Origin of the sequence: Ottowia thiooxydans (assembly GCF_040548795.1) — a bacterium.
Lineage (GTDB): Bacteria > Pseudomonadota > Gammaproteobacteria > Burkholderiales > Burkholderiaceae_C > Ottowia > Ottowia thiooxydans_A.
This window is the reverse complement of record NZ_JBEPSH010000009.1, coordinates 113,153-169,716: the sequence shown is the minus strand read 5'-3', so window position 1 is coordinate 169,716 and position 56,564 is coordinate 113,153. Positions and strand designations below refer to the sequence as shown.

Below are 56,564 nucleotides of genomic sequence, written 5' to 3'. Positions count from 1 at the left end.
GCACCCTGGCTCCACGAAGAAGTGGCTGAACGCATGGCCGAGCGTTTGCGCTACATACGCCTTCCGGTGGACCGCTGGGCCGACTGGGAGCCTGAGCGCGGTGGCTTGAAAGGGCACGCCCTGGTGGCAGGACAGTACCCGGATGCTGAGAGCTTCGAGGTTCGTGCACGGGCCGTTCCAGAACCACAAGAGGCGGTCACGCCCAAGTGGTGGCAGCGGCTGGGGCGTTCCCGACAAGGCCCCAAAACCGGGGTTGCACCCCCTGAAGGCGTCATGCAGATGGTCTGGGCGAACATGCTTGCCCACCATGCTGCCGATCCGGCGAGGCTGCTTGCTGACTGGCATCGGGCGCTGGCGGTCAACGGATTTGTCATGTTTTCCTGCCTGGGCCCGGATACCTTGCGCGAATTGCGTGAACTCTACGCCCGCCTGGGTTGGCCACCGCCTACGCAGGATTTCACGGATATGCACGACTGGGGAGACCTTCTTGTCGGAGCAGGTTTTGCAGAGCCGGTGATGGACATGGAGCGCATCACCTTGACTTTCCACACTCCGGAGCGACTGTTGCACGAACTGCGAGGGCTGGGACGCAACCTGCATGTCGCCCGGTTTCCCGCATTGCGAGGCCGTGGGTGGCTCACGCATCTGAAGGCAGGGCTTGGTGAGCATTTGCGCATGGCTGCCTCGGCAGAGGAGGGGGCAGGGGGGCTGGCCCTTAGTTTTGAAGTGATCTACGGCCATGCGCTCAAACCCGCGCCACGTCTGCCGGTTACGGCACAAACCGAATTCACGCTGGACGATATGAAATCGGCTCTGCGCGAGCGCAAAAAGCCCCAAAGAGGCCATTGAGCAGGTGAAAGTCCGAGTGGCGTAGTGAAATAAGTTCATAGCTGCTCAAGCTAGGGGTTACGAGTCGGTTAAACTCGCCGGCATTACGCGCGGGGAGAACTCCGTGCCTTTAGCCTATGCGCGGCATATGGCTGAGCGGCGTTGGCGCGCGAAATACGGCCCAGGTGCGCAAGGCTCCCAGGCGAATCCATCGGGCCGGCCTGCTCTGGCCGGTGGTGAATTTTGTGGTTGAGACTCAAGAAAACGTGAACACGATGAAGAGCATTTCAAACAGGTTGGCCGGTGTTCCGCGCCATGCGGCCATCTGGGCGGCGGCTTCGGTCGCCACGGCCGTTCAGGCACAGGTCAAAGATTTGCCGGGTGGCCCGGGTGTCAATCAGCTCAACCTGACACCAGGCGTGACACGCATCGCAGCCGAGCAGTACAGTCTGCACTGGATGATGCTGATTCTTTGTCTGGTCATCTTCATTGCCGTGTTCTCGGTAATGTTCTATTCCATCTGGAAACACCGCAAGTCGCAGGGCGCGAAACCGGCCAAGTTCCATGAGTCCGTCACCGTTGAAGTGATCTGGACCATCGTGCCATTCCTCATCGTCATCGGCATGGCGCTGCCAGCCACCAAGCTGGTGGTGGCGCAGAAAGACACTTCCAATGCAGACCTGACCATCAAGGCCACGGGTTATCAGTGGAAATGGGGTTATGAATACATCAACGGCGAAGGCGAGGGCATTTCTTTCCTCTCTACGCTGGATCCCAAGCAGCGCGCCTTGTCCGACGCTGGTACTCCGGCTGGCGACGACTACCTGCTGAAGGTCGATCACCCGATGGTGGTTCCCGTTGGCAAGAAGATTCGCATCATCACGACAGCCAATGACGTGATCCACGCCTGGATGGTGCCCGCCTTCGGCGTCAAGCAAGATGCCATTCCCGGCTTTGTACGGGACACCTGGTTCAAAGCCGAGCAAACCGGTGATTTCTACGGTCAATGCGCTGAGCTTTGCGGCAAAGAGCATGCCTACATGCCCATCCATGTGAAAGTGTTGTCGGCTGCGGATTACACCGTGTGGGTCGATGGCGAGAAAAAACGCCTTCAGGCCCTGGCGGACGATCCCAACAAAGTCTGGACCTTGCCTGACCTGGTGGCTCGTGGCGAGAAAGTCTACGCAGCCAATTGCGCAGCTTGCCATCTGGACAGCGGCAAGGGCGGCGGTGCCATCAAAGCACTGGACGGCAGCCCGGTTGTCCTGGGTAAACTGGCCGATCAAATGCATGTCCTGCTGGAAGGCCGTAACAACGGTGCCATGCCGGCATGGAAACAACTCTCGGATACTGAGTTGGCAGCAGTCGCTACTTTCACCAAGAACCACTGGTCCAATAAAACTGGCCAGCTCGTGCAGCCTTCTGAATTCAAGGCAGCCCGAGAAGGTAAATTCCCCGGCTAAGCTGGCTGATTGCAGTCCTGGTCAGTATCAAGATAAAAGAGAACAGTCTCCCGGAGCAGTCATATGAGCGCCGTACTTCCAAATTCCCACACCGATCATCACGACCACCACGGGCATGATGATCATCACCACGAAACGCCTACCGGATGGCGTCGTTGGGTGTATGCCACCAACCACAAGGACATCGGTACGCTGTACATGCTGTTCTCGTTCGCCATGCTGATGGTGGGCGGTCTGCTGGCTCTGCTGATACGCGCTGAACTGTTCCAGCCTGGCCTTCAACTGGTGAACCCGGAGCTGTTCAACCAGCTCACCACCATGCACGGCCTGATCATGGTGTTCGGTGCGATCATGCCGGCGTTCGTGGGCTTCGCCAACTGGATGATCCCGCTGCAGATCGGCGCGAGCGACATGGCTTTCGCCCGCATGAACAACTTCAGCTTCTGGCTGTTGATTCCGGCCGGCCTCATGCTGGTGGGCTCCTTCTTCATGCCTGGCGGTGCACCTGCTGCCGGATGGACGCTCTACGCACCGCTCACGCTCCAGATGGGTCCTTCCATGGATGCGGGCATCTTCGCGATGCACATCATGGGTGCAAGCTCGATCATGGGTGCCATCAACATCATCGTCACCATTTTGAACATGCGCGCGCCTGGCATGACGCTGATGAAGATGCCCATGTTCTGCTGGACATGGCTGATCACAGCCTATCTGCTGATTGCTGTGATGCCTGTGTTGGCTGGAGCCATCACCATGACGCTGACTGACCGCCACTTCGGCACCAGCTTCTTCAATCCTGCCGGCGGCGGCGACCCAGTGATGTATCAGCACATTTTCTGGTTCTTCGGCCACCCCGAGGTGTACATCATGATCTTGCCGGCTTTCGGCATCGTCAGCCAGGTGATTCCGACGTTCGCACGCAAAAGATTGTTCGGCTACGCCTCCATGGTGTATGCGACTTCTGCCATCGCGATTTTGTCCTTCATCGTCTGGGCTCACCACATGTTCACCACCGGCATGCCGGTGACCGGACAACTGTTCTTCATGTATGCCACCATGCTGATCGCGGTGCCAACAGCCGTGAAGATCTTCAACTGGATTGCCACCATGTGGCGCGGTTCGATGACGTTCGAAACGCCCATGCTGTTTGCCGTCGGCTTCGTGTTCGTGTTCACGCTGGGTGGTTTCACCGGCCTGATTCCTGCGGTCGCACCTATCGATACACAGATCCAGGACACCTATTACATCGTGGCCCACTTCCACTACGTGCTGGTGGCAGGCTCGCTGTTCGCTCTGTTCTCGGGCTACTACTTCTGGGCTCCAAAATGGACCGGCGTGATGTACAACGAGACACGCGGAAAAATCCACTTCTGGTGGTCGCTGATCTCCTTCAACGTGACTTTCTTCCCGATGCACTTCCTGGGCTTGGCAGGTATGCCACGCCGCTACGCTGATTACCCCATGCAGTTCGCTGACTTCAACATGGTGGCTTCGATTGGCGCATTCTTCTTTGGCTTCGCACAGCTGTACTTCTTCCTGTTCATCGTGGTGCCTACCATGCGCGGCAAAGGTGAGAAGGCAGCGCAACGTCCTTGGGAAGGTGCTGAGGGCCTGGAATGGGAAGTCCCATCTCCTGCTCCGTTCCACACCTATGAAAATCCGCCCAAACTGGACGCCACCGCAACACGCGTTATCGGCTGATGGGTTGGGAGCAAACAGCCATGACTCCTGAGCAAAAAAAGAGTAATCGTCGCCTCGGACTGATCCTGGGGTCAGTTGCGCTTATATTTTGTCTGGGGTTCGTGGTGCGCATGGTCGTGCTCGGCCACTAAGGATTGCAGTCAATTCCATGGGAATTCGAAACGATAACGCGAAGATGGTGGGCAAGCTGGCCATTGTGGCTGCCGGCATGTTCGGCTTTGGCTATGCCATGATCCCTATCTACAGGGCTATCTGCGAAGCCACTGGTGTCAACATCCTGACCCTCGTCGAGCGGCAAGTTCCGGGTAACGGCGGCATAGGCCGACCTTCGAATACACAGGTCGATGAAAGCCGCACCATCGTTGTCGAATTCGATGCCAACTCCCGTGGTCCCTGGCATTTCAAACCTGCTCAACGTTCCATGAAGGTGCACCCGGGTGAGCTGTCCACCGTGATGTACGAGTTTCAGAACGTCCAGGACCGCACCATGTCTGCGCAAGCGATTCCAAGCTATGCGCCTCGACAGGCAGGGGCTTACTTCAACAAGCTGGAGTGCTTTTGCTTCAACCAGTACGAGTTGGAGCCTGGGCAAAAGAAGGAGTGGCCAGTAGCGTTCATCATTGATCCACGGATTTCCAAGGACGTGACGACCATCACCCTTTCCTATACCTTCTTTGAGGTGGGAGCCAAGCCTCCGCCAACGCCTAGTTCTGCCAGTGCAGTCACTATCGTCAAAGGAGAGGTTGGCGCGTGAGTGAGGATCCTTCCGATCGTAGTGAGGCGCCTCAGGCAAAAAATGCTCCGAAGCCGACTTTCTTGCGATCGATGCGAATTGTCGCGTGGGGGTTTCTGGGGGTTCGAAAAAATAGCAAATACCATGAAGATCTGGGGCAAGCTAACCCTTTTCACCTGATCATCGCGGCGTTTCTTGGGGTTTTGATATTTATTGGGGTGCTGCTGCTGGCCGTTAAATTGGCGGTATCCGGCACCTGAGTATGGAAAAACAGAGCAGGAATGACTGCTCAAGCAGTTAATGAATTAGAGAGTACAGGAGCCACGAAAAAATGAGTACTACCGCCCACGGCAAAACGCCGTACTACTTCGTTCCGGGACCATCGCGTCACCCGGTGATGGCGGCCATCGGGCTGTTTATGGTCATTTTTGGTGCCGCTGAATGGATCAACGGTGCTGATTGGGCCAAATACGTGCTTCTGTTCGGCCTTCTTTGGTGGCTTTTCATTCTTTATCAATGGTTTGGAGAGTCCATCCACGAGAGCGAAAGTGGTCTGTACGGGCGCAAGATTGACCTGTCCTACCGCTGGAGCATGAGCTGGTTCATCTTCTCGGAAGTCATGTTCTTCGGTGCGTTCTTTACCGCACTGTGGTGGGCTCGCTCGCACTCGCTGCCCGCGCTGGGAAGCCTTGACAACGCATTGCTCTGGCCAGACTTCAAAGCTGTCTGGCCCAGTGCGTCTCCAGGTGCCACAGGCTCTCCTGCCGGCATTATCGAGCCCTTCCAGACCATGGGCCCCTTCTGGTTGCCCACGATCAACACAGCCTTGCTGCTGACCTCGGGCGTGACACTGACCATTGCCCACCATGCTCTGCAAGTCGGTAACCGTGCTCGCACCATCGCCTTCATGTGGATGACGGTTTTGCTGGGCGTGATCTTCCTGTTTGTTCAGGGCTACGAGTACTACCATGCCTACACCGATCTGAACCTCAAACTGAGCTCAGGTGCGTTTGGCTCTACGTTCTTCATGCTGACCGGCTTCCACGGCCTGCACGTGTTCGTGGGTATGCTAATGCTGCTTTTTATCACCTTGCGTCTGATGAAAGGCCATTTCACGCCGCAGCGCCATTTTGGTTTCGAAGGCGCAGCCTGGTATTGGCACTTCGTGGACGTGGTTTGGCTGGGGCTCTACATCCTTGTTTATTGGATGTGATGACGTCAGCCCAAAAAAAGCGCCGACAGGCGCTTTTTTTATTCATTCGAGATGATTCTTGAACCTTCTCATGACCGCCAAGGTCTGGGGCTGTGAGAGGTTATGCAGAGGGTCCCTAGGTCAATTTGTCCGACCAGAACGGTCGCTGGTGGCCGTTCATTGCGTTTAAATTAGGGGTTCAAGAGCCTTGAGGAATGCCAGTAGGCTGCAGGTAACCCAGTTTCCAGGCGATCAGAACACAGATAAAGAGCAGGACAGAGAGTCCGACCCTGAGCGCCAAAGCGCGTACCATGCGGCCAGCGCGTTTGGTGTCATCCGTCTCACCCGGCTTTTCTCCGCGCATCATAAAAAAAAGCGCGGAGGCCAAGCTTCCGATGATGCCTATAAACGCTAAACCCACAATCAATTGCTTCATGAGGCTGATTATCCTGTGATTGCGACATCGCGTACCTGGCGATTTTGGCTCGTGCTGGTGTTCACGGTGATTGGCATGGCTGTGACATTTTCGCTCGGGCGTTGGCAATTGGCGCGTGCGACGCAAAAGCAGGCCTTGCAGGAGTCTATTGAGAGTCGTCAGCATCAACCTGCCATAGACCTGGCGACCGTTGCCGCACCCATTGATCAGACGCAGCTCGACAAGTTGCTTCACCGCCCAGTATCACTGCGCGGGGTATGGGTGGCTGATCGCACCGTCTATCTTGACAACCGGCAGATGGGCGGCCGGCAGGGCTTTGACGTGCTCACGCCTTTGCGTTTGTCGGGTGCCGATTCTGTGGTGCTGGTTCAGCGTGGATGGGCACCACGAAATTTTGGTGATCGTACGGCCTTGCCTGCGGTGCAAACGCCTTCAGGTGAAGTGACCATCCTGGGCCGGATTGCAGCGTCTCCAGCACGGCTTTACTCATTGGGCGAAGACGGGCATGGCGCGATCCGGCAAAATCTCGACCTTGAAGCCTTCCGGGGCGAAACGGGCTTGCCCTTGGCAAGTCTCACGGTGCTACAGACCGGCGAGGCATCCGAAGGCTTGCTGCGCGAGTGGCCCCAACCTGCCACCGGGGTTGAGAAGCACCACGGCTATGCATTTCAATGGTTTGGCCTGTGCGCACTGATAGGCCTGCTTTTTACCTGGTTTCAAGTTGTCCGACCCTTCTACATTTCCCGCCGTGTCTGAACCGAGCCCTTCACAAGACCAGCCCCTGGGGCTCACCGTTCATTCCTTGCCTACGCCTTCGGAAGCGGGCGCTCAGAATGCCCGCAGCACCCGCAGAGGGCGCTGGACTATGCTCGCGCTCGCGCTGATTTGCGCTACGCCTGTGATCGCATCCTATTTCAGCTATTACGTGGTGCGGCCTGAAGGACGGCGCAATTTCGGCGAACTGATTGATCCACAGCGTCTGGTACCGACGGTGACCGCTACGAACGTCGCGGGTCAGCCGGTGGATCTGACCACGCTCAAGGGTCAGTGGCTGTTGGTCAGTGTCAGTGGTGGAGCGTGTGACAGCGCCTGCCAGCAGCACCTTTATATGCAACGCCAACTGCGCGAAAGCCTGGGCCGGGAAAAAGACCGCCTCGACTGGGTCTGGCTGGTGACCGACGACGTACCCCTTACGCCAGAGCTGCGCCCGGTGGCTGACGTCGCAACCGTACTGCGAGTACCTCCGGCTGAACTGGCAAAGTGGCTGGTCCCTGCCGCAGGCCATCAGGCATCTGAACATCTGTATGTGGTGGACCCCATGGGGCACTGGATGATGCGTTTTCCTGCCAATATGGATATGGGGGGGGCTGCCAAGGCCAAGCGTGACCTTGAACGTTTGCTGCGCGCCTCCGTCAGCTGGGATAACGCTGGCCGTTAGAACCATGGATACTCCCGCTCTGTACAACTTGGCGCCTGCCTTGCGCCTGATGGGCATGGGTGCAGTCATTGCGCTGGGGCCACTGGCCTGGGTGTGGCTGCGCAGCCGACAGGCGGCGCCACAACAACGCTTGCGTTCGCTGACGTTGCTCACTTTGTTTCTGACTTTTGACCTGGTTCTGTTTGGCGCGTTTACGCGCCTGACGGATTCAGGCTTGGGTTGCCCCGATTGGCCGGGCTGCTACGGCCATGCGAGCCCCGTAGGCGCGCGAGATCACATCGCCACGGCGCAGGCGGCCATGCCCACGGGCCCGGTTACCCACGGCAAGGCTTGGGTAGAGATGGTTCATCGCTACCTTGCCACGGGCGTAGGCGTTTTGATCGTGGTATTGGCTTTGACTACCTGGTTGCACTGGCGCCGGCAACGTGATGGGCTTCACCCCGGGTGGCCAGCATTTACGCTTTTCTGGGTGTGCGCGCAGGGGGCTTTTGGGGCTCTCACCGTCACTATGAAATTGTTCCCTGCCATTGTGACCTTGCACCTGCTGGGAGGGGTGGGCCTGTTGGTCCTGCTGGCCGTTCAGGCCGAGCGATACCGCCAGTCAGCAGGTGGCATACGCGAAGTGCTGAGCGCAGGACTGCGCGGCCTGCTTTGGCTTGCAACCATTCTCGTAGGTGTTCAGATTGCACTGGGTGGTTGGGTAAGTACCAACTATGCTGTTTTGGCCTGCAACACTTTCCCTCAGTGCCAGGGTAGTTGGTGGCCCCAGATGGACTTTTCGCAGGCATTCGAGCTGTGGCGTCCCCTGGGGTTTTCGGGTGACGGCACGGGGCTGGAGTTTGTCGCACTGACGGCAATTCACTATACCCATCGCCTTTTCGCTTATGGTGTGTTCATTGTCATTGGCCTGCTGGTGTGGCGCTTGCATCGCGCGGGCGCATTGACCGCTCAGACACGATGGATTGGCGCGCTCACATTGCTGCAGTTGATCACCGGCCTGTCAAACGTGGTGCTGGACTGGCCCCTCGTGGCGGCCGTGCTGCATACAGGGGGCGCGGCTGCGCTGGCCACCGTTTTGGCCTGGGCCTTGTGCGCAAGCCGTATTGAAACTGCTCGTCACGCCGCGCCTGCCCTGGCCAGCGGCGTGGTTCAAGGAAGGTTGCCATGAGCACCCGCACACCCACACCTACGCCCGTTCCATCCAGCCAAGCTCCGGTGCCCGAGGCTGCGCTGACAGGCGCGATGCCGGTATGGCGTCAGTACTATGTGCTTACCAAGCCTCGCGTGGTGCAACTGATCGTCTTTTGTGCCCTCATAGGCATGGTCGTGGCCATACCCGGCGTGCCCAGAGGAGCCGCGCTGGCGCGTATGGCCATTGCGTGCCTGGGGATCTGGCTGGTCGCTGGCGCAGCCGCGGCCTTCAATTGCCTGATTGAGAAGTCCATTGATGCCAGGATGAAGCGCACCGCCTGGCGCCCGACAGCGCGCGGAGAGCTTTCAGATCGACAGGCGCTCACCTTCTCGGCGCTGCTTTGCGGCGTGGGTTCCGCCATCTTGTACATCTGGGTGAACCCGCTCACCATGTGGCTGACCTTTGCGACCTTCGTCGGCTACGCGGTGATCTACACGGTCATTCTCAAACCGCTCACCCCGCAGAACATCGTGATCGGCGGGGCATCCGGGGCCATGCCGCCGGTGTTGGGCTGGACTGCGATCACCAACCAGGTGGGGCCGGAAGCACTGATCATGTTCTTGATCATCTTTCTTTGGACACCACCTCATTTCTGGGCCCTGGCGCTCTATCGGGTAGAGGACTATCGCAAGAGTGGGTTGCCCATGCTGCCCGTCACGCATGGTAATGAGTTCACCCGCTTGCAGGTGCTGCTCTACACCATCATCTTGCTGCCCGCGTGCCTGCTGCCTTTCATCTATGGCATGAGCAGCTGGTTTTATCTGGTGGCCGCCATTGTGCTCAACGCTGGGTTCATCTGGTACGCGTTCAGGCTGTGGAGGCAGTATTCGGATGAGTTGGCTCGCAAGACTTTCCGTTACTCGCTGATCCATCTCGCCTTGCTCTTTGCAGCGCTCCTGGTCGATCATTATTTCATCTGACCTCTCCACAAAATGGAGAGAGATTCGCTGGCGCCCACACCCTGACGCCTGCTCAACATGAGGATCTTTATGCAACGCCGATCTACCTTGAAAAGCTTGGCAGCCGCTAGCGTGCTGCTTCCCCTGGGCTTGCTAGGTGCCTGTTCCGAGTCCAAGACGGTGCAGTTCCAGTCTGTCGACATCACCGGCGCGGATTACGCCAAAGGCTTTAAATTGACAGACGTCAATGGGCAAGCCCGAACCCTGGAAGATTTCAAGGGCAAAGTCGTGGTGCTCTTTTTTGGATTTGCACAGTGTCCTGACGTTTGCCCAACCACCTTGTCTGAGCTGGCTGAAGTCAAAAAGATGCTGGGTGCCGATGGCGACAAGCTGCAAGGCGTGTTTGTGACTGTGGACCCCGAGCGAGACACTCCCGAAGTGCTTAAAGCCTACACAGCAGCGTTCGACCCGAGCTTTGTTGCACTGTATGCTGATTCACCTGAAAAGCTGGCCGAAACCACGAAAGACTTCAAGATCTATTTCAAGAAGGTGGACGGCAAGACACCCGGCAGCTACACCATCGACCACACCGCTGCCAGCTACATCTACGATCCTTCTGGCAGACTGCGCCTGTACTCCCGCTACGGCAGCGGAGCCAAACCATTGGCCAACGATGTCGCCTTGCTTTTGAAAGGCGCCTGACGGGCCGCCTGGCGAGCGTTGCTGCGGCTGCCCGAACACTCGCGATCCTGATCGCAATGTCATCAATGTGTCGCCGCTACTCTTGTCGGTTATTCGCAAGCTACCAGTGCCCCAACTGCCGATAACACTCGCGCATTCAGACACTTACTTTTCCTTGTCGATGTAGCGCTTTGGGGTTTCGCCGGTCATTTGGCGGAAGAATGCGATGAAGGCGCTGTCGCTGGCGAAGCCTAGTTCAGACGCTGAGCGAGTGACGCTAAGGCCTGCCGCGAGCAAGTCCACTGCTCTTAAGAGCCGCCAGCTTTGCCTCCATCCCTGATAACTCATGCGGGTCTCGCGCCGAAAGATGCGAGTGATGGTCCGCGCGCTTGCGCCGACTCGTTGTGAGAGTACTTCCAATTCCGGTGGTAGCTCCTCTAGATCCAGCCGGGCAAGCCGCGGATCGGATGGAACCGGCAGGAGCATTGGCTCATGACGCGCAGTAGCCAGTTCATCCATGCAGACGGCGAGTAAATTGCGCTCCGCCCCTTGTGACCAATCTGTGTCGAATGGCTGGAAGCTGATACGCTCAAAAACCTCTCGCAGCAGAGGGAGCATCGTGACAATGGCCGGTTCTGCAAAGGGCATGACAACGCGCGCTGGATCGAGGTAGATCGAGCGATATTCCACCTCGCTGCGTATACAGACCCTGTGTGGAATGCACGGCGGAATCCAGGCTACGCGGATGGGGGGCAGGATCGAGATCGCGCCCGGCAGCGTTATGCGGATCGAGCCGGCAAAGGCAAAAAGCAACTGCCCGCGCCCGTGGCTGTGCCAGCCAGAGTCATGCTGGACCAGACGCGAGGCGATTCCTGCGACAGGCTGTGCTATCTGGTCGACATCAAAAGGATCCGATGGGGCCAGCCAAGCCATAGATTACCTTGTTCTTGTCCAATTTCCGACATATTTTGTCATAACGTTTGTAATGAACAGAGAGGTAATTTGAGAGAGTAGCGGTTTCAACATCGAGATTCGCTCCCATCGTGCTCCGCCGTCCGCCTCTTGCCCTCACCATACTGCTTCTGAGCTTTCCCCAGGTTGTGGAGACCATCTACAGCCCGGTCCTGCCGCTGATCGCAAGGGCCTATCGCGCTACGCCACAAGAGGCTGCTCAGACGCTGTCGCTTTGGTTTGTTGCTTTCGCATTCGGCGTGGTGGTCTGGGGGCGGCTGAGCGATGTTGCTGGCCGTCGACCTGCGCTGCTTGCCGGATTGGCGCTTTATGCGGTCGGAGCCGGCTGGGCGATGGTTGCCGGGGATTTCGCGCAGCTTCTCCTCGCCCGGTTGAGTTCGGCGTTTGGTGCGGCGGTGGGCTCGATTGTCACGCAGACCGCACTACGCGATAGCTATCGCGGCTCGGATCTCGCCCGCGTTTTCTCCTTGCTCGGGATTGCCTTGGCAGTCAGTCCCGCCATTGGGATGTTCCTGGGTCAAGAGATCGCTTCCCGCGCAGGTCATCAGGGCGCGTTCGCCGCATTGGGTTTGCTTGCGGTCGTGCTTCTAGGGCTGAATTTTGCTTTCTGGCCCGAGACCCGACCATCCAAAGTTCAGACTGCACGTTTTCTGCCGACCTTGCACGACATGCTGCGGGACGGCGATATCTGGCGCAATGCTGTTCTGATCTCCGTCTTCAATCTAGCCTTCTTCGGGTACTACCAACTTGGCCCCTTCGTGTTTGAAAGGTTGCAGGCTCGGTGGTTTGAGTTCGGAGACAGCGGCATCTTCCTGGCAGGAGCCTCGCTCCTTGGCGCATTCGCAAACTCGGTGCTGCTGCGGCGTGGTTGGAGCGCCGGCCAACTGGTCAGATTGAGTGCTTGGCTGTTGGCCATCGGCGCAGGAATTCTGGTCCTGCTTGCATCAAGCCCAGCCTTTGTTATCGGAATGGCCGTCGTTGCGTTGGCCTATGCCATGGCGATCCCCAATATCCTTACCGGGGCCCTGCGGAACTATGCGGACCGGCTTGGCACCTCGGGCGCCATTCTGAGCATGCTCTATTACGTACTACTCGGGCTGGGGTTGATGGTGGCGGGTTTTGGCCAGAGGCTGGATCTTCTCCTTGTGGCCTGCGCCGTACTCGCAGCTCTTGTCCTTGGATCAAAGCGGCTGGTCCGCAGATAACTTGGGTATGAGTCGGCAGACCTATCTGCGGCCGTTCTTCGCTTCCATTCTGTGGTTCGCATATCGAGAGATTTTGCGGACAGGAGTCGGGCGGTCGGAAGTCAGGTCAGGTTTCGGAAAGCGCCGGTATATGGGAAATCCGCCTAAGTTATTTATAAACCTGCGGTATCTGGCTGTGGCGTAGTCGAGCGGATTTTGATGTGGGAGTCATGATGAAATGAATAATGACCCCCACGCTCCCTCGCTTCGCGTGGTCTGCACTCCCGAGCGGGTATTTTGGGCCCGGCAATGAAAAATGGCCCCCCGCTTTCCCGCTTCGCGAGGTCCGCTGCCCCCTATGCCGGGCGCCCCCGAGGGGCGCTTTTTACTTTGGGACGGCCCGGCCAATAAAAAAAGCCCGCTGGTTGGAGCAGCGGGCTCTTTAGCTGTTGAATGGACGGCTCAGGCGTATTCCGCCAGTGCTGTCTTCATTTTTTTCATGGCAGCCACCTCGATCTGGCGGATGCGCTCCGCGCTGACACCGTACTCGCCGGCGAGTTCGTGCAGCGTCATACCGCCGGATCCGTCGTCCCGAACGTTCAACCAACGTTCAGTGACGATGCGGCGGCTGCGTTCATCCAGGCCTCTCAATGCGGTTGCGATGCCTTCGGTGGCCAATGCGTCGCGTTGGGCGGATTCAATCATGGCAGTGGGCTCATGATTGACGTCGGACAAGTAGGCGATAGGGCCAAATGCCTGGTCTCCATCGTCAGCAGGTGCGGGATCGAGCAGGACGTCGCCGCCAGAAAGGCGCATCTCCATCTCGCGCACTTCCTCAGCCTTGACGTTCAGCTGACGGGCGACCACGTCAACCTGGACATCAGAGAGGTTGTCACGGTAAGTGACGTCCTGTTCGGCGTCTTCGGCCTTGAAACCCTGTTTCATGGACCGGAGATTGAAAAATAGCTTGCGCTGGGCCTTGGTGGTGGCCACCTTGACCAAGCGCCAGTTTTTCAGAATGTATTCATGGATCTCGGCTTTGATCCAGTGAAGGGCGTAGCTCACCAAGCGCACGCCCTGGTCAGGGTCAAAGCGCTTGACGGCTTTCATCAGCCCGACGTTGCCTTCCTGGATGAGGTCAGCGTGAGGCAGGCCATAACCCAGGTATTGGCGCGAAGTAGAAACTACCAGGCGCAAGTGTGAGAGGACCAGCTTACCGGCTGATTCGACGTCGCCTGTGTCGCGCAAATCCTTGGCGAAGCGTTGTTCTTCCTCGTGCGTCAGCATAGGCATACGGTTGACAGCCGTGATGTAGGCGTCAAGGTTGCCCAAGGACGGGACGACGGACCATGGATTGGCCAGCGCCACCGCAGTGGCGGCAGGGGTGGAAACCGCAGTGCTCATCTTGGAATGTCCTTTAGTCATAGTCAAGTATTTTAGCACTCTGTTGGAGTGAGTGCTAATGAGAAAAGTTCATTCAGAAACACAACTCTACGCTGGATTTTTTCACCCTGCTGGCTGACGGGATGTAGGAAAGCTGAGTATTGATATGTGAGGTGATGGATACGACCCAAAACACCGCCTGGATCACTGCCCACTACCCTCAAAGCCACAGCCAGGCCCCTGCTCGTCTTACAAACTTTACGGAGCAGACACGCGCGTGGTCGATGCCCCCTGGCTTGCCTGCTCCTTCTTGCGTTTGGCTTCGCGCTCGACACGACGTTTGTTGGCCAATGCCCGGATTTCTTCTTGCGTCACGAATCCATCGCGATTCGCGTCGGCGGCACTGAACTCTTCGGCCAAGGAAGGCTTGAAACGGGTGATCCAGGCGGTTTCGTCACGCGACAGTCGGCCATCTGCGTTTTTGTCCAGCATACGAAACCACTTGATAGCTTGCTCGTCACCTTTATCTGCCTTATCTACTTTGACAGTGGTGGTGTTGCCGGTGGCAGGTGCTGATGCCGCCGATTTAGGCTGTGCCAAGGCGGAACCAGCAGCGGCCAGCCACACGGCCCCTGCAAGAGCCACTGTGATTTTTTTAGAACTCATGCTGGTTTGTGGGCGCCGGGCGCAGGGAGTTCCCTTGTGAGCTCTGGATTTGTAACTCCGCTCGTGACGTGGCCCGCGGGAACGTGACGGGCCGCATGCTCTATGTGCCCGGCTTGGTCGTCGAAAAAGAAATCGGGTTCAAATTCCCTCAGGAATTCCCCTTTGGGCAAGCCCCCCAGGAACATGGCTTCGTCCACGCCCACCCCCCAGTGCATCAAGGTACGGATAGCGCGCTCGTGAGCAGGTGCGCTGCGCGCGGTAACCAGCGCAGTGCGAAGTCGCATGGAGCCCCCGCTTGACTGCTGCAACCGGTGCAGAGCAGCGAGCAGGGGTTTGAAGGGGCCATCCGGAAGGGGGAGGGCCGCTTTGCGCTTTTCGTGGGCCTGGAACGCGGCCAATCCCTTCTTCTGAAAAACCAGCTCTGCTTCGTCCGCAAACAACACGGCGTCACCGTCAAACGCGATTCTCACTTCATGGGCGTAGTTGCCCATGGCCTGGGCCGAGTCAGTCACTACACGTGCAGCTGGAAAACCCAGGTTGAGCGCTCGGCGGACATCCGCTTCATTGGCAGATAGAAAAAGGTGCGCACCCAGAGGGCGCAGATAGCCGAAGGGATCACGTCCCTGCGTGAAAACGCCGCGCTCCAGGTGCATGCCCGCAGCGCCTGCGCTGCGAAAGACGCGCATGCCGCTCACCGGGTCGTTGCGCGAAAGAATGACGACTTCGACCCTGCGATGATCCGGATCGTTGAATGCCAGGAGCTTGCGGACCAGGGAGAAGGCCACACCAGGCTTGGCAGGGGCGTCCAGTCGTTCGAGCTGCAAGCGCATATACGCTTGCGGATCTCCTGCCTCGAACAGGCGGTTCTCTTCCTCGAAATCAAAGAGTGCCCGCGAAGAAATGGCAACGACGAGTTGGTCTTGAAGTGAAGCGGGCATGAAAGGCCTATTTAACCCACTGGTTGAGCTGCATGATGGGAAGCATGACCGCCAGCACAATCAGCATCACCATGATGCCCATGGCCACGATCAGGAGCGGCTCCAGTACGGTGGCCAACTGCATGGCGCGGCGCTGGACCTCGGTGGAGAGTTGAGTGGCTGCTCGCTGCAGCATGATGGGCAGTTGCCCGGTCTGCTCACCCAGGCGTGCAAACATGGCCAGCAAGCCGGGAAAGCGTTTTTTCTGCGCCATGGCCGACGCCAGTGGCGCGCCTTCCCTCACCAGTATCAGCGCATCTTCTGCATCTGCGCGCATGGCCGTGTTGTTCAATGTCTCTGCGGCAGCTTGAAGAGCACGCAAGATAGGTACGCCCGAGCCCGCCAGCATGGCCAGCGTACTGGCAAAGCGGGCGGAGTTGTAGCCGCGTGACAGGCGCCCGACGATGGGCAGGTTGAGCCAGGCGGCGTCGAATTTCTGTCGCAGTGCAGGCCTGCGCAAGGCCCACCGGGTAAAAAATGTGGCCAGCACGATGGCAGCCAGCATCCACCAACCCCAGCCGCGAACGAAGTCGCTGATGGCCAGCATGGCCACCGTGAGCCAAGGCAGGGCATGCTTGGAGCCCGCGAACACGGTGGCTACCTGGGGTACGACGTAGCTCACCAGAAAGATCACGATCACGATGGCCACGACGGTCACGATGGCCGGATACAGCGCAGCGCCTATGAGTTTGGCCTTCAAGGCTTGGCGTTCTTCCAGATCGTCTGCAAGCCGTTCCAGCACGGTGCCGAGGTGACCACCTTGTTCGCCAGCTGCGATGACGGCCACGAAGACCTGAGAAAATTCGCGCGGGTGCTGCATCATGGCTTTGGCCAGGGGCGAGCCCGCGTTGACTTCCGAGCGCAATGCAGCGATCAGATTGCGTTGTTTTTCATCTTCAGCCTCTTCTGCCAGCGCCGTAAGGGAACGTTCAAGAGGCAGGCCAGAGGAGACCAGTCCGGCGAGCTGGCGCGTCCAGATGGCCAACTGGGTGGAGTTGAAGGCACCGCCGCCCAGAATGGGTTTTGACAGCAGCCCCGGCCCGTCGATACCGCCGGACACCGGGTCGACGTTCAGTGGCACCAGCGCCTGCCCGCGCAAAAGCGAGCGTGCTGATTTGGCGGTATCGGCCTCAATGACGCCCTTGCGGGTCTTGCCGTCGGCTTGAAGGGCCTCGAAGGAATAGGCAGGCATGGTGGCGATGTTACCGGTATAGGCACATGCCTTAGCTTAATGTCCCTTGGAAAGGTCAAAGTTCGATGGCAGCCCGAAGCCAGAGTGTGCGCCCAGGTTCGTTCAGGCGCCTGCCGCTGGAGAACCCGAAGCCTGCATCACCTGACAGGTTCAGGTGTTCTGCATAGGCTTTATTGAAAAGGTTGTCCACGCCTGCGAGCAGCTTCAATCGCTTATGGAGGCGGTATCCCGTATGCAAGGACACGACGCCAAAGCCGCTGCTCGCGCCAAAGTCCTTGCCGACCACGTTGCCCTGTCCTGCGCTCACACGGCGCTGAGCGGGAACCAGGCGCCACAACCCGCCCGCGTTCCATGGGCCTTGCGTGTAGTTGAGCCCCAGGCGCAACTCCGCGGGTGGGATTTGTGGCAGCGGGCGGCCGTCGGTCTGGTTTTTAGCCCATGTGCCTGCCACTGTGGCCTGCGCGTTCCAGGAGGCGGCGAGCCGGTACTGGCCTCCAAGCTCGAAGCCCATGGTGGCTGCGTCCACATTTCGAACGGCTGACTTGCCGCCCAGATAGTCGAACAAGATGTAGTCTTGCACCACACCCAGGTAGCCGGAGACCCAGAGTTGCCAGGCTTCGCTCTTCCAGCGCGCGCCCACATCGAACTGTGTGGTTTTCTCGGGCCTGAGTGTGGCAAAAGCATTGCCTTTGTCGCTCGCACTGTTATGGGGGGAGATCAGCTCCCAATAATCTGGGAATCGTTGAACGTGGCCCAGGCCTGCATAGACCACTTCGCCGTGGGTTAGCTTTTGCTCCCAGCGAAGCAAGCCGCTGAGCAGGGCGCGGCGGCTTCGGTGGTCTTCTCTGCTGTCTGAACAGCGCCAGGCCTGCGCATGGTCCAGGCGTATTCCGCTGATCCAGCGGGTGCGTGGCCCGGATTGCCAACTGGCTTGTCCAAACCATCCCAGGTTGGACAGTTTGGCGTCGGGATTCCAGCTGCGTTCCTGATAAGACGTGGTGGCAGGTCCGCCGCGCCACTCCAGCGGGCTGCGCTGGGCATCGATGCCGGTGATAAGTTGCCAGTTCTCAGAGGGCTCGAGGGTAGCAGCCACGCGTGCGCCGGACGTTGTTCGGCGCACCTCGGTTGCCCAAGCGGTCGCCATGCCATCAGCGGCGGGGAAGGGCCGCAAGCTGTAGTTGTCCATCACGTGGTTGATGTGATTGGAGTAGGCCGTTGCTTCAAGTTTTGACCACCAGGGCGTGATGTGTTGCTTTTTAAAACGCATGCCAAAGCTGTGTCGGCGAAACTCCACGCCGTCCATGCTGCGGCCTGCGTATCTGGCATGGCCATCGCCCATGCCCGCGGTGAACTCAACCAGCGTGTGAGCATCGGGCGTGAGACCTAGGGCGAGATCGGCGTTCCACTTTTTCCAGGCTGAGGGAATTCGCACACCATGGCCGTCGAGGTAATCGCTGGCCTCTGACCGATTGGCTGTGCCCCGCAAGTACATCTGCGAATGCCCGGCTTCCAGCTCTGCGGTTTGATCATTTCGGCCGCGTGTTGCACTCAGCATGTTGGCGCTTAACCGGGCTTCGGGTTCGGTGAAACTGGGCGTGATGCGATCAAAGCGCACGACGCCGGCTGATGCGCCCGGTCCCCAGATGACGCTTTGAGGGCCCTTGATGACAATGAGTTGATCAAAGGTTTCTGGGGAAATGTACGAACTTGGAGCGTCCATGCGGCCGCCGCAGGCACCGAGCAGGGTTGTGCCATTGGTGAGCAGAGGCAGGCGAGAGCCGAACTGGCCGCGAAAGACGGGGTCGCTGTTGGAGCCACCGCTGCGAATGGCTGAAAACCCTGGAATGGTCTTCAGGTAGTCTGCTGCGTCGCTGGCCGGTATCGGCTGGCGGGGCTGCTTGGGGTCTGCCACCACCTCTGTCGGCGACTGATCGTGCACTGCCGTAACCACCACTTCTGCCAATGCGTCTGGAGCTTCTTGTTGATTCAACGCCGCCGTTGCTGGCAGTGCTGTGAACAACACCCAGGAAGTCACTGCGGTAGGGATGCGGGAAAGTTTGAAGACGCGAGCAGGATGGAAGTAGGAAGCGGGCATGCAAGGGTCTGGACCCCATGGCAGGAAAGAACCTGGTGGCAGTTTCCGGCCGAGGTGAGGGATGAACGGGAGAAAAGTGACAAGCCAGGTGCGCCCGCCAGATTGGCCTGATCAGGCTTTGGTCACTGGCGCAGGCCCGATCGGCAATTTTGTAATTTTAATAGCTAATTAGTATTAATTATTTGACTGTGCCCTGCGGCGAGATGGATTTTTGGTTTTTGTCTTGCAGGTCGCCGGCTTTTCTAACCGGGCGAGCACGGCGAAATCAAACGTGTTCGTAGCACTCAAATAAAGATTTCCCCAGTTAACCAATTCCCATGAAAAAGAACTATATTTCTTGTTGCAAATAATTACCTGAATTAACTTGTAATGTGTTTTGTTACTTTTGAGTTCGGGTCGTCCGGCTTTGGCGAGCCGGCATCTTTTTAGTCTCCGAGCCCAACTGAAGAAAACCATTTCCATGAACAAGAAAAACAACTCCGTGGGCTGCCTGCGCCCTTTGGCTATGGCCTGCGCCTTGCTGATCAGCGGATTTGCAGCAGAGGCCCAGGTCTCTTTGTCTGGGGCCAACGGCGTGGCGGTGAAGTCGCCCTCCGGATCGGTGATCACCGGCTTTGCCAATGACGGGTCAGTGACTATTCCCGCCTTGGGAACGACGGGGGGCTACGTGTTCACCGATTCCGCAGGCAAGTTGTCGGTAGGTGCGGGCCCGATTGGCCCTGTCGGCGCGACGGGAGCAACAGGGGAGACGGGTGCAACGGGCGCAGCGGGTGCAACGGGCGCAGAGGGACCTACAGGTGCTGCGGGGCCCACTGGTGCCGTAGGGCCCACAGGCGCTGCCGGAGCTACGGGCAATGTCGGACCGACCGGCCCTTCAGGCGTCACAGGACTTATTGGTCCTACGGGCCCGGCAGGCGCGACTGGTGCCCTGGGGGCCATAGGTCCCACGGGCGCTGGGGGGGCAGCGGGTGTGGCTGGACCCACGGGGGCTGTGGGACCCATGGGACCTACAGGCGCGGCGGGAGCGCCCGGTACGCCCGGTACGCCGGGCTCTGCAGGCCCCACCGGACCTGCAGGCAGTGCAGGTGCTCAAGGTCCGACAGGGGCAGCCGGTGCCACCGGCGCTACTGGCCCTGCCGGCGTGTCTGCGGACGTCTATGGGAACGGCTCCAACGGCGCCATGACGATTTCTGGCAATACGAATTGGGAGACAAACCCGCCCAACAGTACCCTTCAATTCACTGGGTTCACTGTGAATGCCGGCGCTACGCTGACTGTGCCTAGTGGGCTGATCATTCGTGTGAGTGGTCCCGTCAGTATTGCGGGCAGCATTGTGGTGTCAGGTAGTCCTGCAGATGACAAAGGAATTGCTTCGTCAGAAGCCGCTTTCGACAACTCCGGTAATTCCACATTTGTTCAAAGTGGCGGGAGAGCGCGGCTCAATCCCCTGCTTGCGCGGACACTGGTGAATCCGGGGGCGGCGGGCGGCGGTGTGGGGCCTTACAGGCTAGCCCAGGGCGCGCTGGCCAATGCTGCCGGCGGAGGCACACTCGTGATTGCGGCCACCGGGGCCATTTCGGTCTCGGCTGCCGGGGCTATCAGGGCCAATGGGACCAATTCCCAAGGCATCGTGCCCAACGTCAGCGTTGGCGGCGGTGGCGGCGGTGGTGGTGTCATCGTGCTGGCATCCAAGGTATCCGTCACCAACACTGGAACACTCCAGGCCAATGGCGGCAAGGGGGCTGACGCTGCCAATGGGCCGTCGGGAGGATCTGCCTCCGGTGGTGGCGGAGGAGGGCTCATCAACCTGATCGCACCCAGCGTCACACAATCAGGCTTCGCAAGCGTCAACGGAGGCGCAGCAGGAGGGGGGACGAACACAAGCGTGGGCTTCGGAGCGGGTGGAGGAGGATCTGCTGGCAACGGCGGGAACTCAGGTGTGGGGAGTACAGCAGCTACTGCCGGCTCAGCGGGCATTGTCCTGAGCACTACTGCGGACCCTTCAAGTCTGTTCATGGGCGCTGCACATCTGCGTTAAAGCGTCAGTTACTGGGGTCTGAAAAGTGCAGGCGAATGCAAGCTTGAAGAAACAGCGTCGCCTGCCTTGGTACACTACGCCCCGTTGCCTCCGTAGCTCAGTGGATAGAGCGATCCCCTCCTAGACGTTTTTTGGGCACCAGATAAGCGAAAGCTGCTGTGTGAATTGAGTCAAATTCGGTGAACCCTCTGGGCTTCCAAGCCCGTGGCAACGCCGAGCCAAGCCCCTGTTGGGGAAGGTGTAGAGACTAAACGGCTCAGGCCTGCATGAACCCCACCGGGTTCAATGGCCAAGACATAGTCCAGCCCACGAACACACGCAAGGTGTGGCGGTGAAAACCGAAGTGGGATGAAGGGATAGGTCGCAGGTCCGATTCCTGCCGGGGGCACCATTTTCGTGCGATGCCAAAATCCATTTGAACGGCGCTAGGGCGTGTCGTCAATGAAACGCCTCACGCGCTGACTCGCCCTAGTATTTCAGCTTCGGGTACCACTTTGCGGGTCGTCCGCCGGGCGTGAGATCCAAAATTGACCATAGCGCTGCAATGTCAGGCGCGTCTCGTGGATCCTGTCCAGGATCGGCCATTTCTTTGGTCATTTCACTGGCCCAGAACAGCCGCACTTGGTCGCCGTCCTTCTTGAACACCACCAGCGCCGGGTATTCGCTTCCATCGTCCATGAGAATGCCCAGGTCCCTGGCGTAGTCATCGCCCACGGTCTGCACAAAGTTCAGGTCACGCCAGCCGCGCTCCTGTGCAAAGGCGTACTGTCGCTCCACCGGTGAGCGTCCCAGTACCTTCAGAGCCACCTGTTGCTTGATATCGGCCGCATTACCCTCTACAGAGCCCAGCCAGTTGGTGCACATGGGACAGGGTCGCTCGCGTTGCGGCCCATACATCCAGAAGTAGGTGACCAAGGTGTCCTTGTCGCCAAACAGATCTGCCAAGCCCACATCGAAACCTTGTTCGTCCTTGAACCTGTAGTCCTTGGCAATCACCGGTCCGGGCGGCAAAGCCTGGCGCTGTGAGACCAGGCGCGTCATATGCCGTCGAAACTCGATTTCCTCGGCCAAAAGGGCTTTGCGAGCAGCGTCGTACGCAGGCGACGCACCAGGAAAAGGCGTCCTGGCTTTTTCGGCCAACTGCGCTGCCGGGGTCAAGGAGGGGCCTGCAGAACTTGTTGTCATCGTTGCACTCCTTTGGCCACGATGGGCCTATGACCGCATAACTATGCCCACAAGGCCAGCCAACTGGAGTAGGAGAACAGCTCTTCTGACCCTAGGCCGACGAAAGCCTTGGGTATGAACAGGTTCAAAACTATGGCTACGGGCTTCCCAGGGAGATGGTTTGAAGGCTTTTCCTCAGATCCTTTTCCACCGCTGGAAACTCGCCTTTGGTGGAGTTGAAGTTGAAGACCAGCATCTTGCCCTTGTGGGGGGTCACCAACATGATGTTGTGGATGTCTGTGTCCACGGCCCGTGAAGTCATTTCAAGAAAGATCCACTGCTGGCCCTGCAGGTCCATGAGCTTTCTTTCCTTCCACTCAATACCGGGAATGATGCGGTCGAACACCTTTTCGAATGAGGCCTGCACCTCTGCCAACTTGTCCTTGGGCAGCTCAGTGGGCTTAAGGTCAGCCGCGATAGTCGTGGTGCGGCGGGGATTGCCCACCACAAAAGTGGGTGCCCGGCTGGAAGGGTATTTATTGCCGATTTCTTCAGCCGTGAGTTGAGTGAAGCCTGCAGGGGCGTCAAAAGACACGCCCGTGTCGGGAATCGTGAACGTAGCCGCGCTGGCGACGGTGGCCAGGAGCGCCGATGCAGCGACCAGGGTGAGTTGGATGAGCCGGGATTTCATGATGTTCGGGTGACCTGCGGGCCAATGTTGTTAAAGGGTACTGCGCTAGTCAAACGATAACGTGTAGATCAAATCCACCGCACTGCGCTCGCCAGCCTGCCCGCGCAGCAACCATCGTTTGGAAAGCTCGAAATAAACAAACAGGGTGCCCATGGCGCCCGCGAGGCTGTGCTCGTAGGTGGCGTAGAGCTTTTCAGACAGGCGTTTGCCCAGAGTGACCGTGGCTCCCGCTGTGCCGCTGTCCGTGTCGGCTCCACCGCTGAAGCTGAGCTCGTCCAGACCAAAGCGCGATGCCATGGTCCGGCCTTCCCGCCCTCCCATGATGGCGAGGGCTGCCTGTTGAAGCAGCGCGGACTCCGCACCACTGGAGGGGGCCGCACGACCGAGCATCAACCAGGCGAGCTTCTCACTGTCGGGAAGGTCTGGCTGGGCATACAGGCGAATGCGTGGGAGTAGCGCCGAACCTGTGACCTGCACGCCCACACGCTGATCAGACTGGTAGTTGGGCCGCAGCGCGAGGATATCGAAGGTGGGATCGGTCGCAGGGCCATTGAAGCGTATCACGCCGGTCTCGATATTCAACTGTTGGCTGTAGGCGCGGAAAGTCCCGCCGATCGTGTTGATCGTACCCGTCACTCTGGGCAGGTTGCCAATGGCTCCCTTCATGGCCAGGGAAAGTCTGCCGGCCAGTCGGGTGTTGATCCCCATACCGCGGACGCGGAAGTCCTCCCCCAAATCGATCTGAACCTCGCCATTGAGGCTGGCTGGAGCCTGCGCCCCGGCCGTGCCCTGCGGTACAGGTTTGGAGCCTGCTTCGTTTGCCACAGGTGACGGAGCTAACCCAGCGCTGGTGCGGGTAACGCCTCTGATCACAACATCGCTACCCAGTGTGGGAGCAGAGTCTTCTGGGAGCGCGATGAGGGCCTTGTCCACAGTCAGCCTGCCATTGACGGTGCTTTCGCGCCCGGCCACGCTGGCTTGCAACTGGCCGGAGACAATGACTTGACGGTCGGCACGCAAGCTCGCATGCAAGCGATCCAGTGTGGCGCTCATGGAGGCCTGTACCTGGCCGTCTTGCAGCCGGGCTTCGCCCGTGGCGCGCAAGCTGCCGCCTGCTTCCGCCGTGCCACCGCCACGCAGGCTGAATTCATCCAGTATCAGACGTTGCCCATCCAGACGCGCCCGGAGCCGTCCGCCACTGAATTCGATGCCGTCCACGACCGAGCGCAGCGCCAGATCATCGGCGCCCAGGGTACCCGACAGCAGCGGCTCTGCGCGAGTGCCTGCAATGCGGATATCGGCTGCCAGCGAGCCTCTTACTCGCCAGCCGGGAGGCGCCAGCTGGGACCAGGCGCCCACGCGTGGTAGCGCAGCCCGCAATTGGCCAGACAGAGGGGCGCTTTCGGGCCAACTCCAACTGAGCTTGCCTTCTTCGTTTCTGCTGGATGCAAATTGGGAGCGAACTTCGCCAGTCACAGTACCCAGCTGTTCGGTGTCCCAATTGAGTCGAAGCGTGATGGCCTGTCCGGCACTGCTCAACTGAACGCGCGCGTCCTTCAGGCCGGCGGCGATGCGCGTCTGCACTCCGGTTACTGCGTCACGCGCGGTCACGACCAAGTCACCTCTCGTGCGGGCCAGTTCGGCATCGATGCGCATGGTTTCGCCCAATTGGGCATTCCACTGTCCATCGAAAATCACGTCCCCCGTGACACCAGAGTCGCTTAACTGCGAGCCCGCGAACAATTCAGCCCAGGCCAGCGGCAAGCCGGTGATACGCCCGCTGGTGCTGAGTGTGCCAGCACGCCATTCAAGCGGTTGCCAAGCGACTGTGGCTTGCGATGGGGCCGCGCTCTTGAGCGGCGCGGTGAGCAGCAATTCACCGGCACTTGCCTTGAATTCGCCGCCGCCCTGCGCGCCCGATGCGGGCGCCCAACTGAAGCTGACGGGCAGGCGACTACGGACCTGCCACGGTGCATCTGTTCGTCCCTGGCTCAGGGCCGGGTCTTGTGCAATGAGCTCGAGTTGCCGCAAAGTTCCTTGCCAGCTAGACGCTGCCAGCGTCACGCCAGCCCTGCTGCGCCCGCCCCCTGCGTCTGCGCGAATCCTGAGCGTACGCTTGTCCTGCATCACCGTGCCGCGCAGTGCCAGTTCCGCCTGGGCCAGTCGGCCACTCAGATTGACCTGAGTGTCCTTCAACGCGATGGGACCGTTGGCTGGGGCGGTGCCCCCTGCGGCCAGGGCACCGCCATTCGAGACTGCCTCCGCACCACTGTTGACGCGCCATTGCGCTGAAGGAATGTCGAGTTGGGCCTTCACGGTGGGATCAGTCCATCCGCCTTGCCAACTTCCTTGGAGCGCCAGTTGGCCATTCGCCTGAGCAGAATCGAGTTCCGATGGCACGCCGGGTAGTTTTTGAATCCAGGCCAGGACTTTGGCGAGGTCGGTGACCTGGGCGTTCACCGTGCCACCTCCGGCACGTTCGGCGACGTTGGCGTCCAGCTTGATGAGTGCTCCCGGCGCGCTCAACTGAATCTGGCCTTTGCCAGAAGGAGCGTCCGGGCGTGCTTCTATGTTGGATCCGGTCAGTTCTGCGTCTGAGGTGAGCACGCGCAGCTTGGCGATCTGAAGCAAGCCTTCCTGCCAACGGCCTTGCGCGGTGGCGCTTTGCAGGCGCAACGCTTCAATGTCTCGGGCCAAAGCCGCTGCAGCGGTATTAGCGGTGCGTGCAGGTGGCGGCCGGCGGTTGGCGCGCGCTTGCAGTGCAGCGTCAAAATCCAGGGTGTTACCGGCGCCAGAGACGGTGGCACGCCCATCGAGCGGGAAAGGAGCCAGCTGTGTATGCAGCCTGGCGGGGTCAATACCGTTGAGTGAGGTGACCAACTGCCAGCGACCTGGATTGCCTGAAGATGGCGATGGTGCGGGGGGCGCAGAAGGAGAGGTTGATGTCGGTGTCGACTTCAAGGAGGGTGCGGATGCCGACCAGGAGCCTGTAGTCTCCAAAGTGCCGCCCGCGAGTTCTGCCTTGAGCGCCTTGATGGTGGCCACGCTGTCCTGCCAGATTGCTTGCGTGTTGAGGCGCTCCAGTGGCAGGCGCTTCTTGTCCCAGGGACCTGGCAATGCATTGGTGATCTGTGCAATCACTTCCCATCCTGCGCTCTTGCCGTCGGTTTGGGGGCTGGCGGGCGTGGGGGCAACGCTCAACTCTCCGGTCAGGCGGGTTTGCGGTCCTGCGGACCAAAAAGGTGCAACGTCGAGGTTGGCAAATCGGGCTGAAGCTTCCGGCAGTGGTAGCGCAGCCCAGGGCGTGATGCGGGCCGTGGCGTCCGCGCTGGCCAGGGGTGCGTCGCCATCGGTGGCTTGGCCGCGCACCTGGGCTTGCGCGCGCATTTCGGTCAATGGGCCCTGCACCTGCGCGTTCACTGAAAGGGGAACGCTTTGCACACCCTCTGGTGCCGGGCTTAAGAAATTCCCCGACAACCTGGCATCTATATCCGGCGATCCCACCGTACCCAGGCGAACTTCTGCCTGGTAGGTGCCTTGTGCAATCGTCGCGCTTTCAAGGCGAACCCGGTGATGGGCTCCGTCAAATCCGTAATGTCCCGCGACGTCTTCGGCACTGAAGACTTGGGGATTGACCACTTCCAGCTTGCCAGCCTTGAGCTCGTCAATCTGCACTTTCAGTGGCAGGCCGAGTGCTTGTGGTGGGCCGGAAGATGGCTCTGAATCAGGTGGGCGTTGGTCGTCGACCCGGATGTGTCGCGCACTGAGGCTGGTGAAGTGCAATTGACCACGGATCAGGGCCAGTGGATCCCAGGTGTAGCGTGCGTCGTACACATCCACGTTCAGACCACCTTGGTTCCAGCGTATGTGGCGAGCCTCACCTCCCCGCCGAAGTGCGCCTTGCAGGCCCTCTATGCCAAGAGCTTCAGGCGGTAGATAGCGTTGTCCCCAGCCCAGCACGCGGGCCAGTGATCCGTCGCTGCCTGCCCAGTACCAGAGCGCGGCCAGGCCAGAGGCCAAGAGGATCACCACGGAGGCGAAAAAATAGGCAAAACGCCTGAGCCAACGGCGCCTGCGAGCAGGCGGGGAGGGCGCTGGCGGGGATGGTGAGGCGGAAACCGGCAAAGTGTCCGAAACTGGCGCCGGCGCAGGGGTTGAGTGGTCGCTGGGCTCAGTCATCAGAAGACGAACCCAACCGACAGGTGCAAGCGCACTTTGCGTGTTTTAAGCCCGTAGGCGAGGTCAAGCTGCATGGGTCCTACTGGCGTTTTCAGGCGAACGCCTGTGCCTATGCCCAAACGGGGGTGGAGGTCCTTGGGTTTATCGGCCACATCGCCGAAATCGAGGAAGACGGTGTGCTCCAAAACGCCGGGCAGACGATCTTGCAGGATGGGGCGTTGCCACTCAATGCTGCCGATGGCCATGTAGCGTCCCGGACCGATCACACTGTCTGGATAGTCAATGCCGATGGCACGATAGGCATAGCCGCGAACTGTGTTGTCTCCGCCGGTGCGAAAGAGCAGGGCGCTTGGTACACGGGCGCCGCTGTTGGTGACCACGGCGCCGCTTTCGGCGCGCAGCGCCAGCCGACTGGCGCCGCCGCCTTCACCCAGGGGTACGATGCCGAGCCATCGGGCAACACCGCGCAGGAAGGGCTTTCTGACGCCTTCCAGGGTATAGCCGCCACCCAGCTCTGCCCCCAGGCCGTAGCCGCGCGACGGGAAGGGCAGGCTGTCAAAGTAGCGACCCGTCCAGATGTAGTTCACAGAAAGTGCAGAGCCGTCGCCGCTGCGCGCGTCCGTCAGTTGTGCTCCATCACGCTCGCTCACTTGCGCCCGGTCAAGCTGCACATACATATTGCGGTCAAACCGATCGTCATTGCGAGAGCGGCCAAAGCGCAGTTGCTGAGACACAGTGACCAGATTCTTGTCATCCAGCCTGTCTATTTTGGCGAGCGCTCCCCAGCGCCAACCATTCTCTCCGGGAATGCTCTGCCAATCGGTTTGCAGATAGGAGTGCTTCTGTTCTATCTGCATCTTGGTGATGGCTCGCCAGCCGATGCCCGGCACCCGGTTGTGACGGTACTCAAGGGACAGGCGCGGACCGCCATCGGTAGAAAAGCCGCCTCCCAGGACCACCTTTTGAAGCTTGGCTTCAGTCACCTGTATCTGTACGGGTACGGCTTCGGGGTTGTCTTCGGGATCGATGAAGACGGTGGCTGAATCGTAGTAGCCACTTGAAGTCAGGCGGTATTGCGCATCGTTGAGCTTGCGCTGGTCATAAATATCGCCAGGCTGCAGGCGGGCCAACCTCGGGACCAGAACGGGGTCATAGCGCTCGGTGCCCGTGACCTTCAATGGCCCGAGCCTGTACAAAGGACCGGAGTCAAGCTGAACACGAAGGTGTGCCAAATCGACCGCGGGGTCCACGTCGGCCAGGCTGTAGCCCACCTTCCCGGCCGGGTAGCGGCGCGCTACCAGCAAGCGCAAGGCATCCGTTTTGGCGCCGCTCCAGCTGTCCTGCGTGAAGCGGTCGCCGGTTTGCAGCTTCCAGCTTGAGCGGATCTCATCGCGCTGCTCCACGGTGCCGGAATCGCTTGACTGTGCCATATCGCCTTCGAAGTCGATCACGACCTTGCCGATGACTGTGGGCTCGCCGGGCTCGACCTCCATGACGATGGTGGGACGGGAGCCGCTCGGCTCTTCGCGTGTGATCTGGATGCGTGGATTGAAATATCCTTGCGTGCCAAGCAGTTCACGCAAGTTGCGTTCCGACAGCACCAGTAGTCGCTCAAGCTCAGCGCCTTCGAGGTCGGTGATGGCTTGAAAACGTTGCAGTTCGTTATGACGTTCGATCAAGGAACGCACGGAGTCTGGTGCCCGGACTTCGATCTCGAATGCCTTGACGGCAGGTGTATCGCCGGTGGCGCCTACGGCGCCTTGCGGTGTAACGACTGGGGGAGACTCTGGCTGAGCAGGCGGCTCGGACAGAGGCGATGGCCCTGCCGACGGTGTCTGTTCAGGAGGGGGAACGGGCGCCATCTGCGCCATGGTTTGACCGCTTGCCAGCCACGCGCATGCACACAGCGTACCGACCCGCCAAAAGCGCGTCCACCTATGTGCTGCGAAATCTGGATCACCAAGCAAAAAACGAAACTGCATCAAGTCGATATTTAAGAAGTCCCCGCATCCAGAAAATGACCCGGAAAGTCGCATATTATCGAATCTCGATGTTGCAACGCTTGTAGGAAATATGGCATGCCTGCTACAAACGGTGTGGTGCCCGGGTTCAACACGCCGGGGGTGGGTTTCGATCAACCCTTCGAGATGCTCGAGGCGTGCCATGAACGAGTGCAGAGAACTCTAGGACTTCTAGGGCGTCTGTCGGACCATATTCAGGCCCACGGCCATGATGCCTCTTCTCGTTCAGCCGCCGCTGATATCTTGCGCTATTTCGATATCGCTGCGCCGCTCCACCATGAAGACGAGGAGCGCCACCTGTTTCCTGCACTTTCAAAAAGCGACGACGCAGACATGCGCAAGCTCGTTTCCAGGCTGCGAGCAGATCACGTGAATTTGAGTGCGCTATGGAGCAGGCTGCGTGTAGTGCTTCTGGCCTGGCGCGACCTAGATCGGCCGCCTTCGATATCCAAGGCTGACCACGCTTTGATGGATGAGTTTTCACAGATATACACAAGCCATATTCCGCTGGAAGAATCCCTGGCGTATCCGCGTGCTCGCTCCTTGATCGATGCCGCTCAACTCGCCGACATCGGGCGCGAAATGGCCATCCGGCGAAGGGGTTGATAACCCCTGACTTGCATTATTTCGACAGCATCCGCATCGACTCTTCCAATCCCTTGAGCGTCAGGGGGAACATTCGATTGCCCATCAACTGCTGGATGACGGCAATGCTTTGGCGGTACTGCCATACACCCGGTGGTTCGGGGTTGATCCAGGCAAACTTGGGGAAGGCGTGCGTCAGGCGTTGCAACCACTCAGCTCCGGCTTCCTCGTTGTTGTATTCCACACTGCCACCGGGTTGCAGAATTTCGTAGGGGCTCATGGTGGCGTCGCCCACAAAGATCAGCTTGTAATCCTTGTTGTACTTTCGGATGATGTCCCAAGTGGGAAACTTCTCCGCAAAGCGCCGGCGGTTGTTCTTCCACATGAAGTCATAAACGCAGTTATGGAAGTAATAGAACTCCAGGTGCTTGAATTCAGCTTTGACAGCTGAAAACAACTCTTCCACACGCTGGATATGTTCATCCATGGTGCCGCCTACATCCATCAGCAGCAGCACTTTGACGTTGTTGTGCCGCTCGGGCACCATTTTGATGTCCAGCCAGCCTGCGTTGGCTGCAGTGGAACGGATGGTGTCGGGCAGATCGAGCTCAAGCTCATTGCCTTGGCGCGCGAACTTGCGTAGCCGCCGCAGGGCGACCTTGATATTGCGCGTACCCAGCTCCTGGCTGTCGTCGTAGTCCTTGTAGGCGCGCTGGTCCCAGACCTTGACTGCACTTTTATTGCCGCCTTTGCCGCCGATACGGATGCCGCGGGGGTTGTAGCCGCCATGGCCAAACGGGCTGGTGCCACCAGTGCCAATCCATTTGCTGCCGCCTTCGTGGCGCTCTTTTTGTTCCTCCAGGCGTTTCTTGAGCGTTTCCATCAGCTCTTCCCATCCCATCTTCTCGATGGCCGCCTTTTCTTCCGGGCTCAATTCCTTTTCGAGGATCTGGCGCAACCAGTCGGCGGGGATGTCTTTGGTGAAGTCGGTCAGTTGCTCCACGCCTTTGAAATAGGCGGCAAAGGCGCGGTCAAACTTATCGAAGTGCTTTTCGTCCTTGACCAGGGCTGTGCGAGCCAGGAAGTAAAAATCATCAATAGTGCAGGCATCTGGCTGCCGTGGGCCCACCACGTCGGCCTGCATGGCTTCCAGCAAGACCAGAAATTCCTTGACGGAGACCGGCAGCTTGGCGGAGCGCAGTGCGTAGAAAAAGTCGATCAGCATGGAAAAGCAACCTAAATAAGACGTCTGCCAAGGAGTCGCGTCATTTCTGCCCGGTCGGGGAGGTCATTTGTTGACCATGACGCGCCAAATACCCTTTGGCAAGCACGTTCTGAAGCCGAATTTCGCTAATTATGGTCGGGAACGCACTTTTTGACCTGTACCTCTGCGACAGCAAGCCTTACTGGCAGAGTTTTCCTAAAGATCTGTGCGCAGTGTCCAAAGCTCTGGAAACAGCACGACATCGAGCATCTTGCGCAAGTAACTGACTCCGCCAGTTCCCCCTGTGCCGCGCTTGAAGCCGATGACCCGCTCAACCGTGGTGACGTGGCGGAAGCGCCAGAGCCTGAAGGCATCTTCGAGGTCCGTCAGTTTTTCTGCGAGTTGATAGAGATCCCAATGCTGTTCGGGCGCGCGATAGACGCTCAGCCATGCAGCTTCGACCTCGGCGCTGGCTTCATAGGGCTTTGTCCAGTCTCGCTCCAGATAATTTTGCGGCACCGGGATACCTTGCCGGGCCAGCAGGCGCAGGGATTCGTCGTAAAGCGATGGCGCTTCGAAAAACGACTGAACCATGGCCAGCCGCTCAGGGTGGTGCGCATGCGGAGTCAGCATGGCCGCGTTCTTGTTGCCCAATGCAAATTCGATGCAGCGGTACTGAAAGCTCTGGAAACCGCTGGAAGGGCCTAGAAAAGGCCGGATGGCACTGTACTCGGGTGGCGTCATGGTGGCCAGAACGTCCCACGCATGCACCAGTTGCTCCATGATGCGGCTGGCCCGGGTGAGTTTCTTGAATGCAGGTGGCAGGCGGTCTTCGCGCAAATCGCCGAGGGCTGAACCCAGCTCGGTGAGCAGCAGTTTCATCCACAGCTCGCTGGTCTGGTGCTGAATGATGAACAGCATCTCGTCGTGCGCTGGCGACAAGGGGCGTTGGGCATTCAGGATCTGATCCAGATGGAGATAGTCGCCATAGCTCATGCTGCGGCTGAAATCGAGTTGCGCTTTTTCGGTATGAACAATGGTTTCAGGGGTGGCCATGGCGTTGTCCTCTGTGTTGTGTTTCAAGTGACGGCGTGCTTGCGGTTGAAGCGAGGCTGCGCGTACTCCCTGTCATTCAATACTTCCTGCAAGCCTTGCACGGCCATGGCCACGTTCTCATAGGACAAATAAAGAGGCGTGAAACCAAAGCGCAAGATGTCGCTCTGCTGAGCGTCTCCGGCGCGGTAGTCCCCCACGATGCCCCTTGCGATCAATGCTTGCACGATGGCATAGGCGCACCCGGCAGGGAGCGAACTCGCCGGGGTGAGGCACACCTGAGATCCACGCAGAGCATGCTCGCGAGGGGTCACCAGTTCAAACTGGCCGGGGCAGTATGTTTCCACCAGCTCTATGAAAAGGTCGGTCAGTGCCAATGATTTGGTACGCAGCGCGGGCATGCCGCCCAGTTTGTCTGCCTCCGTGAAAACATCCAGCGCGCAGTCCAATGCAGACAGGCTGATGATGGGCTGGGTGCCGCACTGATAGCGTGTGATGTCCATGGCCGGCTCATAGCCGGGGGTGAAGGCGAATGGTCTGGCATGGCCCCACCAACCAGCCAGGGGTTGCCAGCAACGCGCTACATGGCGCGGGTGGACCCAGGCAAAGGCGGGTGCGCCTGGACCGCCATTGAGGTACTTGTAGCCGCAACCTACTGCAAAGTCAGCGTCGGACTTGGTCAGCTCGACCGGTACCGCTCCGGCGCTGTGACACAGGTCCCAGATCGCCAGCACCCCGGCAGCGTGTGCCGCTGCTGTGATGCCGGGCATGTCATGCATAGCGCCTGAGCGGTAGTTCACGTGCGTGAGCATGAGCACGCCGACTTCGGGGCCCAGGTTGGTGTGGACTTCATGCGGTTCTATCAAGCGCAGATTCCAGCCGCGTTCGCGGCACAGCGCTTCCGCTATGTACAAGTCCGTGGGAAAGTTGCTGCGTTCGCTGACAATGGTTCGGCGAGTCGCGCGAACCTGCCCCTCTGCGTGCTCTGCTTCGGCTTGTTCCACAAGGTTGATCGCCGCTGAGAGCACTTTGTAGAGGTTCACCGAGGTCGTGTCTGTGGCGACCACTTCGCCTGCGCCTGCGCCAATCAGTGGTGCAATGCGGTCTCCTACCCGGCGCGGAAGATCGAACCAACCCGCGGTATTCCAACTGCCGATGAGATCGCGCCCCCATTGATCGGCCACAACCTGGGCCACCCGGTGAGGCACGGCGCTAGGCAACGCCCCAAGGGAGTTTCCATCGAGATAAATCATGCCCTGGGGCAGATTGAAAAGTTGTCTGAGTGGGGCCAGCGTGTCGGCGGCGTCGCGGCTTTTGCAGTCTTGTAGGGAGATCATTTGTCTGAGGCGTGAAAGGGCTTCAAAGTTGACGCAGAACGGCACGTACGGGCGATGCGTCAGCGCTCATGAGTTTCAAAGGCAAGGCGATCAACTCGTAGTCGCCTTCGGGGACCTCATCGAGCACCAGGTTCTCCAGCACCCGTAAGCCGCGTCGGCGGATGACCTGATGGCTTTGCAGATCCTTGCTACTGGCTGGATCGATGCTGGCGCTGTCAATGCCAATCAGCACTACCCCGGCATCTGCCAAACGCTCCACTGTTTCGGGCGCAAAGGCGGGAAGTTCGTCATCCCACTGGTCCATCGGCATGCGTGTGTAGGCTCGCACCAGCACACGTGGCGGCAGCTCATGTGCAGCGTGGGCCAGGTGAGTCCAGTGAATAAGCGGGCGCACACCTATTGCATGAATCACTCTGCATGGGCCAAGGAAGGCAGAGAGGTCGAGCAAGCCTACGGCAGCGCCTTGCGGGTCGTAGTGAAGCGGTGCGTCTGCGTGCGCTCCTATGTGCGGAGAAAGCGTCAGGCTGCTGACATTGACTGGGCAGCCTGGCGAGATTTCCGCATTCCAGCTTTGTGCGTAGGGCGTGTCCCCGGGAAAGACCGGAGAGGCCGCGTGCACTGGCGGAGAGATATCCCACAGTTTCTTCATGTTTTGCAGGGCGTGGTTCAGGTTTAGGCTGTTGTGAATGGGATCGGCCCAGCCATGGGGCAGTCAGAAGGCGTCAGCTCCAGGAGAGCCTGGCAGATTCGTTCACACCGACTCAACGTAAGGTAGCCGTTTGTGCGCCGCGTGGTGTCGGTTTTTTCCAACGGCCTGGTCGATGGCGTGAACCTTGGTGCGTGGGGCGCTGAAGAGAGCGCCCATGGCTGGCGCCACAGTCTCAACCGGCCCAGTCACGCAAGGGCTGGGCAATTAGCCTGGCCTAATCCGCCAACGCAGGCAGAGCATGGCGTGCACGAGCCCGATGGCACGCGTCGCTGCCTTCTTCGAATTCCTGGCAGGGCGAGGAGCGCCATTCATAGATGCCGCATGCCACCCGCTCGCCAATACGGCCCGAGAGCGCGGCGCATCGAACCGGCATATGGTCTGTGCCACGCATGCGGCAAATGCTGCCGTTAACCACCACAGTCAGTGAATCGGGAACGCTTCCTCCCTCTGACTGCAATTCGTGGACCGAGAAGTCCACACGAAAGTGAGCGCAGCAGGCACCGCAGGATTGGCATGCGCTCATGGTGGGAAACGATTCAAAAGCAAATCAGGAGTTGGTTGGACGCATCCTTATCCGAATGAGTCACCTGAACCGATTTCAGGCACTGGGACTCCATCGAATGGGTGTTTACTTCAAGCCGCGCCGTCTTGTGATTCGCTCTGGCGGCCCAGCATCAAGAACTCCAGCAGCGCCTTCTGCGCGTGCATGCGGTTTTCAGCTTCGTCCCACACCACCGACTGTGGTCCGTCAATGACTTCCGCGGATACTTCTTCGCCACGGTGCGCAGGCAGGCAGTGCATGAAAAGCGCGTCAGGCTTGGCAGCACGCATCATGTCGGCATCCACGCACCAATCGGCAAACGCCTTCATGCGCTCGGCATTCTCAGCCTCATAGCCCATGGACGTCCACACGTCCGTGGTGACGAGGTCGGCGCCGCGGCAGGCCTCCAGTGGGTCGCTGAAGAACCGGTAGTTGCCAGCGCCCTTGCGCGTGCCAGCCACGAGTTTTTCATCGACCTCATAGCCGCGCGGAGTACTCACATGAACCTGAAAGCCCAGGATGTCGGCCGCTTGCAGCCATGTGTTGGCCATATTGTTGCCGTCACCCACCCAAGCCACTGTTTTTCCCGCGATGGAGCCACGATGCTCTATGTAGGTGAACAGATCCGCCAGGATCTGGCAGGGATGGTATTCGTTGGTCAAGCCGTTGATCACGGGCACCCGGGAGTATTCGGCAAAGCGCTCGATACGCGTTTGCTCGAATGTGCGGATCATCACGATGTCCACCATGCGGCTGATGACGCGCGCCGTGTCTTCGATGGGCTCGGAGCGCCCCAACTGGCTGTCGCCGCTGGTGAGATTGACCACTGAACCACCCAGCTGGTACATGCCGGCTTCGAAGCTCACACGCGTGCGCGTGGAAGCTTTTTCGAAAATCATGGCCAGCGTACGGTCCGCCAGTGTGTGGTGCTTTTCGTAAGTTTTGAACTTGCTCTTGATTCGCGCCGCACGCTGAAACAGGTATGCGTATTCGTCGGCGCTGAAATCGCTGAACTGAAGGTAATGCCTGATTGGAGTGGTCATCGTGGTGGGCTTACTCTTGCAAGAAGGTCTTTATCAGCGGCACGAGAATACTGACAATTTCGTCGGCCTCTGCCTCTGTCAGGATCAGTGGTGGCACCAGTCGGATCACGGAATCCGCAGTGACGCTCAGGAGCAGGCCCGCTTCTGCGGCGCGCTCCGTGAGAACGCCACATGGTTTGGTGAGCTCGATCCCCAACATCAGGCCCTGGCCACGAATTTCCTTGACGCCAGGGTTGCCTGCGAGGGCTTTTTCCAGTGCTGCCTTCAGGTGGGCGCCCACCTTGGCGGCATTTTCCATCAGCCCATCTTCTTCCATGATTCGGATGGTCTCTACCCCTGCCCGCATCGCCAATGGGTTACCGCCAAAGGTCGTACCATGGTTGCCGGGTTGGAAGATGTTGGCCGCTTTAGGCCCAGCCACGACGGCGCCGATGGGCATGCCTGATCCCAGTCCCTTGGCCAGCGGCATCACGTCCGGAACAATGCCGGCCCATTGATGAGCGAACCACTTGCCTGTACGGCCCATGCCGCACTGCACTTCGTCGATCATCATCAGCCAGTCACGCTCGTCGCAAAGCTGGCGCACCTGCTTGAGGTAGTCGATGCGCATGGGGTTCACGCCGCCTTCGCCCTGGATGGTCTCGAAAAACACCGCCACCACATTCGGATTGCCTTCGGTGGCTTTCTTCAGTGCGTCGATATCGTTCAGGGGTACGCGAATGAACCCTTCCACCAGAGGTTCAAAGCCTTTTTGGACCTTTGGATTGCCGGTGGCGCTCAATGTAGCGATGCTGCGCCCGTGAAACGCCTTTTCATAGACTACGATCTGTGGATTGCTGATGCCCTTGTCATGGCCAAACTTGCGGGCCAGCTTGAGGGCGGCTTCATTGGCTTCCAGCCCGGTGCAACAGAAGAAGGCGTTGGTCATGCCGGCCATCTCGGTCAGCTTTTTGGCCAGCACTTCCGCGTTCGGCACATGGTAGTAGTTGCTGCAATGGATGAGCTTGCTGATCTGATCCTGCAAAGCGGGAACAAGCTTGGGATGGTTGTGTCCCAGAGTGTTGACAGCAATACCGCCCAGGCCGTCGAGGTAGCTCTTGCCGTTGACATCCCAGACGCGACACCCCTGGCCGCGCTCCATGGCGATCGGCAGGCGGGCGTAGGTGTTCATGGTGTGCGGCGAGGCGGCTTCGATGTGCTTTGTCACGACGTCAGGCTCCTGAAAAAGAAAATCGGGCCAACGAGGCCCGCTAGAGTTGCATTCTAGGGGCTTGGAACGACACGTTTATTGCATTGATCACATCACAGTGAGTCATTTTCAGGTGTCTGGACCCGAACATCGGTAGTCACATGGGGGTGGTGGGGAGGAGCGCCGCATCGCTTTTCGTCATTTTCCCGAATGGTTTGTGCCTATGGAATTGGCTTTTAGAGAGCCATTTCAGAACTGGTTACGATCAGTCGGGAACCCTGTCACAGTACTCAAGTCTTATATAAGATAAAATTTTGTGCGGTGCAGCAGCCACAAGCGGACTGCACTTCTTTTTCACGCCAGAACCCCCGATGGCCATCAATCCTTCCAGCAGTGAAGTCTTCATTCAGGGTGTGACCCTGTCCGGTCGCACGTTTCGCCCCAGCGATTGGGCGGAACGGTTAGCGGGCGTGATGAGCCCTTTTCGTCCCGGGGGCGCACGCCCAGGCAGTCACTTGAGCTATTCGCCCTGGTGCGTACCCACCGCGCTTAATGGCGTGAAGTGTGTCGTGGTCAATATCGCCTTGCGCGATCACGATCCCATGGCCTGGGATTTCGTCATGAACTTCGCCAGAGACAACGAATTGCAGTTGGTCGAAGCCTGTCTGTTGCCAGATGAGAAGCCTTAGGTCCCTGGGAACCTGAAGCTGGGTCTACGAAGATGAGCGAATCTCCAGGGTGACGCCCGCTGTGGCTGCCGTCTGAAAGTAAGTGAATCCGCTGCGGTCGGGCTTGCGTCCATGCATGAGCACTTCCAATCCGGCACCCACTCCAGCGCGCTCCGCTTCGTCACAGTTCGGGACGTCGAAGCCCAGATGAAAAACCCCTTCACCTCGCTCTTCGAGAAATCTCCTCTGGGGGGTATGGCCTTGCGGAGGCTGGCATAGCTGGATCTGCACGTTGTGCAGCTCAGCGTAGGCATATTTGAGTTGCAGGAAGGCTTCAGGGTCTGGCGCAGTGAGTTCTTCTCTGAATGCCTCGAGCGATGGGAATGGTTTCCACGGACCAATGCCGAGGGACTGGTAGTGCGCGATGGCGGAATCAAGATCTGCGACCACAATGCAGACGTGGTGGAGAGAGCGAAATATGTTGAGAGTTGGCATGGAGTTCTCAAACGCACGGATGCGTTTGTAAGTGATATCAGTGAAAAGTGGCTATGAAGAGCCTCACCGCGCGCTGATCGAGGCAGACGAGCGTGATAAGGGTGTGCGAACTTCTCGCCAGTCTTGAATCTTGGTCAGAGTTCGCTCGTCTACCGCGGCAAGCTCTGAGGCATTGAGCCCGCGTGTAATCAGCACGACGCCGAGCGTCTCAAGTGCTTGCAAGGGCAGGGGGCGTGGAGTTGAGAAGACAGCACCTACGCTTTGAATCAGGACAGCGTGATTGCAGTCGGTGGGGTGCACCATGCCTTTGAGGCGGAGCAATCGGTCCCCGCAAAAGCTCGCCAGATCATCAAGCCATAGGGAAATGCTTTCCCAGTCCATCCTCGTCTCCAAAGTGATCAGAAAAGTCGAGATTTCTGCATGCTCTCTGACTGCCGCAGTCTCAGCGCCTCGTGTGAGTGGCGGCAAGATACCCAGCGTAGGTGATGAACTGCGCTTCTCATGTGAGATCACACGGAATGCCCGCTTAGCACGCAACGCAACGCTTTCCTCATCTATCAAGAGCGCCCAGGGGTTGACGCTGCGCAAGGTCGCCGCAGCGGCCTGTCTGTCGATTGCGTCAGCAAGGTCAAGCTTGGTCATCACCAAAACGTCTGCGGCGGCCAACTGCGCGGCGACTTCGTCGTGTTCAGCCAGGCTGCGATGACCATTGATGGCGTCGAATGTGGCGATCACCCGGACGTCCAGCACCAGACCGGGCAGACGTTGAAGCGAGCGAATGATGGGGCCAGGCCGGGAAAGGCCGCTGCACTCCAGAACAATGCGTCTGAGGGGCTTTTCACCGCGTGCGATGCGATCTGCCTGCAAGCTGGTGATCGTGGTTTGTAAATCGTGAACCAGTGAGCAACAAATGCACCCATTGCTTAACTGGATGGCCGGGACACTTGCATCAGCGACGATGACGGCACCGTCGATATTGATCTGACCCACTTCGTTCACGATGACGGCGGTGTCACGTGTGTCCGCCTGCTTCAGATGCTCCAGGAGCAGACTGGTTTTTCCGCTGCCGAGAAAGCCGCTCAGAATGAACAGTTCGATCTTCATCATGTGTGGCCTGCAAGCTCCGCCGCCTTCTTGCTGGCGACGACCATTGCCCTGACATCTGCCAGAAGTTCATCAACGTCGTAGACCACACCCCCGCAGATCGTGTAGCGCAAGGCTCGCTCGCGGGCAGGGCTGTTGGTCGACTCATCCAGTCTGACAGCTCCGCAGCCATAAAGCAGTTTGAAGTCCGCCAATGGATTGGAGTCGTGTACCAGCAAGTCGGCGCACTTACCCACTTCCACGGTACCTATCTCATCCTCCATTCCGACCAGTTCAGCCCCCTTCAATGTCGCTGCAGTCAGGACTTCCAGCGGTGAAAAGCCGGCTTCCTGCAGCAATTCAAGTTCCCGGATAAAGCCAAAGCCGTAGACCTGATAGACGAATCCGGAGTCGCTACCCGCGCAAACACGCCCACCAAGATTCTTGTAATCGTTAAGAAATTCCATCCATCGCTTGTATTGCGACTTCCACTGAATCTCATTGGTGGTGGACCAGCGGTACCAGTAGGACCCATGCCCTCCACGTGAGGGCTCGAAGTACGACTGCAGCCCTGCCCAGGTGTAGTCATCGTGCCACTCCGCACGCCGTGCGCGCATCTGGTCGCGGTTGGCGTCGTAAATGGCCAGGGTGGGAACAATCGTGAAGTCCAGCTCTCGAAAGCGATGGAGTACTTCTGTCCATTTGCTGCTCCCGGGTGGAGCAGCCAATTGGAACCCACTGGCAGCTTGTGAAAAGCGATGGTATTCGTCTGTGTAGTTGTAGTCAGACGGGTAGTCTTGCAGTGCCTGACCTTCAAACAAGGACTCCGGGATGCCGTAGTAGTGCTCCTGGCTGGTGAGCCCCCATCCGGCGGTGCGAAGGGTGTTCATCCTCGCAACGGCTTGTTGAGAGTGGTGGCAGCCAGATCTGAGCCCCAGCTTTGCGCACTCTTCCAACGCCGCCTGCATGATGCTGGGCGGAGCTCCGAAGAACTTGATCCCGTCGGCCCCGCGCTCCTTGACTTGACTCAGCCAGGTGCGAGCTTCGGCGGGAGTGTGAATCACTTTGACGAAGTCCGTTACTGCCGGGAAATAGGGGTACGCAAGAAGTCGGGGAGCCACGATCTCATGGCCTTCCGACTTTTTTTTCTGATCAATCGTCCACGCCAGGCCGTTGAAGCACCCCATCTCCCGCACAGTGGTCACACCATGGGCCAGCCAGAGTTTGTAGACATAGTCTGCAGGAGCCATGGGACCTGCCGCGGCATGGTAGAAGATGCCTATGTGCGCATGGCAGTCGATGAACCCCGGGGTGACGTATTTGCTGTGGCAGTCGATCTCGTGGTCTCCTGCTGCAGGTCTGCGCTCGGCTCGGATCGGCTGCCCTGCCGACCCGACGCTAACTATCGAGGCGATGCGTCCCTTCTCAACCACGATGTCGGCAGGTCCCCATGGAGGACCGCCGCTTCCATCGATGATGGTGGCGCCACGCAGCACCAGGCGCGAAAAGGGGCCTTGTCCCTGGTCACGCTGCTGGGCCGGCTCCACCGCATGCAGCCCAGACAGCATGGCTGTCTGGATCATCTCTTCGCCAGGGGCGTGCTGAGGCTCCGGTGGCCTGAGGGCAGAAGCTTTCACTTGGCGATGTCCAGTTTTTCAATGATGGGTGCCCAGGCCTTGGCATCGCGTTGGGTCAGGCGCTCGACTTCTGAAGGCGCGGCAGCCCGGTTTTCAAGGAACTGTGCTGCCATGCGTTCCTGAGCCTTGGGCGTGGCCAGCGCTTTATTGATCGCCGCGTTCAGTCGCTCGATGAGAGCAGGTGGAGTGCCGCTCTTGGCCACGACTGCGTACCAGCCGGGGACGTTCATGTCGATTCCAAGCTCCTTGAATGTGGGCACTGAGGGCAGATCTGGCAGACGCTGGCTTGCCGTGACCGCGAGAGGCACCACACGGCCTTCCTTGGATAAAGGAACAATGTCGGAGGCGACTGAAGTCATGACCGGAGTCGCGCCCTGCATCAGGCTGGTGTAGAAAGAAGAGCCGGCGGAACCCCCAAATGGAACGTGTTGCAACTGGATGCCGGTGCGCTGCATCAGCAACTCTGTCGCCAGGTGGGTCGAGTTGCCAATACCTGCGGAGGCGAAGTCAAGCCTTCCTGGCTGAGCCTTGGCCTTGGCAATCAACTCATTGAGTGTTTTTACGCCGAGGCTTGGCGAAACGACCGTGATAAACGGGGACTCAGCGAGCATGGCCACACCTACAAAATCCACTGACGGGTTGTAGCTCAACTTTTTGTAGAGCAGCGGGTTCCACGAGAGATTGGACACGCCCGCGACAAAAAGTGCGTGGCCGTCCGCGGGTTGCGAAAGGACATAGGAGGCGGCGATCGTTCCATTCGCGCCGGGCTTGTTTTCAACCACAAAGGCGTGCTTCAAATCCTTGGACAGCTCTTCGGCCAAGACGCGGGTCAATGTGTCAGGCCCTGTCCCAGCGGGCTGGGGTAGCACCAACCTGACCGTGCGGCTTGGATATTGCTCTGCGAGTGCTGTGATCGAAGTACAAAAGCTGCTGAGGGCAAGCACCAGCAGAGTGCGGCGATGTGACATGGGTTTCCTTTATGAGCCGACAGAAGTTCGCGGGGAAGCACTCCGCGCGTAGGCCGTACTGTCGGTCTATGCCTCAGTGCCGTCCAATGGATTCGGTAGATTCAGTTATCACTGGAATCTATAATCGAATTTTCGCAGCAGAAACCCAGTCATGAACGACCGTTTTCGTGCGCTTGACCTGAATCTTTTGCGTGTGTTTGAAGCACTTATTCAGGAACTCAATGTCACGCGGGCTTCGAGACGGCTCTATCTGTCTCAGCCTGCGGTCAGCAACGCACTGGCACGCCTCAGGGAGGTTCTCGGAGACATCTTGTTCGAAAAGACGCGCGGAGGAGTGGTGCCGACTTCCAAAGCGCTTGAACTGTGGCTCCAGTTGGAGCCTCACTACCGCGGGCTGCGAGAAATCCTTGCACCGCAAGCTTTCGATCCGTCCCAGTTTGTCGGCAAGTTGAGGGTCGCAATGACTGACTACACCAGTGAGCGAGTGATCCCCAGGCTTGGCTTGTATCTTCAGCAGCATGCCCCCGCATTGCGGCTGGAGATCGTGCCCTACAGCCTTGCGGATCTTCCCCAGCTTTTTGAGATGGAAGGCGTTGAACTTGCGTTGGGCACCTACCTTGATGACTCTCGGCAGAGTCGGAATTTCCACACACATGTGCTTTGGAAAATTGAATTTGGTGTTTTGATGCGCGTGGGCCATCCACTATTAGAGGGCGCGATCAGCTTGAGTGAGTTCCTGCAGACCCCCCACGTGGAAGTCTGCGCAAGGGGCATGCACACGGGTGTCTACGACCAGATCCTGGCGGGGCATGGCCTCAAGCGCAACCTGGCTTTCACCATGTACGGATTTCAGCAGGCGCTGGGGCTTATACAGTCATCGGACTGCATCGCGGTTTTGCCTCGGTCCCTGGTGGATGATGGTCCATACACCCAATCTCTGGTGGTCAGGCCACCGCCGGTTCCCGCGCCGCCGCGAGATCTCCGGCTCATATGGCATGAGCGGCAAGACGCTGAACCTAAAAATACCTGGCTTCGTAAGGAAATCATGGCCATGTTCCCCAGCGCGGCAGGGCTCGCCAGCGTGCCCACCCTCTCGCAATGAGTTAACCAAGCGTGTCCTCTTGGTTCATGAGGCCTCGGTATGGCATGTGAGGGGCAATTCGTGGTTTTGAGTCCAAAAAAAAGAGCCGCGAAGCGGCTCTTTTTTCTCTGCTGACAGCGCACCCGTTACAAACGGCGGTAGGCTTGCCTGAATTTGATCAGTCAGCCCAACCGGGCGGTTTGCCTGAAATTCAGGCGGAGGCTTGTACCAAGGTCTTGACCTTGGAGGACAGGCGGCTCTTGTCGCGAGACGCCTTGTTTTTGTGGAAGATGCCTTTGTCGGCGACGCTGTCCACAACGGACTGCATCAGAGCAAAGGCGCTCGTTGCCTTGTCTTTGTCACCGGCGAGAACTGCCTTTTCAACGTTCTTGACGGCGGTGCGGTATTTGGAACGAAGCGAGGTGTTCGCAGCGTTGAGTTTCAAGTCCTGGCGGACGCGTTTACGGCCTGATGCCAGGCGGGGGTTCTTTTTCTTGGGCTTTCCAGCTGCCATGAGAGTATTCCTTTAGGTGTCTGAGGATGTTGTGAGCAGAACCGCGCATTCTAGCAGGATTGGGGTCCGCGGTCGATTGGCTTGCGTTCGGGACAATGCAGGGTGTGCACATGGATGCAAGTAGGCCGTGCCCGCCCGTGCCCTAAACTCCATGCCTTTCAGATTGAGATTGCGCATCTCAAGCGCCTGAGCGTCGGCTTTTGATCCAGAAAGCGGTTTTTCAGGAGCCTGGGGTGACGCATCTTTCCATGAGCCTATTCAAATCCGCCTCCACCGTTTCGCTGCTAACCCTCGCTTCGCGCGTAACAGGGTTGGCACGAGACGTTCTGATGGCATCGGTTTTTGGCGTCAGCGCCATGACGGACGCTTTCTGGGTGGCATTCAGATTGCCCAATCTGTTTCGCCGCGTGCTGGGGGAGGGGGCCTTCAGTCAGGCATTCGTGCCCGTACTGGCCGCAACGCGGGCCACGGATGGCGAAGCAGGTGCCAAGCTGCTGATCGACCGGGTGGCTTCGCTGCTGGCGCTGGTGCTGATCCTGCTCAGTTTGCTGGGTGTGCTGGCAGCCCCTCTGCTGGTATGGGGCATGGCCAGTGGATTGCCCGCCGAGGGCTCTGCTGCCGCAGTACATATGACGCGCTGGATGTTTCCCTATATAGCGTTCATGTCCCTGGTGGCCTTGGCGGGCGGAGTGCTCAATACATGGGGAAAGTTTGCGGTGCCGGCCGCATCGCCCGTGCTGCTCAATTTGGCATGGATTGCAGCTTTGGTGCTTCTCGTGCCGGTTTTTTCGCGCCTGGGTATTGAGCCTATCTATGCCTTGAGCGCTGGCGTTCTCGTGGGCGGTGTATTGCAGCTGGCCCAGCAAATTCCAGCGCTGCGCCACTTGGGCTTGCTGCCACGTATTCGCTGGAGCGGGCAGGCCCTGCGTGACGCATGGCGCGATCCGCAAACGCGAAAGATCGCGCGGTTGATGTTGCCGGCGTTGCTCGGCGTCAGCGTGGCGCAGATATCGCTGCTCATCAATACGCAGATTGCTTCCCACCTGACGCCGGGAAGCGTCAGTTGGATCACCAGCGCAGACCGTCTGATGGAATTCCCCACGGCCCTGCTGGGGGTGGCATTGGGCGTGGTGCTGATGCCTCAGTTAGCCGCCGCTCGTGCCAAGGAAGATGCCGCGCATTACTCGGCTTTGCTCGATTGGGGCTTGCGGCTTGTCGTTCTGTTTGCAATGCCTTGCGCTGCTGCACTGCTGGTGTTCGCCGAACCTCTGGTGGCGGTGCTCTTTCACTACGGCGCTTTCGGCGCCCGAGACGTTCAAATGGTCACTCTGGCCCTGATGTCTTACGGTGTGGGCTTGCTTGGGATCGTCGCGGTCAAGGTTTTGGCCCCAGGGTTTTATGCTCGCCACGACATGCGCACGCCTGCGATCATTGCGGTGGTGGTACTGGTGTTCACTCAGTTGCTGAACATCGTTCTGGTGCCATGGCTGCAGCATGCCGCACTCACGCTGACCATCAGCCTGGGCGCATTGTTGAATGCGGTGTGGCTGCTGATAGGGCTGATCCGTAGAGGAAGCTACAAACCCCTGGCAGGTTGGGCGATTTTTGCCGCGCAGGTACTGGGTGCCACCGCACTCATGGCCGCTTTTTTACTCTTGGGTACAGAGCGGGTGGAGTGGGTGGCCACGCCTGGCTTGGCCCGCGCAGGTTTGATGGCGGCATTCATCACTGGTGCGGGCTTGATCTACTTTGGGGCGCTGAGAGTATCGGGACTGAAACTCAGGAAGTTGCTCAGGCGTTAGATCGTCAGCACCCTCCTGAATTCAGAACTCGCTTCTGGGGCAAGTTCTGCTCAGGGCGCCCGCTCAGCGAACCACAAGAGCGTTTTTGGTTGAAAATCCCGCATGGCCTTGAATTTTTCTCTTCCCACACCGCTTGGCTACTTTGGTGCCCTGGTGGAGAGTGATGAGCATTTCCCGCTACTGGAGTCGGTTGCCAGCCTGGCGCAGGACGAATACCCTGAGCTGGACGTGCAACAAGTGTTGGGTGACGTGGACCAGATGGCCGCGCGCCTTCAACGCCGTGTCGCGTCAGATGCACCCATGCTGGAACGCGTTCGCGCGCTGAACCAGTTTTTCTTCAGCGATCTGGGATTCGGCGGCAATCTCAATGATTACTACAACCCTGACAACAGCTACTTGAATGTCGTGCTGCACACGCGCCGTGGGATTCCGATTTCGCTGGCTGTGCTCTGGATGGAGCTGGCGGGTAGCCTGAAATTGAAGGCGGAAGGCGTGGGTTTCCCTGGTCATTTCCTGACCCAGGTCAGTCTGCCTGTAGGAAAAGTTGTAATTGATCCGTTCACCGGCCAGTCCCTCAGCCGTTCAGATCTGCGTGAACGTATTGCGGAAATCCATCCCAATCTTCCGCTGGGAGATGGGAGCGAATTGCCGCTTGGGCTGTATCTTCAAGTCAGCACACCGCGTCAAATCGTCGGGCGTATGTTGCGCAATTTGCAGGAAATTCACCGAACGCAGCAGGATTGGCCGCGCTTGCTGACCGTGCAGGAGCGCCTGGTCCAATTGTTTCCCAATGCCTGGGAAGAGGTTCGTGACCGGGGTTTGGTGCTGGCTGAACTGGGCGAACGCCAGCGTGCCCGCAAGGATCTATCCGCTTACCTGCGCGAGGCTCCGAACGCATTCGACCGCGAGACAGTGGTGGATCGGTTGGCGGAACTTGGCGGGCTGCTTCCCTAGGTTGAGGAGTTTCGACTTCCGGCGGGCATAAAAAATGGCCCCCCACGCTTCCTCGCTTCGCGTAGTCCGCTGCCCCCCCCTTGGGGAGTACTTTTTATTTTGGGACGGCCCGGCAATAAAAAAGGGCGCTACTGCGAGTAACGCCCTTTAGATCCGAAGCGGTCAAGCCGCTCCGATCGCCCATGGCAGGTTGGCCCCGCCTCTGTTTAGTTTCTGCGTTGGCGGCGTCGGAGAAATCCCAGACCAGTTGCCAGAAGCAACAGGCCAGCCCAAGCGCCTCCTACAGGAACTGGCAACATGGGATAAAGGTTTTCACCGGGGTCACCGTTACCTCCTGCTTGCGTGGTTTTACTTGTCTGGGCTTGGCCTGCCCCGACGTTCCCGGATGAGTCGGATTGAGTCGCGGTAACGATGACTGGTCCTTGCGGCAGGCCTCTGACGTTCGTAGGCGGGGCTGTCCAGGTGCTGTTGGAGTTGCAGATAGCGGTCGTCGAGGCTGCGCCAGGCAATCCTGCGCCAATGATGACGGTCACGTTGCTACTGCCGGCTTCGCATGTGCCACTGGGCTGATAGCTCCCCTCATTGTCGGCGCCGATCAGGGGCGCGGTGACGGTAACGATGGGGGGAGTTGTATCAACTTCGGCTGCAGATACTTTGGTCGTGGTGGCCTGTGCATTGCCCACGTTGCCAGCAGCATCGGACTGGGTTGCCGTGACTTGAACCGGTCCTGCAGGCAAGCCTCGCGCATTGATACCAGTCACCGTCCAAACGCCCGGGTCGCCCAAGGCTTTAGGCCCTTCGCATACTCCGGTTTGCGCCATTCCCCCAATGGTGATGCTGACGCTGCTGTCTCCGATCGTGCAGGCGCCTGTCACGCTGAAATTGCCCTGATTGTTTTCATTGATCTGCGCGGGCTGGGCTACTGTGACTATAGGTGGGGTCAAGTCCTTGAGAGCCACGCGCGAAGCGGGTGGGGTGGTGGTGTTTCCCGCCGCATCCGTCTGGCTGGCAGTGAACGTGATATTGCCATCGTTGAAAGCAGTCATGTTGCGCGTCACGGACCACTGATTGGAAATGCACGTTGCCGCAACACTGACCGTATGCGCCGGATTGCCGTCAGAGACCGTGGTGTTGACGGCTGTGCCGCTGTCGGAACAACTGCCGGAGAACACGTAGCTGGCCGCGTTGGCGGGGATGATGGGCGGTGCGGAAGTGATGACTACCGAGGGAGCCACGGTGTCTTTCGTCGCCGTGCCTGAGCCGCTACCGGCGCCCTGAGTCGCGGTGATGACGACAAAGCCATCTGGCAGGCCACTCACGTTCACGTCGACCCCCAGTTGCCAGGTGCCGCCGCTGCTGCACGCTGCGGCCCCGGCTGGCACGCTGCCTATGTTGACGCTGACATCGCCCGCACCCGCAGTACAGGTGCCTGATATCAACGGCGTATTGCCGTAGTTGCTCGCATTGGCCGCGTTGATGACTGGCAGCGGCGTATTGACCGTGACGTTCGGTGTGCTCACTGCCGTGTTCTTGGTCACTGCGGTGCTGGCAACCACGCCGTCCTGGTTAGCGAAGAAGCTGATGGAGCCATCAGGCAGATTGGAGCCTGAAGGAGATGCATTGATGTTGGCGCTGTACGTGCCGGCTCCGCCACAGGAGGTTGACGTGGTCGAGGATGGGTTTCCGGAAGGATTGCTGCTGACGGTCACAGTGCCGCCGCCCACGGTGCACGACCCCGTGATGGGCACTGCGGTCTGGTTGCTGGTGTTGATGTTGGGAACTGCGATGCTTACAGAACCAGGCGCAGCCTGGCAGTTGGGCATGGTGGCTTCAGCGTGCGCCACAGTCAAATCAGAATTGATGGCGCCCAAAACACTCACGCCCAGTCTAAGTCCGTTGACCGTTAGCTTGTTTCCGGAAATCGATTGTTCATTGAGCAGCAGGGTGAGACTGGCGACTAACGGGATTTGGACGTTGAGGCCTGTGTTCGGAGCCACGTTCAGCAGTGAGCCCAGACCCGAGATCAATGGGTTCAGCAACAAGCCCAAAGTGCCGCTAGAACTCAATCCGGTGATGCTGGCCTTGCCCGAAGGCTGCGCCGTCCCGCTCACGCAGGTAAATCTGGCTTCAGCCGTGACAGCGTCGGCCTTCAGGCTCAGCAGGTTGGCGCGATTGCCCAGAAGCGGCAGGCCCAGGACGCTCACGTCCAGGCCGACCACCTGGGCTTCTGAGTCCACCTTGTTCTTGGATAGCGCGCTAATGGTTCTGCCGTAGATGTCGCCCGTGTTCACGCTTAGAACATTCAGGCCCAGTGCAGTGACCCCCGCGGTTGCACTTAGCAATGGGGCATAAGTGGAAAAGTCCTGGGGTGCGGGGGGAGCTTGCGGCGCCTGGTTGTTTCCAGTATCGCCCAACGGGGCAGATAAGCCGACTACATTTCCTAGCGAGGCTGATAGGTTAAGGCCGTAACCACGCCCTTGCGCACTGGTAGCTGCTGAGGCTCCTCCGGCTGCAACAAGTGCTGCCGCAGCGGCCATTGCGCAAACGACGCGTCCAAACCTTGATCTCATTGCAGAGGTATGCATCATCTTTCCCTCACTCTTTTTACTTACAAAAATGGTGGAATTCGACTATTTCCAAAGTCAGAATCCCAGAGAAAATTGTTGCTTTGCAATGGATGGTACACCTTTGATACTATTTTTACATGTGAATATGTACAGTTTTAGCTAAGGGATTGCACTAATGGGTTAGTTGTTAAATTTAAGGATAAAAGTGTTAATTTATTGTGCTGATATTGTTCAGAAAACATGGTAGATAAATACCATCGGACAGCCAAAAATGTCTGCAAACAAAGGTTTGCGAAGAAGTCGGCACTGACTTCAAATCAGGCGTTATTGGTGCAGAAAGGGGGCGTTGAGGAACGGGCCTCGCCCGGCTGATCAGAGCCCGTTACGGTGCTGAGCGCGCTCTACCGCGGGTGGAGGCGCCTTGAGGCTATGTTTCAGAGGCCACCCATGCGTTGGTCGCGTAAATTGAAACTCTCGCGATGGCCAGCAACCCAAGTGGAGAGCTGCAAGCAGAGGCCACAGGCCAGGTTCTGCGCTGAACCTTCAAACCCATCCAGAGGCTTCTAGTTCTCGCTTGAAGTAGGCGTAGAACAGTGGCGCGGCTACGAGCCCCGTAGGGCCGAACACAGCTTCCATCACAAACATCACTGCCAGCAATTCCCATACTCCCATATGCGTGCGGTGGCCAATCACCTTGGCATTGATGAAATATTCAGCTTTGTGAATAAGCACCAGGAATACGAGGCATGCAAGCGCAACCCATGGGGATACCGACAAGCCCACCAGTGTGAGTACGGCGTTGCAAATGAGGTTGCCGACAATGGGGATCAGTCCGGCTGCAAAGGTGAGCAAGATCAACGCCATGCTGTAGGGCAGGCGACTATCCCAAAGCGGCAATATGACGAGCAAAAATATGGCCGTCAGCGTGGCATTGAACAGGGCAATCCAGAATTGGGCCACAACGATCTGCCTGAAAGTCTCGCCGAAGCGGGTCAATCGCGCATGCAATTGCGCAGAAAGCGGACGAAGTACGATCACCGTTGGCCGCGCCGCTGCCAGCGCACCAATCAACAAGCCGACAAAGGCAAACAATAGCCCCGTGAGCCACGTGCGGCCCGTGGTAGCCAATGTCCCGGCCTTGCTGGCCAGATAGGTGGCGATGGCGCGCTGCACATCTGAGGCGCCAGTTGGCAACTGGTTGGCGATATCGACCGGCAAACGATCACGAAAGTCCAGCACCGTTCTCGCCATGAAGGCCAGCAGATCTCTGTAAGTCGTGGGCGCATCAAGAATGACGCCACGTGCGCGAGGCAAAAGCAAGGCGATTACTATGATGGGAATCAAGGCCACCACGGCAGCTGCCAACTTGGGCGCATGATGATCCGGTGTGCGCAGCAGAGCGCCCAATCGCGGGCTGAACCAGCGGGCGGCGAGAAAGCCCAGGCATGCACAGAGCAAGCCTGGCAGCAATCCCTGCCACATGATCAGAAGGAGAGCCCCCACCATGGCCAGGTGACTGGCGACGATGGCGATCTGTTCGCGACGTTCGGAATCAGGCGTCAAAGCTTACAACCCGGAAAAAGAAATGGGCCCCCACGCTTCCCCCGCTTCGCGAGGTCCGCTGCCCCCCGAGGGGGCGCTTTTTATTTTGGGGCGGCCCGGCAATAAAAAATGGCCCCCACGCTTCCCCCGCTTCGCGAGGCCCGCTGCCCCCCGAGGGGGATGCTTTTTATTTTGGGGCGGCCCGGCAATGAAAAATGGCCCCCACGCTTCCCCCGCTTCGCGAGGCCCGCTGTCCCCCAGGGGGGGGCTTTTTATTTTGGGGCGGCCCGGCAACAAAAAATACCCCTCAGGCAACTACCACAGCGGCATCTGCTCCGCGGGGTGCGATGCGGCCGATCTCAAACACCTGCTCGCCGGCGGCGCGCAGGGTTGCGGCGCAGGCCGCGGCTTCCTCGGCCTTGATGACCAGGACCATGCCGATACCGTTGTTGAAAGTACGGTTCATCTCGAAATCGGAAATGCCGGCTGTCTTCTGAAGCCAGGAGAACAGTTCGCTCCGTGGCCAGCTGCCGTTGACCAGGTGAGCAGCCAGGCCATCCGGCAGCACGCGAGGAATATTTTCCAGCAAGCCCCCGCCGGTGATATGAGCCAGTGCCTTGATGGGGTGCTTGGCAAGTGCTGCGAGCACGTTTTTAACGTAGAGACGTGTGGGGGCCATCACAGCCTCGCGGAAAGGCTGGCCGTCCAGGGTGGCTGGCAGTTGGTCTCCTGCGCGCTCGATGCACTTTCGCACCAGGCTGAAGCCATTGCTGTGCACGCCGCTGGACGCCAGGCCCAAGACGATGTCACCTTCTGCGACATCCCTGCCGGTGAGAATCTTGGATTTTTCCACAGCACCGACGCAAAAACCTGCCAGATCGTATTCACCCGGAGGGTACATACCGGGCATTTCGGCGGTTTCGCCGCCAATCAGGGCGCAGCCGGACAATTCACACCCTTTGGCAATTCCGCCAACCACGGCGGCCGCAGTGTCCACGTCCAGCTTGCCGCAGGCAAAATAGTCCAGGAAAAATAGTGGCTCAGCGCCCTGCACCAGGACGTCGTTGACGCTCATCGCAACCAGGTCAATGCCTACAGTGTCATGCATGGACCACTCGAAGGCCAGGCGTAGCTTTGTCCCCACACCGTCGGTGCCGCTGACCAACACGGGTTCCTGGTAACGTTTGGGAACTTCGAATAATGCGCCAAAGCCGCCCAAGCCGGACAGGACGCCTTCACGCATGGTGCGTTTGGCCAGGGGTTTGATGCGCTCAACCAGAGCGTCGCCAGCGTCAATATCGACGCCAGCGTCCTTGTACGACAGGGGGGTAGAAGCAGAAAGGGTCATGAAGCAGGTGCGGCATGCCGGGCTGCCGCATAAAATTTGGGGAATTTTGAATGATGACACACCCGGAAGACTTTTTTGCCGCGTTTTTGATGCGGCAGGGATCACATGAAGCAGATTGCGCTTGATATCGGCTTGCCTCACGAGGCCACGCTCCACGGTTTCCTGGCTGGCTCCAACCAGGCTGCCTTGCAGTATTTGCGCACCTGGAGTGGCAGCGCTACGCGTTCGCCCGTGCCCGTCTACCTCTGGGGGCCCTCTGGCGCAGGCAAGACTCATCTGCTGCGGGCAATACGCCACGAGTTGCTTGCGCAAGGCGCTGCTGTGGGCTGGCTGGATCCTGATGCCGATCCGAACATCGCTTTCAGCGAGCAATGGGACGCCGTTCTCATGGACGACGTTCACCTCTACACCGCTGAGCATCAGCATACGGCGTTCAACTGGTTCGTCAACGCCGTCAGTCCGGTATCCGGCAAGCCACGCGGTGTTCTGGCCGCCGGCACCTTGCCGCCCTCCGATCTGGCACTTCGAGAGGACTTGCGCACCCGATTGGGGTGGGGGCATGTGTTCGAGCTTCACCTACTTCAAGAGCAGGAGTGCCGGGCGGTTTTGCGCCAGGCGGCTGATGCCCGCGGGGTGTTTCTCTCTGACGAGGTGATGACCTTCGTTCTGGCACGATTCTCGCGTGACCTGGGTAGTCTCATGCAATTGCTGGACCACCTGGACCGCTATGCATTGCAGACCAAACGTGCGATCACCATCCCGCTTGTCAAATCCATGCTGGAAAATGATTAGCCATTCGGCCGCGTTTTGCGTCGACCGGCCTTTTTATGGTTGCTTTAGTTCTCCACCTGCGTGCACAAAGGCCAATGCAATTGAAATTCCAACCGGGTGGGGCCGCGACTACAGTGTCGTGACATCCACGGCACCCGGCTGCTTACAAGCGCTGCCTTTCAGTTCTCTCGATTCATGAAACTTGCCCTTTTCGATCTCGATCACACTCTGCTGCCTCTGGATTCCGACCATGCGTGGGGAGAATTCACTACCCGCATCGGTTGGACAGACCCGGTGACTTTCAAGCAGCGCAATGACGAGTTTTTCGCTCATTACCAGGCAGGCACGCTCAATGTGCATGAATATGTACGTTTTGCCATAGACGCTGTACGCCTCAAGGGGCCTGGCGCGGCGGCCCAGGCGCACGCGCAATTCATGAATGAAGTGATCACGCCAGCCATCACGCCGAGAGCGCGCGCTCTTGTCCGCGAGCGCCAGCAAGATAGCGATGCCGTGGTCATCGTCACCGCTACCAACGAGTTCATCACGCGGCCCATTGCCCAGGCGTTTGGCGTAGAGGAGCTGATCGCGGTCAATCTGGCGCGCGGCAGCGATGGATGGATTACCGGTGAAATCGAAGGCGTGCCCTCATTTCGCGAGGGCAAGGTGGAGCGCGTAGAGCAATGGCTCGCCCAGCGCGGCATGACTTGGCAAGACGCTGAGATCAGCTTCTACTCCGATTCCACCAATGACCTTCCTCTGCTTGAGAAGTCGCAGCATCCCGTGGCCACCAATCCCGCACCGGGATTGGAGAAAATCGCCCGGGAGCGCGGTTGGCGCATACTCAACCTATTCTCTGAATAGCAATGATAAAAAATTTCCTAGACAAGCTCATTGGCAAGGCCACGGGCAAAACAGGCTCGACGAGCCGCAAGCGCCTGGGCAAGAGGGTTGAGGTGGGGCCGCAGGTGCACGCCATCAATCCTGCGCTGGTCGACGAAAGGGCGGCCAATGTGGTGCGCGTCCTCAAGGAGGCGGGATTCGAGGCCTATATCGTTGGCGGCGCAGTGCGCGACCTGTTGCTAGGCCTCAAGCCCAAGGACTTTGATGTGGCCACCAATGCCACGCCCGAACAGGTGAAAGGCTTGTTCAGGCGCGCCTTCATCATAGGCCGGCGTTTTCGTATCGTCCATGTGGTGTATGGGCGTGGGCGCGACCACGAGGTCATTGAAGTCTCGACCTTCAGGGCTAACGTCGACAATGCGGCTGCTGAAGCCGTGAGCGGCAACGAACGCACGGCCAAAGGGCAGTTGGCAGGCATGACCCATGCCGTCGGCGCAAGTGGCCGTGTACTCCGGGACAATGTCTGGGGCCCGCAGGACGAAGACGCAGCCAGGCGTGACTTCACTGTCAACGCCATGTATTACGACCCCGAGACGCGCGTAGTGGTTGACTACCACAATGGTATTGAAGACGCGCAGAAAAAGCTTCTTCGTATGATTGGCGACGCCGCCACAAGGTATCGGGAAGATCCGGTACGCATCATTCGCGCGGTTCGCTTTGGCGCCAAACTCTCCGCCCTGGGATTCAAACTTGAGCCCAAGACCGCCAAGCCGTTGCTTGAGGCCAGGGCGCTGTTGGCGGAGGTGCCGCAAAGCCGCCTGTTCGATGAGATGATCAAGCTCATGCAGACTGGCCATTCACTGGCCAGTGTGGATCAGCTGCGCAAGCTCGGCCTGGCCAAGGGTATCTACCCTTTGCTGGATGTCATCGTGGAGCGAGCCGACCATCCTTTCGTCAAAGCTGCGCTGCAAGATACGGATCGCAGGGTGTCCGAGGGCAAACCTGTGGCGCCATCTTTCCTGCTGGCGTGCGTGCTCTGGCACGACGTACTGAACGGCTGGAATGCTCGTCTCGGACGGCAAGAGCTCCCGTTTCCATCCTTGCAAGCCGCGATCGATGAGGTTTTTGATGACCGCGTGGGAGACGTATCCGGGCGAGGCAAATTGGGCGCGGATATGCGCGAAATCTGGATGATGCAACCGCGCTTTGAGAAGCGCAACGGGCATTCGGCTTTCAGCTTGACTGAACAGCCCAGGTTCCGTGCCGGATTCGATTTTCTGCGCCTGCGGGCCGATATCGGAGAAATTGACGAGGAATTGGCCGATTGGTGGCAAGAATTCAGTTTGGCCAGCGATGGTGCCCGCGAGAGCATGGTGGAGGAATTGCGTGCAGAGCAGCAACGCGCCAAACGCCAGCAGCCACGCGTCCATAGAGTCCCCAAGGCGCCGGTTCAGTCACAGGGACATGCTCATTCATCCAAGGATGGAGATTCGGTCCCGGCATCGAGCAATGCTGATGAACTCGACGGAAGCGAAGGTGAGGCCAATCCTGCCAAGAAACGCCGCCGCCGCCGCCGCAAGCCGTCAGGTGGAGGCGCTAATGAGTCAGGATCGGGTGGGACCAGTGCCAGCCAAGCTGGCGGCGATCCCAACTGAGTTTCCCGCTTCATTGTCAGTTATCACACCTATTCATCGTGATGCCGGAGTGCGACCCAGATGCTCACTCGCGCGTGCGACCCGGGGCTGGGGCCGCCGAGCCTGACCCTGAGGGTGAGCGCCAGGGACTGCAGGTCCCTCTGGCAGGCGTGGCGCCGCATTTGAAATCGCCTGTCGTCGCGTACGTGGGACTGGGGGCCAATCTGGGCGACGCGCAGGGATCGATTCTGGCTGCGATGAGCAGCCTGGGCCGCTTGCGGCAGACAACGGTGACTTCGCTCTCCAGCCTCTACCGCACTGCCCCGATGGATTCTTCAGGCCCTGATTACATCAATGCCGTGGCCGAAGTCTCCACAGGCTTGACTGCACCGGATTTGCTGCGCGAATTGCAGCGGCTGGAATGGGCCGCTGGCCGTGAGCGACCCTATCGCAATGCGCCTCGCACGCTCGATCTTGATTTACTCCTCTATGGAGATGCTCGTATCGAAAGCTCGCTGCTCACATTGCCCCACCCTAGACTTCATGAACGAGCCTTCGTCCTCGTCCCGCTGTCTGAAATTGCGCCCACGCGTGTGGGAGTGCAAGCGCTTGAGGCGGTAGCGGGGCAGGGCATTGAGCGCATGTGAACACGCCCGGGTGCGCTAGCGCCATCCATTCTTCTCAGGCCTGCTTATGCAATTTCTCCAATCGCTCCCCATTCCCCTGCAAACCATCTTGCTGCTCGTCGCCAGCAACGTGTTCATGACATTCGCCTGGTACGGGCACCTTAAAAACCTCTCGACAACGCCTTGGTGGATCGCTGCCTTGGTCAGTTGGGGCATCGCCTTGTTCGAATACATGCTCCAAGTGCCTGCCAACCGGATCGGCTTCACGCTGTTCAATGTAGGCCAACTCAAGATCATGCAGGAAGTCATCACACTGGCGGTGTTTGTGCCGTTCGCAGTGTTCTACCTTGATCAACCTCTCAAGCTTGATTTTCTCTGGGCGGGGCTGTGCATGGTGGGTGCGGTCTATTTCATTTTTCGCAGCGCCTAAGCGTCTGTTCCAAGTCTCGTCGCGGGGCACGGAGGGGGCAATTTCCGAATGTCCCAGATCCGATCTCCCTGTGCCTTAAAATTGGGGTGTCACTGAAAGTTCAATCTAGTGACATCAAATTTTCACGCAACGCCGGAGTCTTCGTTATGCTGTTCAGCAAGCTATTGCCCAAGGAGGGCAATTTTTTTGAGCTCTTCAACCAGCATGCGGATCGCATCGTCGAAGCGGCGAAGGCGTTTTCGCTGCTGGTTACCCACTATGGCGATGATCGCCTGCGCGAGCAATATCTGCAGGAGGTCGACAATGCAGAGCACGCTGCGGACCGCGTGACGCACGAAGTCAACCGCCTGATCCACACCACCTTCATTACTCCTATTGACCGGGAGCAGATCCACACCCTGATCAACTTGATGGACGATGTCGCAGACCTGCTCCAGGACTCTGCTCAAACCATGTCCCTGTACGACGTGCGGCACATGACGGAGTCCATCAAGCGTCTCACCGATCTCTCCGTCAAATGCTGTGAGCGGCTGCGCCACGCCGTCAGCTTGCTTCCCAAGATTGCAGAACCCGCTACTGCTGAAGCGGCCCTGAAGACTTGTGAAGAAATTGATCAACTCGAATCCGATGCTGACCGCGTCATGCGCAGTGCCATGAGCGCGCTGTTTCGAAACGAACCGGATGTCCGCGAGGTCATCAAGCTGAAAGCGATCTACGAGCTGCTGGAAACCGTGACCGACAAGTGTGAGGACGTGGCCAATCAGATTGAAGGCATCGTTCTGGAGAATTCCTGACATGCTGAGTTGCAGCCTCAG

General features: G+C 58.9%; 51 protein-coding genes (1 of these 51 cut by a window edge). 25 read left to right on the top strand and 26 right to left on the bottom strand.

Features of this window, described 5'->3' with window-relative positions:
* The 7 genes from ABIE13_RS22025 to ABIE13_RS21995 all read left to right on the top strand — a co-directional run.
* A protein-coding gene (locus ABIE13_RS22025) for a class I SAM-dependent methyltransferase (protein WP_354447441.1) crosses the window boundary here: on the top strand, positions 1–849 show its 3' portion. 78 nt of this gene lie to the left of the window's left edge; the window shows 849 of its 927 coding nt (coding positions 79–927); its start codon lies off the left edge, out of view; it ends in the stop codon at positions 847–849.
* 254 nt (positions 850–1,103) lie between these two features.
* Entirely contained in the window at positions 1,104–2,291 is a 1,188-nt protein-coding gene (gene coxB, locus ABIE13_RS22020; protein WP_354447439.1) for a cytochrome c oxidase subunit II, read from the top strand.
* 63 nt (positions 2,292–2,354) lie between these two features.
* Entirely contained in the window at positions 2,355–3,992 is a 1,638-nt protein-coding gene (gene ctaD, locus ABIE13_RS22015; protein ID WP_354447438.1) for a cytochrome c oxidase subunit I, read from the top strand.
* 20 nt (positions 3,993–4,012) lie between these two features.
* Complete coding sequence (locus ABIE13_RS22010; RefSeq protein ID WP_354447437.1) at positions 4,013–4,123, top strand: cytochrome oxidase small assembly protein; 111 nt, start codon at positions 4,013–4,015, stop codon at positions 4,121–4,123.
* A 17-nt stretch (positions 4,124–4,140) separates the two neighbouring features.
* Positions 4,141–4,746, top strand: a complete 606-nt coding sequence (locus tag ABIE13_RS22005; protein WP_354447436.1) for a cytochrome c oxidase assembly protein — start codon at positions 4,141–4,143, stop codon at positions 4,744–4,746.
* Positions 4,743–4,985, top strand: a complete 243-nt coding sequence (locus ABIE13_RS22000; protein ID WP_354447434.1) for a DUF2970 domain-containing protein — start codon at positions 4,743–4,745, stop codon at positions 4,983–4,985. Before ABIE13_RS22005 ends, ABIE13_RS22000 begins: the two co-directional genes overlap by 4 nt.
* Positions 4,986–5,056: 71 nt before the next feature.
* Positions 5,057–5,938 carry a cytochrome c oxidase subunit 3 gene (locus ABIE13_RS21995; RefSeq protein ID WP_354447433.1) on the top strand — a complete coding sequence of 294 codons (882 nt, stop codon included), beginning with the start codon at positions 5,057–5,059 and terminating at the stop codon, positions 5,936–5,938.
* 178 nt (positions 5,939–6,116) lie between these two features.
* Here ABIE13_RS21995 and ABIE13_RS21990 read toward each other — a convergent pair whose 3' ends face one another.
* Positions 6,117–6,353, bottom strand: a complete 237-nt coding sequence (locus ABIE13_RS21990; RefSeq protein WP_354447431.1) for a twin transmembrane helix small protein — start codon at positions 6,351–6,353, stop codon at positions 6,117–6,119.
* Between the two features lie 75 nt (positions 6,354–6,428).
* Here ABIE13_RS21990 and ABIE13_RS21985 point away from each other — a divergent pair, with 75 nt between their 5' ends.
* The 5 genes from ABIE13_RS21985 to ABIE13_RS21965 all read left to right on the top strand — a co-directional run bounded on the left by ABIE13_RS21985 (position 6,429) and on the right by ABIE13_RS21965 (position 10,584).
* Positions 6,429–7,109, top strand: a complete 681-nt coding sequence (locus ABIE13_RS21985; protein ID WP_354447607.1) for an SURF1 family protein — start codon at positions 6,429–6,431, stop codon at positions 7,107–7,109.
* A complete protein-coding gene (locus tag ABIE13_RS21980; protein ID WP_354447429.1) occupies positions 7,102–7,791 on the top strand; it encodes an SCO family protein in 690 nt (229 codons plus the stop codon). The genes ABIE13_RS21985 and ABIE13_RS21980 overlap by 8 nt, the downstream gene beginning before the upstream one ends.
* A gap of 4 nt (positions 7,792–7,795) precedes the next feature.
* The gene (locus ABIE13_RS21975; protein WP_354447427.1) at positions 7,796–8,959 is read left to right on the top strand and encodes a COX15/CtaA family protein; all 1,164 of its coding nucleotides are present in this window, start codon (positions 7,796–7,798) and stop codon (positions 8,957–8,959) included.
* Positions 8,956–9,903: a heme o synthase gene (cyoE, locus tag ABIE13_RS21970; protein WP_436278455.1), complete on the top strand. Its 948-nt coding sequence runs from the start codon at positions 8,956–8,958 to the stop codon at positions 9,901–9,903. Before ABIE13_RS21975 ends, cyoE begins: the two co-directional genes overlap by 4 nt.
* 69 nt (positions 9,904–9,972) lie before the next feature.
* Positions 9,973–10,584: an SCO family protein gene (locus ABIE13_RS21965; protein ID WP_354447425.1), complete on the top strand. Its 612-nt coding sequence runs from the start codon at positions 9,973–9,975 to the stop codon at positions 10,582–10,584.
* A gap of 144 nt (positions 10,585–10,728) precedes the next feature.
* On the opposite strand, the gene ABIE13_RS21960 is transcribed toward ABIE13_RS21965, so the two are convergent.
* Positions 10,729–11,496, bottom strand: a complete 768-nt coding sequence (locus ABIE13_RS21960) for an AraC family transcriptional regulator (RefSeq protein ID WP_354447423.1) — start codon at positions 11,494–11,496, stop codon at positions 10,729–10,731.
* Positions 11,497–11,606: 110 nt separating this feature from the next.
* Here ABIE13_RS21960 and ABIE13_RS21955 point away from each other — a divergent pair, with 110 nt between their 5' ends.
* A complete protein-coding gene (locus ABIE13_RS21955) occupies positions 11,607–12,740 on the top strand; it encodes an MFS transporter (protein WP_354447421.1) in 1,134 nt (377 codons plus the stop codon).
* A gap of 441 nt (positions 12,741–13,181) precedes the next feature.
* Here ABIE13_RS21955 and rpoH read toward each other — a convergent pair whose 3' ends face one another.
* The 5 genes from rpoH to ABIE13_RS21930 form a co-directional block, all read right to left on the bottom strand.
* On the bottom strand, positions 13,182–14,123 hold the full coding sequence (rpoH, locus tag ABIE13_RS21950; RefSeq protein ID WP_354447419.1) for an RNA polymerase sigma factor RpoH: 942 nt from the start codon (positions 14,121–14,123) through the stop codon (positions 13,182–13,184).
* A gap of 237 nt (positions 14,124–14,360) precedes the next feature.
* Positions 14,361–14,768, bottom strand: a complete 408-nt coding sequence (locus ABIE13_RS21945) for an EF-hand domain-containing protein (protein ID WP_354447417.1) — start codon at positions 14,766–14,768, stop codon at positions 14,361–14,363.
* Positions 14,765–15,706 (bottom strand): 5'-nucleotidase, encoded by a 942-nt coding sequence (locus ABIE13_RS21940; protein WP_354447415.1) that lies wholly within the window; start codon positions 15,704–15,706, stop codon positions 14,765–14,767. The genes ABIE13_RS21945 and ABIE13_RS21940 overlap by 4 nt, the downstream gene beginning before the upstream one ends.
* Before the next feature lie 7 nt (positions 15,707–15,713).
* Positions 15,714–16,937 (bottom strand): type II secretion system inner membrane protein GspF, encoded by a 1,224-nt coding sequence (gspF, locus tag ABIE13_RS21935; RefSeq protein WP_354447413.1) that lies wholly within the window; start codon positions 16,935–16,937, stop codon positions 15,714–15,716.
* 55 nt (positions 16,938–16,992) lie between these two features.
* Positions 16,993–19,032: a TonB-dependent copper receptor gene (locus ABIE13_RS21930; RefSeq protein WP_354447411.1), complete on the bottom strand. Its 2,040-nt coding sequence runs from the start codon at positions 19,030–19,032 to the stop codon at positions 16,993–16,995.
* A 460-nt stretch (positions 19,033–19,492) separates the two neighbouring features.
* On the opposite strand from ABIE13_RS21930, the gene ABIE13_RS21925 reads away from it, so the two are divergent.
* Complete coding sequence (locus ABIE13_RS21925; RefSeq protein WP_354447409.1) at positions 19,493–21,070, top strand: hypothetical protein; 1,578 nt, start codon at positions 19,493–19,495, stop codon at positions 21,068–21,070.
* 468 nt (positions 21,071–21,538) lie between these two features.
* Here the strand turns inward: ABIE13_RS21925 and ABIE13_RS21920 are convergent, their stop codons facing one another.
* The 4 genes from ABIE13_RS21920 to ABIE13_RS21905 all read right to left on the bottom strand — a co-directional run bounded on the left by ABIE13_RS21920 (position 21,539) and on the right by ABIE13_RS21905 (position 29,086).
* Positions 21,539–22,255 carry a DUF899 family protein gene (locus tag ABIE13_RS21920; RefSeq protein ID WP_354447407.1) on the bottom strand — a complete coding sequence of 239 codons (717 nt, stop codon included), beginning with the start codon at positions 22,253–22,255 and terminating at the stop codon, positions 21,539–21,541.
* A gap of 136 nt (positions 22,256–22,391) precedes the next feature.
* Entirely contained in the window at positions 22,392–22,925 is a 534-nt protein-coding gene (locus ABIE13_RS21915) for a hypothetical protein (RefSeq protein WP_354447405.1), read from the bottom strand.
* Positions 22,926–22,970: 45 nt separating this feature from the next.
* Complete coding sequence (locus tag ABIE13_RS21910) at positions 22,971–26,957, bottom strand: translocation/assembly module TamB domain-containing protein (RefSeq protein WP_354447404.1); 3,987 nt, start codon at positions 26,955–26,957, stop codon at positions 22,971–22,973.
* A 146-nt stretch (positions 26,958–27,103) separates the two neighbouring features.
* On the bottom strand, positions 27,104–29,086 hold the full coding sequence (locus tag ABIE13_RS21905) for an autotransporter assembly complex protein TamA (RefSeq protein ID WP_354447402.1): 1,983 nt from the start codon (positions 29,084–29,086) through the stop codon (positions 27,104–27,106).
* A gap of 96 nt (positions 29,087–29,182) precedes the next feature.
* Here ABIE13_RS21905 and ABIE13_RS21900 point away from each other — a divergent pair, with 96 nt between their 5' ends.
* Positions 29,183–29,731 (top strand): hemerythrin domain-containing protein, encoded by a 549-nt coding sequence (locus tag ABIE13_RS21900; protein ID WP_354447400.1) that lies wholly within the window; start codon positions 29,183–29,185, stop codon positions 29,729–29,731.
* 16 nt (positions 29,732–29,747) lie between these two features.
* Here the strand turns inward: ABIE13_RS21900 and ABIE13_RS21895 are convergent, their stop codons facing one another.
* From ABIE13_RS21895 to ABIE13_RS21865, 7 genes are all read right to left on the bottom strand, one after another.
* A complete protein-coding gene (locus ABIE13_RS21895; protein ID WP_354447398.1) occupies positions 29,748–30,935 on the bottom strand; it encodes a vWA domain-containing protein in 1,188 nt (395 codons plus the stop codon).
* A gap of 195 nt (positions 30,936–31,130) precedes the next feature.
* The gene (gene kynA / locus ABIE13_RS21890) at positions 31,131–31,970 is read right to left on the bottom strand and encodes a tryptophan 2,3-dioxygenase (protein ID WP_354447396.1); all 840 of its coding nucleotides are present in this window, start codon (positions 31,968–31,970) and stop codon (positions 31,131–31,133) included.
* 23 nt (positions 31,971–31,993) lie between these two features.
* Positions 31,994–33,304 (bottom strand): kynureninase, encoded by a 1,311-nt coding sequence (kynU, locus tag ABIE13_RS21885; protein ID WP_354447394.1) that lies wholly within the window; start codon positions 33,302–33,304, stop codon positions 31,994–31,996.
* A gap of 22 nt (positions 33,305–33,326) precedes the next feature.
* Positions 33,327–33,953 carry an arylformamidase gene (kynB, locus tag ABIE13_RS21880; RefSeq protein ID WP_354447392.1) on the bottom strand — a complete coding sequence of 209 codons (627 nt, stop codon included), beginning with the start codon at positions 33,951–33,953 and terminating at the stop codon, positions 33,327–33,329.
* Between the two features lie 274 nt (positions 33,954–34,227).
* The gene (locus ABIE13_RS21875) at positions 34,228–34,536 is read right to left on the bottom strand and encodes a YkgJ family cysteine cluster protein (RefSeq protein ID WP_354447390.1); all 309 of its coding nucleotides are present in this window, start codon (positions 34,534–34,536) and stop codon (positions 34,228–34,230) included.
* 110 nt (positions 34,537–34,646) lie between these two features.
* Complete coding sequence (argF, locus tag ABIE13_RS21870) at positions 34,647–35,597, bottom strand: ornithine carbamoyltransferase (RefSeq protein ID WP_354447388.1); 951 nt, start codon at positions 35,595–35,597, stop codon at positions 34,647–34,649.
* 10 nt (positions 35,598–35,607) lie between these two features.
* Positions 35,608–36,768: an aspartate aminotransferase family protein gene (locus ABIE13_RS21865; RefSeq protein ID WP_354447603.1), complete on the bottom strand. Its 1,161-nt coding sequence runs from the start codon at positions 36,766–36,768 to the stop codon at positions 35,608–35,610.
* A gap of 389 nt (positions 36,769–37,157) precedes the next feature.
* Here ABIE13_RS21865 and ABIE13_RS21860 point away from each other — a divergent pair, with 389 nt between their 5' ends.
* Positions 37,158–37,475 (top strand): DUF3579 domain-containing protein, encoded by a 318-nt coding sequence (locus tag ABIE13_RS21860; RefSeq protein WP_354447386.1) that lies wholly within the window; start codon positions 37,158–37,160, stop codon positions 37,473–37,475.
* Between the two features lie 24 nt (positions 37,476–37,499).
* Here the strand turns inward: ABIE13_RS21860 and ABIE13_RS21855 are convergent, their stop codons facing one another.
* The 4 genes from ABIE13_RS21855 to ABIE13_RS21840 all read right to left on the bottom strand — a co-directional run bounded on the left by ABIE13_RS21855 (position 37,500) and on the right by ABIE13_RS21840 (position 41,637).
* A complete protein-coding gene (locus ABIE13_RS21855) occupies positions 37,500–37,949 on the bottom strand; it encodes a VOC family protein (RefSeq protein WP_354447384.1) in 450 nt (149 codons plus the stop codon).
* A gap of 63 nt (positions 37,950–38,012) precedes the next feature.
* Positions 38,013–39,056 (bottom strand): CobW family GTP-binding protein, encoded by a 1,044-nt coding sequence (locus tag ABIE13_RS21850; RefSeq protein WP_354447382.1) that lies wholly within the window; start codon positions 39,054–39,056, stop codon positions 38,013–38,015.
* Positions 39,053–40,669, bottom strand: a complete 1,617-nt coding sequence (locus ABIE13_RS21845) for an amidohydrolase family protein (RefSeq protein WP_354447380.1) — start codon at positions 40,667–40,669, stop codon at positions 39,053–39,055. Before ABIE13_RS21845 ends, ABIE13_RS21850 begins: the two co-directional genes overlap by 4 nt.
* Positions 40,666–41,637: a Bug family tripartite tricarboxylate transporter substrate binding protein gene (locus tag ABIE13_RS21840; protein ID WP_354447378.1), complete on the bottom strand. Its 972-nt coding sequence runs from the start codon at positions 41,635–41,637 to the stop codon at positions 40,666–40,668. Before ABIE13_RS21840 ends, ABIE13_RS21845 begins: the two co-directional genes overlap by 4 nt.
* A 151-nt stretch (positions 41,638–41,788) precedes the next feature.
* Here ABIE13_RS21840 and ABIE13_RS21835 point away from each other — a divergent pair, with 151 nt between their 5' ends.
* Entirely contained in the window at positions 41,789–42,739 is a 951-nt protein-coding gene (locus ABIE13_RS21835; protein WP_354447376.1) for a LysR family transcriptional regulator, read from the top strand.
* Positions 42,740–42,929: 190 nt separating this feature from the next.
* On the opposite strand, the gene rpsT is transcribed toward ABIE13_RS21835, so the two are convergent.
* Positions 42,930–43,232, bottom strand: a complete 303-nt coding sequence (gene rpsT / locus ABIE13_RS21830) for a 30S ribosomal protein S20 (RefSeq protein WP_354447374.1) — start codon at positions 43,230–43,232, stop codon at positions 42,930–42,932.
* 248 nt (positions 43,233–43,480) lie between these two features.
* Here rpsT and murJ point away from each other — a divergent pair, with 248 nt between their 5' ends.
* Both murJ and ABIE13_RS21820 read left to right on the top strand, forming a co-directional pair.
* Positions 43,481–45,034 carry a murein biosynthesis integral membrane protein MurJ gene (gene murJ, locus ABIE13_RS21825; protein WP_354447372.1) on the top strand — a complete coding sequence of 518 codons (1,554 nt, stop codon included), beginning with the start codon at positions 43,481–43,483 and terminating at the stop codon, positions 45,032–45,034.
* A 102-nt stretch (positions 45,035–45,136) separates the two neighbouring features.
* Positions 45,137–45,988: a SirB1 family protein gene (locus ABIE13_RS21820; protein WP_354447370.1), complete on the top strand. Its 852-nt coding sequence runs from the start codon at positions 45,137–45,139 to the stop codon at positions 45,986–45,988.
* A 206-nt stretch (positions 45,989–46,194) separates the two neighbouring features.
* On the opposite strand, the gene ABIE13_RS21815 is transcribed toward ABIE13_RS21820, so the two are convergent.
* The 3 genes from ABIE13_RS21815 to purM all read right to left on the bottom strand — a co-directional run bounded on the left by ABIE13_RS21815 (position 46,195) and on the right by purM (position 51,445).
* Positions 46,195–48,558, bottom strand: a complete 2,364-nt coding sequence (locus ABIE13_RS21815) for a beta strand repeat-containing protein (protein ID WP_354447368.1) — start codon at positions 48,556–48,558, stop codon at positions 46,195–46,197.
* Between the two features lie 540 nt (positions 48,559–49,098).
* Positions 49,099–50,061 (bottom strand): AI-2E family transporter, encoded by a 963-nt coding sequence (locus ABIE13_RS21810; RefSeq protein WP_354447601.1) that lies wholly within the window; start codon positions 50,059–50,061, stop codon positions 49,099–49,101.
* Between the two features lie 343 nt (positions 50,062–50,404).
* Positions 50,405–51,445 carry a phosphoribosylformylglycinamidine cyclo-ligase gene (purM, locus tag ABIE13_RS21805; RefSeq protein ID WP_354447366.1) on the bottom strand — a complete coding sequence of 347 codons (1,041 nt, stop codon included), beginning with the start codon at positions 51,443–51,445 and terminating at the stop codon, positions 50,405–50,407.
* Positions 51,446–51,550: 105 nt separating this feature from the next.
* On the opposite strand from purM, the gene hda reads away from it, so the two are divergent.
* The 6 genes from hda to ABIE13_RS21775 all read left to right on the top strand — a co-directional run bounded on the left by hda (position 51,551) and on the right by ABIE13_RS21775 (position 56,543).
* The gene (hda, locus tag ABIE13_RS21800) at positions 51,551–52,237 is read left to right on the top strand and encodes a DnaA regulatory inactivator Hda (protein ID WP_354447364.1); all 687 of its coding nucleotides are present in this window, start codon (positions 51,551–51,553) and stop codon (positions 52,235–52,237) included.
* 174 nt (positions 52,238–52,411) lie between these two features.
* A complete protein-coding gene (locus ABIE13_RS21795; RefSeq protein ID WP_354447362.1) occupies positions 52,412–53,080 on the top strand; it encodes an HAD family hydrolase in 669 nt (222 codons plus the stop codon).
* 2 nt (positions 53,081–53,082) lie between these two features.
* Positions 53,083–54,714, top strand: a complete 1,632-nt coding sequence (gene pcnB / locus ABIE13_RS21790; RefSeq protein ID WP_354447360.1) for a polynucleotide adenylyltransferase PcnB — start codon at positions 53,083–53,085, stop codon at positions 54,712–54,714.
* A gap of 41 nt (positions 54,715–54,755) precedes the next feature.
* The gene (gene folK / locus ABIE13_RS21785; RefSeq protein WP_436278457.1) at positions 54,756–55,340 is read left to right on the top strand and encodes a 2-amino-4-hydroxy-6-hydroxymethyldihydropteridine diphosphokinase; all 585 of its coding nucleotides are present in this window, start codon (positions 54,756–54,758) and stop codon (positions 55,338–55,340) included.
* Between the two features lie 46 nt (positions 55,341–55,386).
* Positions 55,387–55,749, top strand: coding sequence for a DMT family protein (locus tag ABIE13_RS21780; protein ID WP_354447356.1), 363 nt, complete (start codon positions 55,387–55,389; stop codon positions 55,747–55,749).
* A gap of 146 nt (positions 55,750–55,895) precedes the next feature.
* The gene (locus tag ABIE13_RS21775; RefSeq protein WP_354447354.1) at positions 55,896–56,543 is read left to right on the top strand and encodes a DUF47 domain-containing protein; all 648 of its coding nucleotides are present in this window, start codon (positions 55,896–55,898) and stop codon (positions 56,541–56,543) included.
* The last annotated feature ends 21 nt before the right edge of the window (positions 56,544–56,564 follow it).

Coding starts and splice junctions, on each gene's coding strand:
- coxB (WP_354447439.1), top strand. CDS start 1,104: ATGAAGAGCATTTCAAACAGGTTGGCCGGTGTTCCGCGCCATGCGGCC.
- ctaD (WP_354447438.1), top strand. CDS start 2,355: ATGAGCGCCGTACTTCCAAATTCCCACACCGATCATCACGACCACCAC.
- ABIE13_RS22010 (WP_354447437.1), top strand. CDS start 4,013: ATGACTCCTGAGCAAAAAAAGAGTAATCGTCGCCTCGGACTGATCCTG.
- ABIE13_RS22005 (WP_354447436.1), top strand. CDS start 4,141: ATGGGAATTCGAAACGATAACGCGAAGATGGTGGGCAAGCTGGCCATT.
- ABIE13_RS21995 (WP_354447433.1), top strand. CDS start 5,057: ATGAGTACTACCGCCCACGGCAAAACGCCGTACTACTTCGTTCCGGGA.
- ABIE13_RS21990 (WP_354447431.1), bottom strand. CDS start 6,353: ATGAAGCAATTGATTGTGGGTTTAGCGTTTATAGGCATCATCGGAAGC.
- ABIE13_RS21985 (WP_354447607.1), top strand. CDS start 6,429: ATGGCTGTGACATTTTCGCTCGGGCGTTGGCAATTGGCGCGTGCGACG.
- ABIE13_RS21975 (WP_354447427.1), top strand. CDS start 7,796: ATGGATACTCCCGCTCTGTACAACTTGGCGCCTGCCTTGCGCCTGATG.
- cyoE (WP_436278455.1), top strand. CDS start 8,956: ATGAGCACCCGCACACCCACACCTACGCCCGTTCCATCCAGCCAAGCT.
- ABIE13_RS21965 (WP_354447425.1), top strand. CDS start 9,973: ATGCAACGCCGATCTACCTTGAAAAGCTTGGCAGCCGCTAGCGTGCTG.
- ABIE13_RS21960 (WP_354447423.1), bottom strand. CDS start 11,496: ATGGCTTGGCTGGCCCCATCGGATCCTTTTGATGTCGACCAGATAGCA.
- rpoH (WP_354447419.1), bottom strand. CDS start 14,123: ATGAGCACTGCGGTTTCCACCCCTGCCGCCACTGCGGTGGCGCTGGCC.
- ABIE13_RS21945 (WP_354447417.1), bottom strand. CDS start 14,768: ATGAGTTCTAAAAAAATCACAGTGGCTCTTGCAGGGGCCGTGTGGCTG.
- ABIE13_RS21940 (WP_354447415.1), bottom strand. CDS start 15,706: ATGCCCGCTTCACTTCAAGACCAACTCGTCGTTGCCATTTCTTCGCGG.
- gspF (WP_354447413.1), bottom strand. CDS start 16,937: ATGCCTGCCTATTCCTTCGAGGCCCTTCAAGCCGACGGCAAGACCCGC.
- ABIE13_RS21930 (WP_354447411.1), bottom strand. CDS start 19,032: ATGCCCGCTTCCTACTTCCATCCTGCTCGCGTCTTCAAACTTTCCCGC.
- ABIE13_RS21925 (WP_354447409.1), top strand. CDS start 19,493: ATGAACAAGAAAAACAACTCCGTGGGCTGCCTGCGCCCTTTGGCTATG.
- ABIE13_RS21920 (WP_354447407.1), bottom strand. CDS start 22,255: ATGACAACAAGTTCTGCAGGCCCCTCCTTGACCCCGGCAGCGCAGTTG.
- ABIE13_RS21915 (WP_354447405.1), bottom strand. CDS start 22,925: ATGAAATCCCGGCTCATCCAACTCACCCTGGTCGCTGCATCGGCGCTC.
- ABIE13_RS21905 (WP_354447402.1), bottom strand. CDS start 29,086: ATGCAGTTTCGTTTTTTGCTTGGTGATCCAGATTTCGCAGCACATAGG.
- ABIE13_RS21900 (WP_354447400.1), top strand. CDS start 29,183: ATGCCTGCTACAAACGGTGTGGTGCCCGGGTTCAACACGCCGGGGGTG.
- ABIE13_RS21895 (WP_354447398.1), bottom strand. CDS start 30,935: ATGCTGATCGACTTTTTCTACGCACTGCGCTCCGCCAAGCTGCCGGTC.
- kynA (WP_354447396.1), bottom strand. CDS start 31,970: ATGGCCACCCCTGAAACCATTGTTCATACCGAAAAAGCGCAACTCGAT.
- kynU (WP_354447394.1), bottom strand. CDS start 33,304: ATGATCTCCCTACAAGACTGCAAAAGCCGCGACGCCGCCGACACGCTG.
- kynB (WP_354447392.1), bottom strand. CDS start 33,953: ATGAAGAAACTGTGGGATATCTCTCCGCCAGTGCACGCGGCCTCTCCG.
- ABIE13_RS21875 (WP_354447390.1), bottom strand. CDS start 34,536: ATGAGCGCATGCCAATCCTGCGGTGCCTGCTGCGCTCACTTTCGTGTG.
- argF (WP_354447388.1), bottom strand. CDS start 35,597: ATGACCACTCCAATCAGGCATTACCTTCAGTTCAGCGATTTCAGCGCC.
- ABIE13_RS21865 (WP_354447603.1), bottom strand. CDS start 36,768: ATGAACACCTACGCCCGCCTGCCGATCGCCATGGAGCGCGGCCAGGGG.
- ABIE13_RS21860 (WP_354447386.1), top strand. CDS start 37,158: ATGGCCATCAATCCTTCCAGCAGTGAAGTCTTCATTCAGGGTGTGACC.
- ABIE13_RS21855 (WP_354447384.1), bottom strand. CDS start 37,949: ATGCCAACTCTCAACATATTTCGCTCTCTCCACCACGTCTGCATTGTG.
- ABIE13_RS21850 (WP_354447382.1), bottom strand. CDS start 39,056: ATGATGAAGATCGAACTGTTCATTCTGAGCGGCTTTCTCGGCAGCGGA.
- ABIE13_RS21840 (WP_354447378.1), bottom strand. CDS start 41,637: ATGTCACATCGCCGCACTCTGCTGGTGCTTGCCCTCAGCAGCTTTTGT.
- ABIE13_RS21835 (WP_354447376.1), top strand. CDS start 41,789: ATGAACGACCGTTTTCGTGCGCTTGACCTGAATCTTTTGCGTGTGTTT.
- rpsT (WP_354447374.1), bottom strand. CDS start 43,232: ATGGCAGCTGGAAAGCCCAAGAAAAAGAACCCCCGCCTGGCATCAGGC.
- murJ (WP_354447372.1), top strand. CDS start 43,481: ATGAGCCTATTCAAATCCGCCTCCACCGTTTCGCTGCTAACCCTCGCT.
- ABIE13_RS21820 (WP_354447370.1), top strand. CDS start 45,137: ATGGCCTTGAATTTTTCTCTTCCCACACCGCTTGGCTACTTTGGTGCC.
- ABIE13_RS21815 (WP_354447368.1), bottom strand. CDS start 48,558: ATGAGATCAAGGTTTGGACGCGTCGTTTGCGCAATGGCCGCTGCGGCA.
- ABIE13_RS21810 (WP_354447601.1), bottom strand. CDS start 50,061: ATGGTGGGGGCTCTCCTTCTGATCATGTGGCAGGGATTGCTGCCAGGC.
- purM (WP_354447366.1), bottom strand. CDS start 51,445: ATGACCCTTTCTGCTTCTACCCCCCTGTCGTACAAGGACGCTGGCGTC.
- hda (WP_354447364.1), top strand. CDS start 51,551: ATGAAGCAGATTGCGCTTGATATCGGCTTGCCTCACGAGGCCACGCTC.
- ABIE13_RS21795 (WP_354447362.1), top strand. CDS start 52,412: ATGAAACTTGCCCTTTTCGATCTCGATCACACTCTGCTGCCTCTGGAT.
- pcnB (WP_354447360.1), top strand. CDS start 53,083: ATGATAAAAAATTTCCTAGACAAGCTCATTGGCAAGGCCACGGGCAAA.
- folK (WP_436278457.1), top strand. CDS start 54,756: ATGCCGGAGTGCGACCCAGATGCTCACTCGCGCGTGCGACCCGGGGCT.
- ABIE13_RS21780 (WP_354447356.1), top strand. CDS start 55,387: ATGCAATTTCTCCAATCGCTCCCCATTCCCCTGCAAACCATCTTGCTG.
- ABIE13_RS21775 (WP_354447354.1), top strand. CDS start 55,896: ATGCTGTTCAGCAAGCTATTGCCCAAGGAGGGCAATTTTTTTGAGCTC.